51 protein-coding genes and 1 tRNA gene are annotated in these 57,671 nt (G+C 33.2%); 23 read left to right on the plus strand and 29 right to left on the minus strand.

Annotated features, from left to right (window positions below):
- The 4 genes from ACQ0RB_RS13625 to radC all read right to left on the minus strand — a co-directional run.
- Positions 1 to 846: hypothetical protein (locus ACQ0RB_RS13625; protein WP_430499116.1), on the minus strand; the 846-nt coding region annotated here is incomplete at its 3' end.
- Positions 847 to 882: 36 nt separating this feature from the next.
- Positions 883 to 1,575, minus strand: coding sequence for a YjjG family noncanonical pyrimidine nucleotidase (locus tag ACQ0RB_RS13630; RefSeq protein WP_430498345.1), 693 nt, complete (start codon positions 1,573 to 1,575; stop codon positions 883 to 885).
- Positions 1,565 to 2,866 (minus strand): polysaccharide deacetylase family protein, encoded by a 1,302-nt coding sequence (locus ACQ0RB_RS13635; RefSeq protein WP_430498343.1) that lies wholly within the window; start codon positions 2,864 to 2,866, stop codon positions 1,565 to 1,567. The genes ACQ0RB_RS13630 and ACQ0RB_RS13635 overlap by 11 nt, the downstream gene beginning before the upstream one ends.
- The gene (gene radC / locus ACQ0RB_RS13640; RefSeq protein WP_129761455.1) at positions 2,867 to 3,565 is read right to left on the minus strand and encodes a RadC family protein; all 699 of its coding nucleotides are present in this window, start codon (positions 3,563 to 3,565) and stop codon (positions 2,867 to 2,869) included.
- 69 nt (positions 3,566 to 3,634) lie between these two features.
- On the opposite strand from radC, the gene ACQ0RB_RS13645 reads away from it, so the two are divergent.
- From ACQ0RB_RS13645 to ACQ0RB_RS13655, 3 genes are read left to right on the plus strand one after another with little or no spacing between them, the layout of a single operon-like run.
- The gene (locus tag ACQ0RB_RS13645; protein WP_430499117.1) at positions 3,635 to 4,084 is read left to right on the plus strand and encodes a DUF1569 domain-containing protein; all 450 of its coding nucleotides are present in this window, start codon (positions 3,635 to 3,637) and stop codon (positions 4,082 to 4,084) included.
- Entirely contained in the window at positions 4,084 to 4,674 is a 591-nt protein-coding gene (locus ACQ0RB_RS13650) for an FMN-binding negative transcriptional regulator (RefSeq protein ID WP_430499119.1), read from the plus strand. Before ACQ0RB_RS13645 ends, ACQ0RB_RS13650 begins: the two co-directional genes overlap by 1 nt.
- 14 nt (positions 4,675 to 4,688) lie before the next feature.
- Complete coding sequence (locus ACQ0RB_RS13655) at positions 4,689 to 5,231, plus strand: hypothetical protein (protein ID WP_430499121.1); 543 nt, start codon at positions 4,689 to 4,691, stop codon at positions 5,229 to 5,231.
- Positions 5,232 to 5,325: 94 nt separating this feature from the next.
- Here the strand turns inward: ACQ0RB_RS13655 and ACQ0RB_RS13660 are convergent, their stop codons facing one another.
- Complete coding sequence (locus ACQ0RB_RS13660; protein WP_430499123.1) at positions 5,326 to 6,681, minus strand: UDP-N-acetylmuramate--L-alanine ligase; 1,356 nt, start codon at positions 6,679 to 6,681, stop codon at positions 5,326 to 5,328.
- Positions 6,682 to 6,816: 135 nt separating this feature from the next.
- Positions 6,817 to 7,557, minus strand: a complete 741-nt coding sequence (locus ACQ0RB_RS13665; RefSeq protein ID WP_343798659.1) for a tetratricopeptide repeat protein — start codon at positions 7,555 to 7,557, stop codon at positions 6,817 to 6,819.
- A gap of 181 nt (positions 7,558 to 7,738) precedes the next feature.
- Here ACQ0RB_RS13665 and ACQ0RB_RS13670 point away from each other — a divergent pair, with 181 nt between their 5' ends.
- The gene (locus tag ACQ0RB_RS13670; protein ID WP_430499126.1) at positions 7,739 to 13,849 is read left to right on the plus strand and encodes an MG2 domain-containing protein; all 6,111 of its coding nucleotides are present in this window, start codon (positions 7,739 to 7,741) and stop codon (positions 13,847 to 13,849) included.
- A 35-nt stretch (positions 13,850 to 13,884) separates the two neighbouring features.
- Here ACQ0RB_RS13670 and ACQ0RB_RS13675 read toward each other — a convergent pair whose 3' ends face one another.
- From ACQ0RB_RS13675 to ACQ0RB_RS13695, 5 genes are read right to left on the minus strand one after another with little or no spacing between them, the layout of a single operon-like run.
- Positions 13,885 to 14,604 carry an SDR family oxidoreductase gene (locus ACQ0RB_RS13675; RefSeq protein ID WP_430499127.1) on the minus strand — a complete coding sequence of 240 codons (720 nt, stop codon included), beginning with the start codon at positions 14,602 to 14,604 and terminating at the stop codon, positions 13,885 to 13,887.
- 7 nt (positions 14,605 to 14,611) lie between these two features.
- Entirely contained in the window at positions 14,612 to 15,130 is a 519-nt protein-coding gene (locus ACQ0RB_RS13680; protein WP_131508104.1) for a DUF4136 domain-containing protein, read from the minus strand.
- A gap of 29 nt (positions 15,131 to 15,159) precedes the next feature.
- Positions 15,160 to 16,173: a GTPase ObgE gene (gene obgE / locus ACQ0RB_RS13685; protein ID WP_131508102.1), complete on the minus strand. Its 1,014-nt coding sequence runs from the start codon at positions 16,171 to 16,173 to the stop codon at positions 15,160 to 15,162.
- A 37-nt stretch (positions 16,174 to 16,210) separates the two neighbouring features.
- Positions 16,211 to 16,420 carry a PLDc N-terminal domain-containing protein gene (locus ACQ0RB_RS13690; protein WP_430499129.1) on the minus strand — a complete coding sequence of 70 codons (210 nt, stop codon included), beginning with the start codon at positions 16,418 to 16,420 and terminating at the stop codon, positions 16,211 to 16,213.
- A 2-nt stretch (positions 16,421 to 16,422) separates the two neighbouring features.
- Positions 16,423 to 17,532: an adenylate kinase gene (locus ACQ0RB_RS13695; protein WP_262733194.1), complete on the minus strand. Its 1,110-nt coding sequence runs from the start codon at positions 17,530 to 17,532 to the stop codon at positions 16,423 to 16,425.
- A gap of 126 nt (positions 17,533 to 17,658) precedes the next feature.
- Here ACQ0RB_RS13695 and ACQ0RB_RS13700 point away from each other — a divergent pair, with 126 nt between their 5' ends.
- From ACQ0RB_RS13700 to ACQ0RB_RS13710, 3 genes are all read left to right on the plus strand, one after another.
- Positions 17,659 to 18,813: a 5-(carboxyamino)imidazole ribonucleotide synthase gene (locus tag ACQ0RB_RS13700; protein ID WP_430499131.1), complete on the plus strand. Its 1,155-nt coding sequence runs from the start codon at positions 17,659 to 17,661 to the stop codon at positions 18,811 to 18,813.
- Positions 18,814 to 18,816: 3 nt separating this feature from the next.
- A complete protein-coding gene (gene purE, locus ACQ0RB_RS13705) occupies positions 18,817 to 19,296 on the plus strand; it encodes a 5-(carboxyamino)imidazole ribonucleotide mutase (RefSeq protein ID WP_129761468.1) in 480 nt (159 codons plus the stop codon).
- Positions 19,297 to 19,504: 208 nt separating this feature from the next.
- Positions 19,505 to 21,541 (plus strand): M3 family metallopeptidase, encoded by a 2,037-nt coding sequence (locus ACQ0RB_RS13710; RefSeq protein ID WP_430499134.1) that lies wholly within the window; start codon positions 19,505 to 19,507, stop codon positions 21,539 to 21,541.
- Between the two features lie 19 nt (positions 21,542 to 21,560).
- On the opposite strand, the gene ACQ0RB_RS13715 is transcribed toward ACQ0RB_RS13710, so the two are convergent.
- The gene (locus tag ACQ0RB_RS13715) at positions 21,561 to 22,265 is read right to left on the minus strand and encodes a hypothetical protein (RefSeq protein WP_430499136.1); all 705 of its coding nucleotides are present in this window, start codon (positions 22,263 to 22,265) and stop codon (positions 21,561 to 21,563) included.
- Positions 22,266 to 22,415: 150 nt separating this feature from the next.
- Between ACQ0RB_RS13715 and ACQ0RB_RS13720 the strand changes: the two genes are divergently transcribed.
- From ACQ0RB_RS13720 to ACQ0RB_RS13740, 5 genes are all read left to right on the plus strand, one after another.
- Positions 22,416 to 22,919 carry a GbsR/MarR family transcriptional regulator gene (locus tag ACQ0RB_RS13720; protein ID WP_430499138.1) on the plus strand — a complete coding sequence of 168 codons (504 nt, stop codon included), beginning with the start codon at positions 22,416 to 22,418 and terminating at the stop codon, positions 22,917 to 22,919.
- A 410-nt stretch (positions 22,920 to 23,329) separates the two neighbouring features.
- On the plus strand, positions 23,330 to 23,725 hold the full coding sequence (locus tag ACQ0RB_RS13725) for a hypothetical protein (protein WP_430499140.1): 396 nt from the start codon (positions 23,330 to 23,332) through the stop codon (positions 23,723 to 23,725).
- Between the two features lies 1 nt (position 23,726).
- The gene (locus tag ACQ0RB_RS13730) at positions 23,727 to 24,629 is read left to right on the plus strand and encodes a TIGR01777 family oxidoreductase (protein WP_430499142.1); all 903 of its coding nucleotides are present in this window, start codon (positions 23,727 to 23,729) and stop codon (positions 24,627 to 24,629) included.
- Positions 24,630 to 24,684: 55 nt separating this feature from the next.
- The gene (locus ACQ0RB_RS13735) at positions 24,685 to 25,236 is read left to right on the plus strand and encodes a sigma-70 family RNA polymerase sigma factor (RefSeq protein ID WP_131508085.1); all 552 of its coding nucleotides are present in this window, start codon (positions 24,685 to 24,687) and stop codon (positions 25,234 to 25,236) included.
- A 9-nt stretch (positions 25,237 to 25,245) separates the two neighbouring features.
- Positions 25,246 to 25,506 carry a hypothetical protein gene (locus ACQ0RB_RS13740; protein WP_262733201.1) on the plus strand — a complete coding sequence of 87 codons (261 nt, stop codon included), beginning with the start codon at positions 25,246 to 25,248 and terminating at the stop codon, positions 25,504 to 25,506.
- On the opposite strand, the gene ACQ0RB_RS13745 is transcribed toward ACQ0RB_RS13740, so the two are convergent.
- On the minus strand, positions 25,474 to 26,316 hold the full coding sequence (locus ACQ0RB_RS13745; protein WP_430499145.1) for a hypothetical protein: 843 nt from the start codon (positions 26,314 to 26,316) through the stop codon (positions 25,474 to 25,476). The genes ACQ0RB_RS13740 and ACQ0RB_RS13745 overlap by 33 nt on opposite strands.
- A gap of 119 nt (positions 26,317 to 26,435) precedes the next feature.
- Between ACQ0RB_RS13745 and gcvP the strand changes: the two genes are divergently transcribed.
- The 4 genes from gcvP to ACQ0RB_RS13765 all read left to right on the plus strand — a co-directional run bounded on the left by gcvP (position 26,436) and on the right by ACQ0RB_RS13765 (position 31,955).
- A complete protein-coding gene (gcvP, locus tag ACQ0RB_RS13750) occupies positions 26,436 to 29,285 on the plus strand; it encodes an aminomethyl-transferring glycine dehydrogenase (RefSeq protein WP_430499146.1) in 2,850 nt (949 codons plus the stop codon).
- Between the two features lie 101 nt (positions 29,286 to 29,386).
- Positions 29,387 to 30,445 (plus strand): 3-oxoacyl-ACP synthase III family protein, encoded by a 1,059-nt coding sequence (locus ACQ0RB_RS13755; RefSeq protein WP_129761474.1) that lies wholly within the window; start codon positions 29,387 to 29,389, stop codon positions 30,443 to 30,445.
- Positions 30,446 to 30,555: 110 nt separating this feature from the next.
- A complete protein-coding gene (locus ACQ0RB_RS13760; protein ID WP_131508077.1) occupies positions 30,556 to 31,077 on the plus strand; it encodes a methyltransferase domain-containing protein in 522 nt (173 codons plus the stop codon).
- 26 nt (positions 31,078 to 31,103) lie between these two features.
- Positions 31,104 to 31,955: a glycosyltransferase gene (locus tag ACQ0RB_RS13765; protein WP_430499149.1), complete on the plus strand. Its 852-nt coding sequence runs from the start codon at positions 31,104 to 31,106 to the stop codon at positions 31,953 to 31,955.
- 42 nt (positions 31,956 to 31,997) lie between these two features.
- Here ACQ0RB_RS13765 and ACQ0RB_RS13770 read toward each other — a convergent pair whose 3' ends face one another.
- Positions 31,998 to 32,807 (minus strand): DNA/RNA non-specific endonuclease, encoded by an 810-nt coding sequence (locus ACQ0RB_RS13770; RefSeq protein ID WP_430499151.1) that lies wholly within the window; start codon positions 32,805 to 32,807, stop codon positions 31,998 to 32,000.
- A 1-nt stretch (position 32,808) separates the two neighbouring features.
- On the minus strand, positions 32,809 to 34,473 hold the full coding sequence (pafA, locus tag ACQ0RB_RS13775; RefSeq protein ID WP_430499153.1) for an alkaline phosphatase PafA: 1,665 nt from the start codon (positions 34,471 to 34,473) through the stop codon (positions 32,809 to 32,811).
- Positions 34,474 to 34,584: 111 nt separating this feature from the next.
- Here pafA and ACQ0RB_RS13780 point away from each other — a divergent pair, with 111 nt between their 5' ends.
- Positions 34,585 to 35,322: an MlaE family ABC transporter permease gene (locus tag ACQ0RB_RS13780; RefSeq protein WP_129761479.1), complete on the plus strand. Its 738-nt coding sequence runs from the start codon at positions 34,585 to 34,587 to the stop codon at positions 35,320 to 35,322.
- Positions 35,322 to 36,089: an ABC transporter ATP-binding protein gene (locus ACQ0RB_RS13785; RefSeq protein ID WP_131508069.1), complete on the plus strand. Its 768-nt coding sequence runs from the start codon at positions 35,322 to 35,324 to the stop codon at positions 36,087 to 36,089. Before ACQ0RB_RS13780 ends, ACQ0RB_RS13785 begins: the two co-directional genes overlap by 1 nt.
- A gap of 5 nt (positions 36,090 to 36,094) precedes the next feature.
- Here the strand turns inward: ACQ0RB_RS13785 and ACQ0RB_RS13790 are convergent, their stop codons facing one another.
- From ACQ0RB_RS13790 to ACQ0RB_RS13800, 3 genes are read right to left on the minus strand one after another with little or no spacing between them, the layout of a single operon-like run.
- Entirely contained in the window at positions 36,095 to 37,573 is a 1,479-nt protein-coding gene (locus ACQ0RB_RS13790) for a DUF389 domain-containing protein (protein ID WP_335977027.1), read from the minus strand.
- 57 nt (positions 37,574 to 37,630) lie between these two features.
- Positions 37,631 to 38,710 carry a mannose-1-phosphate guanylyltransferase gene (locus tag ACQ0RB_RS13795; protein ID WP_430499156.1) on the minus strand — a complete coding sequence of 360 codons (1,080 nt, stop codon included), beginning with the start codon at positions 38,708 to 38,710 and terminating at the stop codon, positions 37,631 to 37,633.
- A 5-nt stretch (positions 38,711 to 38,715) separates the two neighbouring features.
- Positions 38,716 to 39,312 carry a SprT-like domain-containing protein gene (locus tag ACQ0RB_RS13800; protein ID WP_430499194.1) on the minus strand — a complete coding sequence of 199 codons (597 nt, stop codon included), beginning with the start codon at positions 39,310 to 39,312 and terminating at the stop codon, positions 38,716 to 38,718.
- Positions 39,313 to 39,425: 113 nt separating this feature from the next.
- On the opposite strand from ACQ0RB_RS13800, the gene ACQ0RB_RS13805 reads away from it, so the two are divergent.
- The gene (locus ACQ0RB_RS13805; protein ID WP_430499158.1) at positions 39,426 to 39,983 is read left to right on the plus strand and encodes a DUF4256 domain-containing protein; all 558 of its coding nucleotides are present in this window, start codon (positions 39,426 to 39,428) and stop codon (positions 39,981 to 39,983) included.
- Between the two features lie 37 nt (positions 39,984 to 40,020).
- On the opposite strand, the gene ACQ0RB_RS13810 is transcribed toward ACQ0RB_RS13805, so the two are convergent.
- Positions 40,021 to 40,860: a DUF4349 domain-containing protein gene (locus tag ACQ0RB_RS13810; RefSeq protein ID WP_129761484.1), complete on the minus strand. Its 840-nt coding sequence runs from the start codon at positions 40,858 to 40,860 to the stop codon at positions 40,021 to 40,023.
- A gap of 132 nt (positions 40,861 to 40,992) precedes the next feature.
- Here ACQ0RB_RS13810 and ACQ0RB_RS13815 point away from each other — a divergent pair, with 132 nt between their 5' ends.
- A complete protein-coding gene (locus ACQ0RB_RS13815) occupies positions 40,993 to 41,883 on the plus strand; it encodes a hypothetical protein (protein ID WP_430499160.1) in 891 nt (296 codons plus the stop codon).
- Positions 41,880 to 42,368 carry a hypothetical protein gene (locus tag ACQ0RB_RS13820; protein ID WP_430499162.1) on the plus strand — a complete coding sequence of 163 codons (489 nt, stop codon included), beginning with the start codon at positions 41,880 to 41,882 and terminating at the stop codon, positions 42,366 to 42,368. Before ACQ0RB_RS13815 ends, ACQ0RB_RS13820 begins: the two co-directional genes overlap by 4 nt.
- On the opposite strand, the gene ACQ0RB_RS13825 is transcribed toward ACQ0RB_RS13820, so the two are convergent.
- The 8 genes from ACQ0RB_RS13825 to porU all read right to left on the minus strand — a co-directional run bounded on the left by ACQ0RB_RS13825 (position 42,365) and on the right by porU (position 53,254).
- The gene (locus ACQ0RB_RS13825) at positions 42,365 to 43,000 is read right to left on the minus strand and encodes an HAD family hydrolase (RefSeq protein WP_430499164.1); all 636 of its coding nucleotides are present in this window, start codon (positions 42,998 to 43,000) and stop codon (positions 42,365 to 42,367) included. The genes ACQ0RB_RS13820 and ACQ0RB_RS13825 overlap by 4 nt on opposite strands.
- Before the next feature lie 2 nt (positions 43,001 to 43,002).
- On the minus strand, positions 43,003 to 43,692 hold the full coding sequence (locus tag ACQ0RB_RS13830; protein ID WP_262733221.1) for an SDR family NAD(P)-dependent oxidoreductase: 690 nt from the start codon (positions 43,690 to 43,692) through the stop codon (positions 43,003 to 43,005).
- Complete coding sequence (locus tag ACQ0RB_RS13835; RefSeq protein WP_430499166.1) at positions 43,679 to 44,635, minus strand: M28 family metallopeptidase; 957 nt, start codon at positions 44,633 to 44,635, stop codon at positions 43,679 to 43,681. The genes ACQ0RB_RS13830 and ACQ0RB_RS13835 overlap by 14 nt, the downstream gene beginning before the upstream one ends.
- A 104-nt stretch (positions 44,636 to 44,739) precedes the next feature.
- Positions 44,740 to 46,359: a pyruvate dehydrogenase complex dihydrolipoamide acetyltransferase gene (locus ACQ0RB_RS13840; protein ID WP_430499168.1), complete on the minus strand. Its 1,620-nt coding sequence runs from the start codon at positions 46,357 to 46,359 to the stop codon at positions 44,740 to 44,742.
- A 6-nt stretch (positions 46,360 to 46,365) separates the two neighbouring features.
- Positions 46,366 to 47,364 carry a pyruvate dehydrogenase (acetyl-transferring) E1 component subunit alpha gene (pdhA, locus tag ACQ0RB_RS13845; protein ID WP_430499170.1) on the minus strand — a complete coding sequence of 333 codons (999 nt, stop codon included), beginning with the start codon at positions 47,362 to 47,364 and terminating at the stop codon, positions 46,366 to 46,368.
- Between the two features lie 122 nt (positions 47,365 to 47,486).
- Positions 47,487 to 47,969 carry a cytidine deaminase gene (cdd, locus tag ACQ0RB_RS13850; RefSeq protein WP_430499172.1) on the minus strand — a complete coding sequence of 161 codons (483 nt, stop codon included), beginning with the start codon at positions 47,967 to 47,969 and terminating at the stop codon, positions 47,487 to 47,489.
- A 96-nt stretch (positions 47,970 to 48,065) separates the two neighbouring features.
- Positions 48,066 to 49,316 carry a type IX secretion system outer membrane channel protein PorV gene (porV, locus tag ACQ0RB_RS13855; RefSeq protein ID WP_430499174.1) on the minus strand — a complete coding sequence of 417 codons (1,251 nt, stop codon included), beginning with the start codon at positions 49,314 to 49,316 and terminating at the stop codon, positions 48,066 to 48,068.
- A gap of 65 nt (positions 49,317 to 49,381) precedes the next feature.
- Positions 49,382 to 53,254, minus strand: coding sequence for a type IX secretion system sortase PorU (porU, locus tag ACQ0RB_RS13860; RefSeq protein ID WP_430499176.1), 3,873 nt, complete (start codon positions 53,252 to 53,254; stop codon positions 49,382 to 49,384).
- A gap of 252 nt (positions 53,255 to 53,506) precedes the next feature.
- Between porU and gldJ the strand changes: the two genes are divergently transcribed.
- Positions 53,507 to 55,177, plus strand: coding sequence for a gliding motility lipoprotein GldJ (gene gldJ, locus ACQ0RB_RS13865; protein ID WP_129761494.1), 1,671 nt, complete (start codon positions 53,507 to 53,509; stop codon positions 55,175 to 55,177).
- A gap of 67 nt (positions 55,178 to 55,244) precedes the next feature.
- Positions 55,245 to 56,534: a UDP-N-acetylmuramoyl-tripeptide--D-alanyl-D-alanine ligase gene (locus ACQ0RB_RS13870; protein ID WP_430499179.1), complete on the plus strand. Its 1,290-nt coding sequence runs from the start codon at positions 55,245 to 55,247 to the stop codon at positions 56,532 to 56,534.
- A 126-nt stretch (positions 56,535 to 56,660) separates the two neighbouring features.
- Here the strand turns inward: ACQ0RB_RS13870 and ACQ0RB_RS13875 are convergent, their stop codons facing one another.
- Entirely contained in the window at positions 56,661 to 57,431 is a 771-nt protein-coding gene (locus ACQ0RB_RS13875) for a response regulator transcription factor (RefSeq protein WP_262733226.1), read from the minus strand.
- 128 nt (positions 57,432 to 57,559) lie between these two features.
- Positions 57,560 to 57,634 (minus strand) — tRNA-Val (locus ACQ0RB_RS13880).
- Positions 57,635 to 57,671: the final 37 nt, after the last annotated feature.

Genomic DNA, 57,671 nt, shown 5'->3' on the forward strand with positions numbered 1-57,671 from the left:
TGAAACTGTTTTTCCATCATTGCTTGAATAATACCAAAACCCATCTTCTTTATACACAATTGCATTTTGATCTTTTACAATAAATACATTTTGCTTTTTGGTTTCTAAAAGTACCATAACAACACTAGGTTTCATATCTACAACCTGAAACCCATTAGCTATTGGTTGTGCATATAGTGCATCAACTTCTGTAAGTTCTGAAATTGTAGGTTCAGTGTTAGTAACCGCTTCAACCTCTGGTTGTGCTTCAACTTTTGGTTCTTTTGTTGCGCTTTCTTTGGCTTCTTTTAAATCATCAATCTCTTTTTGCAAACGTGCAATTTCAGCTTTTGACTGCTGTACTTCCTCAACAGCAACAACATCAGCAGCTTGTGTTTGGGTTGAAATTGATGTGATTTTAGTGTTAGGCTCATACTTATAATCAAGATATTGATATGTTTCAAAAGCATCTCTTAACGCTAAATTATAAGCCTTTGCATATTCCTTTTCTCTGGTTTCTCCAACTTTAGACTCATATACAATTCTTCCATTGCAGTCTTTTAAGTCTATCTTAATCTTAGTCTTAAAAAGTCCTTTTTCATTTGATACATCAGCATACATTGCCAAACATCTGTTAGACTGTAAATCATCAGGAAATTGGTCTTCGTTAAAAAATGCGGTGTAACCGTATTTATTAAACAAAAACTTGGTAAGCGAGTTCAATTGGTATTGATCTTTTTCTTTTAGGAAATTATATTCAGATGGAATAACTACATACTTATAGCTATTAATAGATTCTTGCGAAAAAAGTTGTGATGGCAAACATGCTATTGCCAATAACAATAATATAGACTTATAAAATTTCATTCTTACGTAATGGTTTTCAATATTTATATACAATAGTTAAAGATAGTTTTTTAATTGTAATAAGGTATCAACTTCTTTAATGTTTGCTTCAGGTTCTAGTTTGTGGATGTTATATAAAATGGCTTCTAACCCAACATCTAAAGCACCAAGAATATCGGCTTCATAGTTATCTCCTATCATAATACTTTCATTTGGTTTTGCCTTAGCTTGATCCAAAGCAAAATTGAAAATTAATGGGTTTGGTTTTTTTACACCTACCATTTCAGAGTTTGTAACAGTTTCAAAATAATGAAGAATATTAGATGCTTTCATCTTTTTTTCTTGAGCTTCTTGAAATCCGTTAGTGATAATATGTAATTTATACCTTGGTTTCAAATAGTTTAAAATATCTAAAGTATCATGAAACAAGTGGTTAAAAGAAGTTAAGTATTCAATATAATCCACCGATAGTTTATTGATAACCTCATCTTCAATAGTATGTTCAATACTATCAAAACTATCCTTTAGCCTTTTATACCTTAGGTTTTCCTTATCTATTCGCTCTTCACGGTAAAGCTTCCAATAGCTTAAATTAATAGGCTCATACACTTTTAAAAAACGGTCAATTTCAACCTCAACATTGTGTATTTTAAAAATTTTTTCAAAAGTCAATGCTGAGTTTTTATCAAAGTCCCAAAGTGTATGGTCTAGGTCAAAAAATACATGTCGAATACTATTACTATTCATCATCTACTGAATCTAAAATTACACCAAATAAATCTCTAAATCCTTTCCAGCGTACATCATCGCCAAAGGTATAATTATGAAATACAGGTGTAAAAGTTCCATTTACTTGCTTTACCTGTTGTATTAAACGTTCTAGTTCTTGTTTTTTATCTAAAAAAGAATGCCTTTTTAGCAACGCATAATCTATACAATGAAATGCATTGATTTGCAAAGGTGTTTGCACTTCGTAGTCTAAATCGTAAAACTGAAAAGGTGTACAAGTTCCTGCTCTAAAACCCAGTTCGTTAATATAACCCATTGTGAAATCCTGTTTTACCTCAAGCTCAATAAGGTTTCTGTAAGATTCTGGTAAGTTCAATTTAGAAAACGAATGTCTTGAAGCCTCTAAACCATAATTGACAATAGACTCCATTTTTTTCTTTTCCTTTTTCAACACTTCAATATCTTCCAATGCAAAATAAGAGGCTTTGAGTCCTACTTTGCAATAATCAGAAACCGATTTTATCAACGACACAAACTGCTTTCTATTAACATTAATATTCTTGTCATAGGTTGAATAATCGCCTATCAAGAAAAAGACAACAAACTTAAACTTGGTTTGTTTTTGCTTAGTGATGATCCATTTAAACGTATCATAAGGGTCTCTTTGAAATCCAAAAAGCACTAAATAGCGTTGGTAAAACTGCCTGAATTTAAACCTAAACAAATCGCCTAAAGTTCCGCCAATGGTTCGTAGCAATCCTTTTTGCCTAAAGTAGTATGCCATTGGAACATCAATAACTGGCTGAATGGAATACGACTTCTTTGGAAATTCAAAATCTGGAAATTGAGCTTGCAACACACTTTTAAATTTATATGCCCAAATATCAATTACAGGTTGGTGTAAAAATCCGTTTTTAAAGGCTAAACTTTCTTTTGCTAAAAAGCGTCCGTACTCATCTTTTACATGCGGCAAATATTCTTCATAGCGACTTAACAGGTAAAAAGTAGCTGCAAAAATATCATAAGGCAAACTACTTTTTTCTGAAGTACCAAAAAATGCTTTAGTAGTATCCCAATCGTGCACGTGTATTTCTACATCGTTGAGTCCTTGTTCAAATAACAGCTCATGACTTCTTATAAAAATCTCATTGCTCAACGGTTGTTTAGCATACGAAATCTTTAAGCTTTCATGAGCTATAAACTCTTCAATAGTTGTGGTAAAACTTACTGGAACACCTAAAATTCTTGTGCATATATGCTTAAAAGCATAGCTTAACCTTGGTGTTATTTTATGGGTGAAAACTAATAGCACTTATAAGATATTTTCATCTGCAAAGCTAAAGTATGCTTTTTCGGTAATAATTAAGTGGTCTAGCACTTTTATATCCAAACTCTCTCCTGCATATTTCAGTTTTTGGGTAAGTTGCTTATCGGCTTCACTAGGTTTTAATGTTCCTGATGGATGATTGTGCGCTAAAATAAGTCCTGTAGCACCAAGCTCCAGCGCATTTTTCATCACCAAACGCACATCTACTAGAGTTCCTGTAATGCCACCTTTACTTAATTGTTGCTTTTGAATCACTTTATTAGAATTGTTTAAATACACAATCCAAAATTCCTCATGTGGCAACTCACCAATAACAGGTTGCATCAGTTCAAATACCGAAATACTTGAGGTAATTTTCTTTCTTTCTAGTGCTTCTTCTCCTCTACGTCGTCGTCCCAATTCCATAGCAGCTGCAATAGTAATGGCTTTAGCTTCACCAATACCTTTAAAATCCATTAACTGTTTGAGTGATAGTTTTCCAAGTTCGTTTAAGTTATTGCCAACGCTTGCCAAAATACGTTTAGACAACTCTACAGCACTTTCTTCTTTATTTCCAGAACCTATCAATATAGCTACCAATTCAGCATCGCTTAACGTTGCTTTACCTTTATCGCGAAGCTTTTCTCTAGGTTGGTCGTCTTGACTCCAATGTTTTATAGAAAATGACGTGGGTTTCTCCTGCATAGCATAAAGATAAATATTGTAACTTTCAGAAGCAATTTTTTATCCATTCAACCTTTTAAAAAATTTATTATGAAATCATTGTTTTCAGAAGACGCTGTTACAGAAATAAAATCTCGTTTAGAACACCTATCACCATCTCACAAGCCACAATGGGGAAAAATGAATGCCTCACAAATGTTAACACACTGCCAGTTTCCGTTACAAGTTGCTGTAGGTGACTTAAAACTTGAAAGACCTAATGCTTTTAAACGCGCGTTGTTTTCAATGTTTAAATCCTCATTATACAATGATAAACCTAGGAAACAAGGATTACCAACAGCTAAAGAATTTGTGGTTACGACTGATACTGAATTTGCTCCTGAAAAATCAAAGTTACTCACTGAAATTGATAAGTTTCACGCTAAAAAAATGCAAACCCAGTGGCCTGAACATCCTATGTTTGGTAAGTTTAATTCAGAACAATGGGGACAAATGCAGTATAAGCATCTTGACCATCATTTAAAACAATTTGGGGTGTAATGTCCTATCCTCCAAAAATACATCAGGATGACAATAAAGCACACATGATTGCTGTGATGCAACAGTATCCTTTGGCGACGCTTATTTCGGTAAAAGACAATGAACCTTTAGTAACGCATTTACCATTGATTTACAAAGACGAATCCCTTATTGGTCATTTGGATATATTTAATCCGCAAGTCGAACTACTTAAGAATAACCAAGCTGTAACGGTTATTTTTTCTGGACCAGAATGTTACATATCACCAAGTATTTACAGTACCGAACAACTCCCAACATGGAATTATGTAAAAGTACATCTTAAAGGAACGGTTGCCGAAATTGATAATCCTGAAGCCATAAAGCAAAGCATGATTGCAATGACCGAGTTTCTTGAACCTGATAATGCGTATGTACTAGAACCTAACAACCCCAAAATGGATGCATACCTGCCCTATGTAAAGGGTTTTAAAATTACAATTACTGCTTGGGAAGGTAAGTTTAAACTCTCCCAAAACCGAAATAAAAAAGATTTTGAATTGGCTAAAGACGAACTGATTAAACAAAACCAGAATAGCATTAAAGCGTTTTTGGACAGCCTTTTCATATAATATAACCTCAACAAATGAAAGAAAATTCTAAACCATTTAATAGCTCCGAAGAATTCCAGAAAGCTCTATCTGCAATGCATAGTTATCAGCAAAGGCATATATCAATAAGAGAAGACTACGAGTTACTTTTAGAAATCACAACATCTTATGAAAAAGATTACGCGAAATTTAATTCTTTATATAGAGCGTCATTAAAAGGTTTCTTATCTCTAATCGAGTCAGATATATATGGATTGAACCAAATTGACCCTTATGAAGGTTATACTGACAAACATAGTTTTGAGCATAAATTTAAAAGAACTTTTAAAAAAATATGTAATACTTGGAATAAAGAAGAAATTATTTTAAAATATCTAGATTCAAAATATGCTAATCTTAAAAACTTAAAGAAAAAAAGAGATAAGTTAATTCATCCCAAAGAAACTTCTGACTTGATTAATGTAAACCTCAATCAATTAGAAACTTTAAAATTAGGTTTCCAGGATTATACAAATTTAATTGACTCAATAATGAATGGTTTTTTTATTAGTCCTAAAAATTTTAATTTTTTTACATAAAAAAACTAACAGCTTATAGCACCTAATCTAGGTTTCGAGAGATTCAAAACCCAAAAAACAAAATAGATTCCGCATTGCAGTACGGAATGACAAACTACCCAATCAATCCTTTAATGGCATCAAAATCCAATCCGCCATAATTTCCAGAACTCATTAACAACAAGGCTTTGTCTTTAAAATCTTGAGAGAATAAGTAGTTTTTAAAATCGTCAGGATTGGTATAAATAATCAAGTCATCACGCTCAAACGCTTTGGCAATTTGCTCGTGTGTTACTGCATCTAGCTTTTTAATTTCCACTGCATGCGGACTATAAAATACCACTGCAACATCAGCTGCATCTAGAGCACCTTTGTATTCTTTTAAAAATTCAGCATTTAAACTAGAATAGGTATGCAGTTCTAAACACGCAACTAGCGTTCTGTTTTTGTACTGTTCTTTAACCGCTTTTGTTGTGGCTTCTACCTTACTTGGTGAGTGCGCAAAATCTTTGTAAGCAACACTGGTTGCGCTTTCAGCTATTTTCTCCAAACGTTTACTAGCTCCTTTAAAGGTTGCAATAGCTTCGTAAAAATCGTCTTCGTCAATTCCCATGTGTTGGCAAATCCATTTAGCTCCTGCAAGATTGTTTAAATTATGCTTTCCAAATACTTCAATAGGTAAAGGACCTTCAGGAGTTTCTAATAAGGTTTCGCCATCTTCAACCGTATATTCTGGTGTGTAATATGGTAACTTACGTATGGTATTTTCACTAGCTTCTACTACTCTAGCAACTTCAGTATCTTCAGCATTATATGTCACACTTCCACCGCGAACAATACTATCAACAAATATGCTGAATTGCTCTACATAGTTTTTATAGGTTGGAAATACATTAATATGATCCCAAGCAATACCACTTAACAAGGCAATGTTAGGTTTGTACAAGTGAAACTTTGGTCGCCTGTCTATTGGTGAACTTAAATACTCATCACCTTCTAACACGATAAAATCGTTGTCATCTGTGAGTTTTACCATAACATCAAACCCTTCAAGTTGTGCGCCAACCATATAATCGACATCACGATCGTGGTAATGCATCACGTGCAAAATCATAGATGTAATGGTAGTTTTACCATGGCTTCCACCAATAACAACACGTGTTTTTTCTTTTGACTGTTCGTACAAAAACTCTGGATAACTATAAATTTTCAAGCCTAATTCTTGAGCTTTAAGCAACTCCGGATTATCAGCTTTTGCATGCATACCTAAAACGACTGCATCTAAATCTGCTGTAATTTTTTCAGGAAACCAACCAAAAGCTTCTGGTAACAAACCTTTGTTTTCCAAACGAGATTTTGAAGGATCAAAAATAGTATCGTCGCTTCCTGTTACTTGATAACCTTTGTTATGTAATGCAATGGCCAAATTGTGCATTGCTGCACCACCTATAGCTATAAAATGTACGTTCATAGTAAAAAATAATTCGAAATGTTACTTCGAGAAATTCCTGTTAACACAGGATTAAATTAAAAAGTAAATATACTAATTGATGCTGGAAGACCGAAGTTTGAAGTCACAAGTTTTTCTATATTTTTCAAGCTTGGGTTAAGGTCGCTTGCTTTCAAGTTTAGCTTTACGAGTTAACAAACTTTCATCTTTAAGACTCGCATAGGCTTCGTCAATAGTTTTTATTGCCAACTCATAATTTTCTCGCTTTTCATACAAATCAATTAAATGCGTGTAGCACTTAATAGAACCTCCTACTCTCACTGCATTTTTATAATTGCTTTCAGCTGGTCCATATTCTTTTTCGTCTTCATGCACATGACCCATTGCCAAATATCCATCAACTGGAGAAATGGCAAAGAGTTCCTTGGCATACTTCATCGCTTTTTTTGAGCTTCCACCTATAATGCCAGGAACCTCTAGATAATAATGCACCAAAGCCCAACGAGTGTCAATGTGGTTAGCGTCTAAATTTGCTGCTGTTAAAAATGCGTCTTCAACATCTCCAATTAAGCCTAACGCTCTAAACTTACTAACCGATTTAGCTTTCATACCAAGAGCACCTCCATACTTGTAATGGTAATTAGCCACATTGGGTTTAGCTTCAACCAATTTTTCATAGTTCTCTATAGCGTTGTCCCAATCTTTTTGGTAACCATAAACATCACCCAAAACTTCAATAGCTTCAAGATTGTTTGGGTTTTCTTTATGATATTTAAGCGCTAAGGTTTTTGCTTGTTCAAGTTGATTATTGTCTAATAGCGTATGAATCTGCTCTACAGTTTTTGACTGCCCAATCAGTACCAATGGAAATAAAAGAAAAGCAAAAAATAATTTCATGTGTCTTTAATTACTATTACAAATCTAAACTTTCAAATTCAAATGTTATTGTTTTTATAACCTAATTCAGTTTCTTAGTCTCTTAAAAAATAGCTACTTTAACTCAACCAATACGATACTTTACTAATTCATCGTTTTTTGGAATACATTTTGAAGTTAGTTTTGAAGAAAACGCATATTTATGAAACAACTTATAGCACTTTTAATGATAATTCTTTTTGCAAACCACACACATGCTCAGTCCAATAATTATGACGATCTCTGGAAAAAGGTCAGTCAGTTTGAAACCGATGGTTTACCAAAATCGGCTTTAGAAGTTGTGGAGCAAATAAGAACACTTGCCAAAAAAGACAACAACGCACCACAAAATATTAAAACACTTATCTACAAAAGTAAATATGCTTTAACGCTAGAAGAAGATGCGCAGCTCAACATTATTAACGAGTTTAAAACTGAAATTGGCACTAGCGAAACACCTGTTAAAAATGTATTGGAAAATATGCTTGCCACAATGTATTGGCAATATTTTCAACAAAACAGATACCTTTTCTACAACCGTACGCATACTGAAACTAAAGTGGATAGTACCGATTTTAGGACTTGGGATTTACAAACCTTGTTTAACGACATTCATCTGCATTATCAAAATTCTTTAAAAAACGGACTCATACTTCAGCAAACACCTTTGGTAAACTATGATGATATTTTGCTTAAAGCAACTGAATCTAAACGTTACAGACCAACACTTTTTGATCTTTTAAATCACAATGCACTAGCGTTTTATAAAACCGACGAAAACAGCATTACCAAACCTGCTTATCAATTTGAAATTGACAATGCAAACTATTTAAGTGATGCCAAAACATTTGCTAACCTAAACATTACATCAAAAGATTCTACATCGTTACAATTGCATGCGCTCAAAATTTATCAAGACCTGATACAATTTCACGTAAAAGATAAAGAACCTTATGCATTGGTAGACGCAGATATTGACCGTTTACTGTTTGTATCTCAAAAAAGCATTTTAGATAATACCGAAAGTCTTCTTCTAGATACCTTAAAAGCTTCACAAGAGCTTTGGAACACACATGAAACCTCAGCTTTATATAGTTACCACATTGCTTGGACACTTTATCAACAAGGTAACAAGTATGTACCTAAGACAAATGCTGATGTGAGATGGAAAACTAAAGAAGCCTTAGAACTTTGTAACGCAGTAATACAAAAATTCCCAAAAAGTAGAGGTGCTGAAAAATGCGAAGTTCTTAAAGGCATGATTTTGCAAAGCAACCTTCAAATTACTACTGAACGCTTTTTACAAATTCAGCAATATGGCAAAGCTTTGGTAAAGTATAAAAATATTGACCAATTGCAGTTTAATGCTTATAAAGTAACAAGTTCAGAAGCTACAGCTTATAACAAATTATATGATGCTGAAGAACGCCTAAACTACATCAACAAACTAAAAATTACTGAGCAATGGCAAGTAGATTTGAAAAATGAAAATGATTACCAATTGCACACTACCGAAGTGATTTTACCAAAATTAAACAATGGTCAGTATATCATAATGGCAAGTGTAGATAATGAAGACAAGACATTTGCAACCCAAATCCTTCAGGTCATTGATATGGCAGTTGTTGAAAAATCAGACAAAACCCATCATATTTATCAAATTATTGAAAGGGAAAATGGACAACCAATTGCTGGTTTGGACGTAAAAATTTCTTATAAAAAAGACTATAATCGCAGCTACATTACCGAAGAATTAACCACAAATCAAAATGGTGAATTCAAACTAAAAAAGCGTAAAAATGATTTCTTCTATGACCTTAGCATTTATGCTGAACGCAAAGGCGAAATCGCTTTTTTTAACGGATTTTATTTAAGTAATTATAGTTGGAGAGATGATGAAGAACTTATAAGCTACAAAGCGTTTTTATTTACCGACAGAAGCATTTACAGACCAGGACAAACCGTTTATTTTAAAACTATTGCCATCAAAACAAAAGACGGCAAGTCCGAAGTAGTTGCCAACCAACCTGTTTATGCCGCATTACTAGATGTAAACCATGAAGAAATCATGGATCTTGAATTTAAAACCAATGAGTTTGGATCAGTTTCTGGTGAATTTATTTTGCCCAACAATGGATTAACAGGCAATTATCACATCGAATTTGATTCTGATTCAGGTAACATCGATTTTTTTACCGAACATTATTTCTCGGTTGAAGAGTACAAACGTCCTAAGTTTGAAACCAAGTTTAATCCTGTTACTGAAACCTACAAAGTTAACGACTCGGTAACTGTAAAAGGAACTGCTTTAGCTTATGCAGGAAGCAACATTACTGATGCTAAAGTGGTTTATCGTGTACATCGAAAAGTACAATATCCTGATTGGTACTATTGGTATCGTCCTTGGTTTAATAGCGAACCTCAAGAAATAACACATGGTGAAAGTATAACCAACAGCAAAGGTGAATTTGAAATCACCTTTAAAGCACTTCCTGATGAAAGTGTTGATAAAAGCAGTTTACCTGTTTTTAATTATGAAATTACTGCTGATGTTACCGACTTAAATGGTGAAACACGCAGTGCCACAACTATTGTTAATGTAGGTTACCATGCATTAATGGCTTCCATTCTGGTTGATGACACATTAGACAAGAACAAAAAAGACCACACTATTAGTATTGATACCAAAAACCTTAATGGTGAATTTGTTGCTGCTAAAGGAACACTTAAAGTGTATAAATTAAATGCTCCTGACAGAGTTTTAAGACAGCGTACATGGGATGCTCCAGATTATCAAGTTATTTCTAAAGAAGAATTTACAAGCAAATTTCCTCATGAAGCTTATAGTAACGAACATAATCCAGACAATTGGGAAAAAGGAACACTTGTGTTGACCAAATCTTTTGATACCGAAACCTCAAAAGAGGTTAAACTAGGCACCATTAAAAGATGGGAATCTGGTCAATACATTATTGTTTTAGAAAGTGAAGACAAGTTTGGTCAATTGGTAAAAGACCAAGCTAAAACCACATTATTCAGTAATAAAGACAAAACCTTGGCAGACAATCAACTATTCAGTATTACAACAGACAAATCAACTTATAGTGCTAACCAAAGTGTAATGGTCACTTTAGGTTCAGCTGCCGAAGATATTATTGTAACGCTTGAAGTTGAGAAAGACCAAGACATCATCAAGACATTTATTATTCCGTTAAGCAACACTAAAAAAACCATTACTATTCCTGTAACTAGTGATGATATTGGTGGATTTGCTATTCATTATAGTTTTGCAGCTTACAACAGTTTTGTGAGCTCAACATTACCTATTGCTGTACCATATCCTAAAACCGATTTAGAAATAGAAACCCTAACCTTTAGAGATAAGCTACAACCTGGAGCTGATGAAACTTGGAGTTTTAAAATTAAAGGCCCTAAAGGTGAAAAAGTAAGTTCTGAGTTGTTGGCAAGTATGTACGATGCATCTTTAGATCAATTTAAAGCTCACAACTGGACGTTTAACCCAATACAACAACCAACCTATTACTCCAACCATAACCGAAATGCGTCTCGTAGTTTTGGCTCACAAGGTTTTAGAGTGTTTAACCCTTCACTAATTCATAAACGTTTTGAGCAGCAACAGTACGACCAACTTAATTGGTTTGGGTTGTCTTTTGGAAGTAATTATCACATGTTACGAGGACGAGTTGCTGGTTTAGAGTTACGAGAAGAATCCATGAGAACTTTTTCTGCTGAAGAGATGGAATTGGATGAAGTTGTTACAGTTGCTTATGGTTATGAAAAAAAATCAAACGTAACATCTTCAATTCAAACTATTACAGCTGAAGATATAGAACAAATACCTAATGCTTCTTTAGATCAAATATTAGAAGGTAAAGCAGGAGATTTAGAAAAAACAGAAAACTTTGATGCTGATAATATTCAGATTAGAAAAAACCTTCAAGAAACCGCATTTTTCTTTCCGCAGTTACAAACCGATGAAAACGGAAACGTGAGTTTTAATTTCACAACACCAGAAGCCTTAACCAAATGGAAATTGCAGCTTTTAGCACATACAAAAACGCTACATAGTGCTGTAAGCAGTTTTGAAACCGTAACTCAAAAAGAGTTAATGGTGTTACCAAATGCACCTCGCTTTTTACGTCAAGGTGATGTTATTACCATTAGCACAAAAATTGCTAATCTTACTGAAAAAGCGCTTTCAGGACAAGCTAAATTAGAGTTAACAGATGCTATTTCTGGGAAAGATATTGCACAAACACTTGTCAGGTCGAGCGCAGTCGAGACCTTTTCTGTAGATGCAAAAGGTAACACCCAAGTGTCATGGACGCTAAACATTCCAGATAATGTGAGTGCTATTCAATATAAAATTATAGCAAAATCTGGTGATTTTAGTGATGGTGAACAAAGTGCATTACCTGTACTAACTAACAGAATGTTAGTCACCGAAACATTACCAATGTGGATAAAAAGTAACGAAACCAGAACGTTTACATTATACAAGCTTAAAAACAACGCTTCTTCAACCTTAAAACACCATAAGCTCACTTTAGAGATAACCTCTAATCCTGCGTGGTATGCTGTTCAAGCATTGCCTTACCTTATGGAATATCCTTATGATTGTAATGAGCAAACCTTTAGTCGTTACTACGCAAATGCGTTGGCAAGTCATATTGCAAACAGTAATCCTAGAATACAAGAGGTTTTCAATCAGTGGAAAAACATAGATGCATTAATCAGTAATCTTGAAAAAAATGAAGAATTAAAATCTATTCTTATTCAAGAAACACCTTGGTTACGCGATGCGCAAAGTGAAACCGAACAAAAGAAACGTATCGCTTTGTTGTTTGACATGAATAAAATGAACAACGAGTTACAATCTGCCTTACGTAAACTACAACAAAACCAAATGAGCAATGGTGCTTGGTCTTGGTTTAAAGGTGGACGCGAAAACCGTTACATTACGCAGCATATTATTACTGGTTTTGGACATTTAAAACATCTTAATGTCACGTCGAGCGCAGTCGAGACGTCAATGATTCATCAAGCCATTCAATATCTAGATGCTGAATTTGTAAAAGAGTATAAAGACCTTAAAAAATACAACAGCAAAGTAGATTTAAGTAAAGACCACTTGAGCTATACACAATTGCATTATTTGTACATGCGAAGCTTTTTCCCTGAAATTAAAACATCAAAAGAAGTTGAAGACATTACCAAATATTACCACACACAAATACAAAAATATTGGTTGTCACGTTCGTTGTATGCTAAAGGATTAATGGCTTTAATAACACACAGAATGGAAGATGATAAAACAGCTTCTAAAATCTTAAAGTCATTGAAAGAAAACAGTATTACTTCAGAAGAATTAGGTATGTACTGGAAAGAAAACACAAGTTCTTGGTATTGGTATCAAGCACCTATTGAAACACAAGCGTTGCTGATTGAAGCGTTTTCAGAAATTGAAAATGACACTAAAACTGTAGACAACCTAAAAATATGGTTACTTAAAAACAAGCAAACCAATCAGTGGAAAACCACAAAAGCAACTACCGAAGCAGTTTACGCATTGCTATTACAAGGCAGCGATTGGTTAAGCGTTACCGAAATGGTTGATGTTGTTTTAGGTAATGAGCCTGTTGAACCTTCAAAATTAGAAACTGTAAAAGTTGAAGCAGGAACTGGTTATTATAAAACATCTTGGAACACTACCGAAATTAAACCTGAAATGGCAGAAGTAAGACTCACCAAAAAAGGAAATGGCATTGCTTGGGGAAGTTTATATTGGCAATATTTTGAAGATTTAGATAAGATAACTTCTGCTGAAACACCATTAAAACTTCAGAAGAAATTATTTAAAAAGAATAATACTGATACTGGTGAAGAGCTTACAGAAATTACTTCTGAAACTCATTTAGAGGTTGGTGATTTGGTTCGTGTACGTATAGAATTACGTAGTGATCGTGCTATGGAATTTATTCACATGAAAGATATGCGAGCAGCAGGACTAGAACCTGTTAATGTAATGTCGCAATACAAATGGCAAGATGGATTAGGCTATTATGAAGCGACCAAAGATGCAAGTACAAATTTCTTCTTTGATTACTTACCAAAAGGAATTTATGTGTTTGAATACGACTTACGTGTAAACAATTCTGGAGATATGAGTAATGGCATCACAACCATTCAAAGTATGTATGCACCAGAGTTTAGTAGCCATAGTGAAGGCGTGAGAATTTCAGTTAATAATTAAATAAAAAAGGCTTCAAAAATTTGAAGCCTTTTTTATTATTTACTTGGTGGCGTTGTTGGCCTAACCTCTATTTTACTAGGTAAGGTTCTTGGATTCATTTTTAATAAATCAACAACCAATTCACCTATATCTTCACTTTGAATTTTCCAAGCATCAGAAGCATCAGGTTCATTACCATTAAAATGTGTAGATACTGATCCAGGCATAATGGTACTTACTTTAATACCATACTTACGCAAATCTAACATAACCGCTTGTGTAAAACCTGTAACACCAAACTTACTGGCATTATAAGCAGAGCCATTCGCAAAGAAATTGGTTCCTGCTAGACTTGAAATGGTAATGTAATATCCTTTAGAAGCTTTTAGTGCATCTACACTTGCCTTTATTGAATAAAAAGCACCTGTAAGGTTAGTATCAATAGTATCTTGCCATTGCTGTAACGTAATATCTTCAATACTTGCAAAATGACCAACACCTGCATTAGCAATTACAACATCTAACTGTCCAAATTGGGAGACCACGTCTTTTACAGCGTCTTGTTGGCTTTTAAAATCAGTAACATCGGCTTTGAGTCCAATAGCTTTTGCGCCTGCTTTACTTGACGCGTTTAATTTACCTGCAATTTCATGTGACCTTGCACTACTTCTGCTGGTTATGGCAACATGAACACCTTGATCCATTAAACATTTAGCAATGCCATAGCCAATACCTTTTGTGCCTCCTGTAATGAGTGCAACTTTATTTTGTAACATATATATATTATTTTTTTGGTGGATAATTTTCTAAAATCTTTACCACAATAGCTTTAAACTTAGCTTCGCGTTTATCTGGTTTTGCATTTGGATTAAAACTGTCTTCACTTACGGCTTGCCAAAACAAACCAACACCGTTTTCATCAACAAAATCAATAATAATTTGACGATTGAGATTTGATTGTCCAACAGGAATTCCAATAGAAACGCCTCCTCCTACATTACGTCCTCCTCCACCTAGACCAACACCAACCGAACTTCGGTTTGCTTCTTGAAACTCATCGCTTTTAATATCTATAAAGAAGTCTGGTGTTTCAGACAAAGTGAGTCCTTTACTTTGAAGCTCTTCGTCTAAAGCGTTCATTAAACGGTTAGTATCCAGCTCACTTAACCCTGATTGGATATTGGCGTAATAATTATAGGTTTTATAAGTTGTAAAGTCGGTTGCAGTTTCGTAGTCATAATTCACTCTAATTGGAGCGCAAGACACCAAAAACAGTACAACTATTAATGATAAATATCTCATAACTTTTTTATTTAAAGTTACGAAATTAATTACTCATCAGCAGGTTTTGCGTTAAGCATTTGCCAAAGTTTATCTTTAAGCTCTTGAAGACCTTGTTGCGCTACTGAAGACATAAACATATAGTCTACTGGGAGTTCGTTATCTAATTCTTCTTTAAGCTCTGCTTTTAACTCGTCATCCAACATATCACTTTTAGAGATAGCTATAAAACGTTCTTTATCTAAAATTTCAGGATTGTAGCGCTTTAATTCATCTAGTAAAATATCGTACTGTTTTTTAATATCATCAGCATCCGCAGGAATTAAAAACAACAATACTGAGTTACGCTCAATATGTCGAAGGAAATAATGTCCAAGTCCTTTTCCTTCTGCAGCACCTTCAATAATTCCAGGAATGTCAGCAATTACAAATGATTGATGATCTCTATACTCTACAATACCTAGGTTAGGTTTTAAGGTAGTAAACTCGTAATCGGCAATTTTAGGTTTAGCAGCTGTAACCACTGAAAGTAGTGTAGATTTTCCTGCATTAGGGAAACCCACTAAACCAACATCAGCTAAAATTTTAAGCTCAAGAATAATGTCACGATCTTCTCCTGGAATTCCAGGTTGCGCATATCGTGGCGTTTGGTTTGTAGAACTTTTAAAATGCCAGTTTCCACGTCCTCCCATTCCACCTTTGGCAATGATTTTTTCCTCGCCATTTTCGGTAATTTCAAAAAGGATTTCGTTAGTTTCTTTGTCTCTAATTACAGTTCCTAGTGGCACATCCATGTACACATCTGCTCCATCGGCTCCTGTGCTTCTACTCTTACCTCCATGCTCACCATGTTCAGCTCTAAAGTGCCTTTTAAATTTATAGGTATACAATGTCCATAGGTTAGCATTACCACGAATTATAACGTGACCTCCTCGTCCACCATCACCTCCATCTGGACCTCCTTTTTCTATATATTTTTCACGATGTAAATGCGCAGAACCTTTACCTCCATTTCCGGAAGCAACATGTAGTTTTACGTAATCGACAAAATTACCTTCAGTCATATTCATTTTCCGCGAAAGCGGAAATCTTTTTAAGTTATTATTTTATTCGGTTTGAACGACCAATTACAAAATAGGTAATAGAACCAAAAAAAGGCAATAGCAATACAATTAGAACCCAAATAAGTTTATCATTACCATTAAATCTATTCATCAAAATATTTATAAGGGCAATTAAAGGTAAAACAAGTACCAAAACCAATAATATGGTCCAAAAAACAATTCCTAATTCAGGTGAAATAATATCCATCCTTACAAGCTATCTATAACAGCACTTAATCGCTCAGTAATATCTTCAATACTACCAACACCATCTACACCATAATATTTGTCTTGTGCAGAATAGTAATCTTTAAGTATGGCTGTTTTTTTGTAGTATTCTTTAATTCGGTTTCTAATAATGTTTTCATCAGCATCATCAGCTCTACCACTAGTTTTACCACGCTCTAATAAACGTTGCACTAAAACTTCATCATCAACTTCAAGAGCAATCATAGCATTAATTTGAGAGTCCTTTTGATCCATTAATTTATCTAATGCTTCAGCCTGCGCATTGGTGCGCGGAAAACCATCAAAAATAAACCCTTTAGCATCTGCATTTTTTTCTACTTCAGCATTAAGCATATCAATAGTTACTTGGTCAGGAACCAACTCTCCTTTGTCCATGTATGATTTTGCTAACATGCCAAGAGCGGTTTCATTTTTAATATTGAATCTAAACACATCTCCTGTTGAAATGTGTACTAAACTGTATTTTTCTTTTAAAAATTCGGCTTGTGTGCCTTTTCCTGCTCCTGGAGGTCCAAATAGGACAAAATTAGTCATGTGTTGTGTGGTTTTTAATTGATATATCGCTGGTAAATCTCTACCTAATCCATCATAGTCAAGTCCGTAACCAACTATGAATTTATTAGGAATTTCCATACCAACATAATGTAGTTTAAAATCTTTCTTGTAGGCTTCTGGTTTATAAAACAAGGTCGCTATTTTAAGCTCTTTTACATTTTCGTTTTTGAAAATTCTATGAACTTCAGCCAGTGTTTTACCAGAGTCGATAATGTCTTCTAAAATTACAACTGTTCTGCCTGTTAAATCTTGTGTTAAACCTACTAGACGCTGAATATCGTCAGTAGATTTTAAACCTTCATAAGACGCTAGTTTTATAAAAGTAACTTCACAAGGTTTTGGGTATTTCTTTACAAAATCGCTTACAAACATAAACGACCCATTTAAGATCCCAACAAACACTGGCACTTCATCTTGCAAATCGTTTGCAATGGCAGTAACCATGTGCTCTACAGTCGCTTGAATTTCGTCTTCAGAAATAAACGGTTTAAAATGTAAATCGTGAAGCTTTATCACTTGTTTTTAATTTTAGAAATGCAAAGATAATCATTTGATTAACGTTTTGCGAATTCTCGTTTAGATTGTTAAGATTTTAGTTTTTTCAGAGGGTTTTGATTTGTACTTTTGTGGAAAATCAACACAATGAATTTTTTCTCTTCAGAATTTAAGCTAGGTATTCTTGGTGGTGGACAACTTGGTAAAATGATGCTTTACAATACCAGAAAATTTGATATCTACACTAAAGTACTGGATGCTAGCAACGAAGCACCTTGTAAAATTGCTTGCAACGAGTTTCAACTTGGTGATTTAATGGATTTTGATGCGGTTTACAATTTTGGAAAACAGGTTGACGTTTTAACCTTTGAGATTGAAAACGTAAACACAAATGCACTTGAAGCTCTAGAAAAAGAAGGCGTAAAAGTATACCCTTCTTCAAAAACTTTGAGAACCATTCAAAATAAAGCAACACAAAAACTGTTTTATAAAGACCATAACATCCCAACAGCCGATTTTACTCGATTCGCTTACACTTCTGAAATTAAAGAAGCTATTCACAATGGAGGCTTACAACTCCCTTTTGTATGGAAAAGCGCTCAGTTTGGTTATGATGGTAATGGTGTAAAAGTTGTAAGAACTATAGAGGATTTAGAAGGTTTACCTAATGTTGAGTGTATTGCAGAAGACATGATTCCTTTTAAAAATGAACTGGCAGTTATTGTGGCTAGAAATGTTGATGGTGATATAAAAACGTATCCAGTAGTTGAAATGGAATTTCATCCTGAAGCCAACCAAGTCGAATATGTTATTTGTCCTGCACGAATTGATGACACTGTTGCGCAAAAAGCTCGTGAAGTGGCTTTAAATGTTTCTAAAGCATTTAACCATGTTGGACTTTTAGCAGTTGAAATGTTTCAGACTAAAAACGATGAGATTTTGGTTAACGAAGTAGCACCAAGACCTCACAACTCGGGTCATCAAACTATTGAAGCGAGTTACACCTCACAGTTTGAACAACACTTACGTGCTATTCTTAATTTACCATTAGGACAAACAGATAGTAAAGTTGGTGGAATTATGGTAAATTTGGTAGGAGCCGAAGGTCATACAGGAGATGTTGTTTATGAAAACATTGCCGAAATAATGAAACTAGAAGGTGTTACACCTCATATATACGGAAAAAAACAAACTCGTCCGTTTAGAAAAATGGGACATGTAACCATTGTAAATGAAGATATAAACGAAGCAAGACGTGTAGCTGAACAAGTAAAGAAAACCATTAAAGTTATAAGCAAATAAACTATGAGCAAAGTAGGAATCATTATGGGAAGTAAAAGCGATTTGCCTGTTATGCAAGACGCTATTGACATACTAAAAGGATTTGATATAGATATAGAAGTTGATATTGTTTCGGCTCATCGTACACCTGAAAAACTGTTCGATTACGGTAAAAACGCACATACAAGAGGCATCTCAGTAATTATTGCTGGAGCTGGTGGTGCAGCACACTTACCTGGTATGGTAGCTTCTTTATCTCCACTACCTGTTATTGGTGTTCCTGTAAAAAGCAGCAACTCTATTGATGGTTGGGATTCTGTTTTATCTATTCTTCAAATGCCTGGTGGTGTTCCTGTAGCAACTGTGGCTTTAAATGGTGCAAAAAATGCAGGAATTTTAGCTGCTCAAATTATTGGTAGCTCTGACCAATGTGTTCTAGATAAAATAATGGTTTACAAAGAAGGTCTGAAAGCCAAGGTAATAGAATCTGCTAAAGATTTATAACAAAAAAACCTCGACAGAAAGCCGAGGTTTTTAACGCTATTAATCAATTATTTCTTTAAAGAGCTCTCTTTAAAACTCTTATGAAAAATCTGCCGCAAAGATAAAATTATATTTTAAATAAAAACCTAAAAAAAAAGTTAATATTCAGTATTTCAATTTCTTAGTAGGAAAAATATCACACTGACTTTAACAATTAATAGCACTTAAAATGAATATTTTAAACAAACCCTTTGACACTCAATTTCATACTGCTCCGTTTTCAAAAATAAAGAACGAGGATTTTCTTCCAGCAATTAAAAAAGGAATTGAAGATGCAAAAGCAGAAATTGATGCCATAACCAATAATCCGGAAGCACCAACGTTTCAAAATACTATTGAAGCTTTAGATTTTTCAGGTGAACAGTTAGATAGAATCTCAAGTATATTCTTCAATTTAAATTCTGCTGAAACCAACGACGAAATTCAAAAGATTGCTCAAGAGGTTTCACCTTTATTATCTGAATTCAGTAATGATATCACTTTAAACGAAACGTTATTTAAACGTGTTAAAGCCGTTTACGATGCTAAAGACAGTTTAGATTTAACAACGGAACAGTTAACACTTCTTAATAAAAAATATAAAGGGTTTTCTAGAAATGGAGCCAATTTACCTGAAGACAAAAAACAACAGCTTCGCGACATTGATAAAGAATTAAGTAAACTAAAACTAAAATTTGGTGAAAACGTATTGGCTGAAACCAACAAATATGAACTTCACATTACTAATGAAGCCGATTTAGACGGTTTACCAGAAAGCGCCAAAGAAGAAGCCAAACAAACTGCTGAACAAAAAGGTAAAGACGGTTGGATGATTACCTTACAATATCCAAGCTACATACCATTTATGACCTATGCTAAAAATCGTGAGTTGCGTAAAAAATTAGCTTTAGCTTTTGGAGCAAAAGGGTTTAACAATGATACATTAGATAATCAAGACATTGTTTTAAAAATTGCCAAACTACGCCATCAACGTGCTAACTTATTAGGATACAAAACGCATGCGCATTTTGTTTTAGAAGAGCGTATGGCAAAAAATCCTGAAACTGTAAACACCTTTTTAAACGATTTATTAGAAAAGGCTAAACCAGCTGCCGAACGTGAGTTTAAAACATTAAGCGATTTTGCCAAAGAACTAGATGGTATTGAGCAATTACAAAAATGGGATGGTGGTTATTATTCTGAAAAATTAAAACAAAAGCTATTCGATTTAGATGACGAAAAGCTAAAACCATATTTCAAACTTGAAAATGTTATTAATGGAGTGTTTACCATTGCTGAAAAACTATACGGTTTACAGTTTGAAGAAATCAACACGATTGATAAATACCACGACGATGTGCTTACTTACAAAGTAACTGATAGCGACGGTAATTACATTTCGATTTTTTATGCTGACTTTTTCCCAAGAGCAGGAAAACGTAATGGCGCGTGGATGACTGTTTACAAACCACAGTATGTGAAAAATGGCGAAAATAGCAGACCTCACATTTCTATAGTTTGCAACTTTACCAAACCTACAAAAACTAAACCTTCACTTCTAACCTTTAATGAAGTCACCACACTTTTTCACGAGTTTGGTCACGCTTTACATGGTATGTTAGCCAACACTACCTACCCAAGTATATCTGGCACAAGTGTGTTTTGGGACTTTGTAGAATTACCAAGTCAGGTACTGGAAAACTGGTGTTATGAGAAAGAAGCTTTAGAGCTGTTTGCAACACATTATGAAACTGGAGAAGTGATCCCAATGGATTTAATTGAAAAAATAAAAGCCTCTGCTACGTTTCATGAAGGTATGCAAACTTTACGTCAGTTAAGTTTTGGGTTATTGGATATGAGTTGGCATGCTAATGAAGCTCCAGAAACAATAACTTCTGTAAAAGCACATGAACAAAAAGCATTTGAGAATACAAAACTTTATCCTGATGTTAGTGAAAATTGTATGAGCACCTCATTCTCTCACATTTTCCAAGGCGGATATTCATCTGGTTATTACAGTTACAAATGGGCTGAAGTATTAGATGCTGATGCTTTTGAGTTTTTTAAGAAAGAAGGCATTTTTAGTAAAAATGTTGCACAGAAATTTAAAGACAATGTGCTTTCACAAGGAGGAACTGAAGACCCTATGACGCTTTATAAACGTTTCCGTGGAAAAGAGCCTCAACCAGAGGCACTACTAAAACGTGCTGGTTTGATTGAGAAATAAAAATTATGAAGAGCCAAAGTTAATCTTTGGCTCTTTTTTTATGTTTAAATGCTTGTTCTATATACTTTTTGTCTCTTTCTTCCTTTGACTTCTTAACCAAGTTCATTACTTCTTTTAAAGAATCGACAGATTCATCATAAGATGGGTTACCTCCTCTTATATCTTTCTGTAATAATTTAAAAATCTCAACAGCAGTATCAGTTAATTTTTCTAATATCTCAAACTTGTCTTTAATAAACACTTGATATGCGTGACCTGTTTTGAAATCCTTATGAGCAAGTTGTTTATTTCTCTCTTTTAACGTAATATCAATTTCATCAGAAACAGAATCTAAAATTATTTTAACTACTCCATAAGAATCCTTGAAGTAGTCCTTATACCTATTGAAAACATAGAAAAAATTACTATTTGAATTCTTTTCTTTATACTTGATTTTTATTCTTTGCTCATTACCAAAACAATATGATTTATTTCCTTTTTTAGATCTAACTTTTTTTTCTATTTCAATTACATCTTTTTCATTAAGTGGTTTTATAAATAGCTTACATAAATCTAAAATAATTTGAGCTCTTATTGCAATCATCGCATTTAATAAAAAGTTATTTGGGGTGCTGTTATTATTAATAAAAAACCTTAAATAGGAAATTCTTTTTACTATAACTTTAATAATTACTCTTTGGGTTGACAAGTGTTCACTTAATACTCTTTCTTGTTCTGAAATCATAACCTTTTAAAAATTAGCATTTAAACTTAATGATTTTTTAGTTGTCATTTCTCAAATCTTTTACAAAGCGAAAGATTTTTACTGTATACATTTAAACAAATTAACTTTCAATAATTTTTGAAAGTTTAAAATATTTTATATATTTGCTCTATGGAATATCAAGAAGCAAAAGAAAAATTTATTAGCACTTGGGGAAGTTTGGGTTCGCTTTGGGGAATAAATAAAGCCATGGCGCAAATTCAAGCACTGCTTTTTATTTCCACAAAACCCTTGTCTATGGAAGACATTATGGAAGAACTGAAGATTTCTAGAGGCAACACTAGCATGAACTTAAGACAACTGATGGATTGGGGAATTGTAACCAAAGAAATTATTCCTGGTGAGCGTAAAGAATATTTCACTACCGAAAAAGACGTACAAGAATTAGCACGAATTGTCGCTAAAGAACGTAGCAGACGTGAAATTAAACCAGTCGTTAAAATATTAAAAGATGTATCATCTATAAAAGATGATGGCACTGAAAAAACTAAAGAACTTATAAAACAAACAAAAGCATTACATGAACTAACCGACACAATGGATACTATGATAAACAAAGTGGTAAACCAGCAACAAAATTGGTTAACAAAATCATTGCTTAAACTCTTTACATAAAAAATTTAAATTATACTTTCAAAAATTATTGAAAGTTTAAAAACATTAAAATGAATTATAACATCATAACATACTGTATATATATTCCAATTATATTCTTCATTATGATTAGAGTTGGTTGGTTATTTTACAGTTATGGTGAAGTCTATCTATTACACTTATTTCATCAAAAAAAATCAATTGTAAAAAACATTAATAATCTCCTACTAACAGGTTATTATCTATTAAATCTAGGCTACGCTATTGTAACAATCTCGTATTGGGAAAAGGTTAATTCTTTTTCTGAAGCAGTCAATTCTATCAGTTGTCATTTAGGTATAATTATTATTGGTCTAGCAATATTGCACTATAACAATATTTTATGTTTAACATACTTAGTAAAATCAAAAACTTTAAAACAATAAATCATTATGGAAAATTCAAAAATTATTATCGGTTACATTGTATACCTACCTATTGTTATAATACTAACAATCTATGTATCTAAAATGTTATTTAAAAATGGTAAACTTTTTATGATAGATATCTTCAAAGGAAAAGAAGACATCGCATTAGCTACAAACAAACTCTTTGAAATTGGTTTTTATCTCACCAACATTGGTTTTGCTCTATATATTATGGAAATTCACTATTACAATAATAGCCCAATAACTAGTCAAAATCTAATAGAGATTTTAAGCAAAAAAATAGGAGGCTTTACCATTTATTTAGGGATTATTTTATTCTTGAATCTGTTTCTTTTTTTTAGAGGAAGAAGGATTTCTAAACAACCTACAAAACCATCAACACAACGAAAAACGAGTTAAAATGAAAACAATAATAATAGCAGGCGGAAGTGGGTTTCTAGGTAAAGTACTTGAAGATTACTTTATCAAAAAAAGGTATTCAGTAAAAATACTAACCCGAAAACCAAAAAAAGAAAATGACATTTACTGGAATGCAAAAGATATTGGAAAATGGGTAGGTGTTTTAGAACATGCTGATGCACTAATCAATCTTACAGGAAAATCAGTTGATTGCAGATATACAGAAAAAAACAAGAAACTAATTTACGACTCTAGAATAGACTCAACTCATATTTTAGGCTTAGCTATAAACTTATGCGAAAACCCTCCAAAAGTATGGATAAATTCTTCTACAGCTACAATTTACAAGCATTCATTGCATAAAGAAATGACAGAAGAAAATGGAGAAATTGGAAATGACTTTTCAATGAACATTGCAAAGTCTTGGGAAAAGGCATTCTTTTCAGTTATCAACCCAAAAACAAGAAAGATAGCATTGCGTACTTCAATTGTATTAGGAAAAAATGGAGGTGCTTTAGTTCCTCTAAAACGTTTAACAAAATTTGGTTTAGGAGGCAAACAAGGTAATGGAAACCAAAAAGTAAGTTGGATACATGAATTTGATTTTGCTAATGCAGTTGAATTTATATTAAACACTGAAACTTTACAAGGCAAATTCAACTTAAGCGTACCTAATCCTACAACAAACTCTGTTTTAATGAAATCTTTAAGGAAAATATTAAAAGTCCCTTTTGGATTATCTCACCCAAAACCCATATTAGAATTTGGAGCAAAATTAATTGGTACTGAAACCGAGCTTGTCTTAAAAAGTAGGAATGTTATTCCAAAACGGTTAATCGATAATGGTTTTAAGTTTAAACACCCAAAAATCGAGAATGCTTTACACGACTTATTGACTAACTAATTTATATTAATTAATATTATTTAGCTATTTTTGACTAAATACTTGAAGAAGAAACATGCCTAACCATACACTAAATCCTGATAATTGGATTGATAACTATTCCGATTATCTTTTTAACTATACCATATCGCGTGTAAACGACCGTGAAATGGCTAAGGATTTGGTTCAAGATACTTTTTTTGCCGCATTAAAATCAATGAAAAACTTTAAAGGCGATGCCAACGAACGCACATGGCTTATTGCTATTTTGAAGCGAAAAATCATTGACCATTACCGCAAGATAAACTCTAAAAAAGGACAAGCCGAAGTACGTATGTCTTACAACTCCGATGAAGCTGAAGGCGATTGGCTTGAAGAACGTGTTTCGGATCCATTTGATAAAACAGCTGAAGACAAACTTGAAAACGAGGAATTAGGCGATGCTATTTACAACTGTTTAGGTAAACTCCCTGAAAAACAAGCTAATGTTTTTAAAATGAAAACCATAGAAGGATTAGATACTGAAACTATTTGTAATGAATTAAACATTACTGCGTCTAACCTTTGGGTAATTATCCATAGAGCCAGAAATGCTATGGCTGAATGTTTAGAAGAAAATTGGTTATAATAACAACAAATGAAAAAAAGTGTACTGTTTATATCGTGCGAAGAAGCAAAACAAATTTGTGATAAATCACAATATGGAGATGCTACTTTTTGGGAAAGAATAAAGCTTACAATACGCTTATCTTGGTGTAGAGTAACAAGAGCTTATACAAAACGAAATAAATCGCTTACAAAAACCATAAAGTTTTCGGATGTGGAATGCTTAAAAAAAGAAGAACGTCAAGCACTTAAAGATCAATTAAGTCAGCAGTTGAAAAACCAAAACCAATAGCAACCACAAAACAGGAATGCCTTCTACAAAAAAGGCACTGTAATATTTTGATTGTTCTTTTTTAGCCAACACAACACTTAGCAAAGTAATTGCAGTAATTGCCAATAAAACCAGTAGATTCATTAACTGTATATCATCTTTTAAATAGTCCAAAAAGAAGAACACCATAAGTAACAACACACCTATCACTTTAGTTTTTTTAACTCCTATTTGCTGCGGAATTGTTGCTAGCTTTACACTATCATACTGTAAATCTCTTATTTCAAATGGTAACATCAACACGAGGACAAATACAAAACGCTGAATTGCAGTAATACTCACATCCCAATTCATTAAAAAATCTGCATTCGCAAGCGGCAAAAACACAGTAACACCACACCAAACTAAAGCTATCACATACACCTTAAGACCACTTAAACTTCTTAAGTTTTGTTTCTCATCAAGAAAAATCTTTTTGGGTAAAAATGGAATTGCATATAAAAATGTAACAACTCCAAAAACAGAAATATAGACTAATGTTGTTTGCTCCAGCTGCAAGACATAATAACACATCAATAAAAAACAAACCAACGAGAATAATTGAATATATTTCAACCACGTTGCCAAACTTCTATGATGAAACTTTGCTAAGCCAAAAAACTTCACAAAATTATATCCTGTAATTGAAGCAAAGAAGATGAAAAAAAGGACATTTTTATCATAAGGCAATTCAAACTCTAAAAGTGTAATCCACGCTAATGAGAACACTGATAAAGCCACATGAATACTACTATTGATATAAAAATCAAAAATACGCTTCAAAACCTTCATATAACAAAAATAGTCAAAGTGTTAATAACAGTTGTATTTGGTTAAAAACTTTCATTTTCATTAACAAAAAAACATGAATAATTCCGTAATTTTGCGCTTCAAAACACAACATAATTTTAATGAATACAAACGCTTTCGCACTTCGTCATATTGGTCCTAGAGAAGACGACCAAAAAGAGATGCTAAAAACCCTTGGTGTTGACTCTTTAGAACAACTAATCTACGAAACCATTCCTGATGATATTCGCTTAAAAAAAGAATTGAATCTAGATGAACCAATGACTGAATATGATTACAATATTCATATTCACGAATTATCAAAAAAGAATAAGGTTTATAAAACATACATAGGTTTAGGATACCACCCAACTATTTTACCTGCAGTTATTCAGCGTAATATTTTAGAAAATCCAGGTTGGTATACAGCTTACACACCTTACCAAGCCGAAATTGCTCAAGGTCGTCTAGAGGCTTTATTAAATTTCCAAACTATGGTTACTGACCTTACAGGTATGGAAATAGCAAATGCATCTTTACTTGACGAAAGTACTGCTGCTGCTGAAGCTATGAGTTTGTTATTTGCAGTAAGAGAACGCGACCAAAAGAAACAAGGTGTTAACAAGTTTTTTGTTTCTGAAAATATTTTACCGCAAACACTATCATTACTAGAAACAAGATCCACTCCTATTGGTGTAGAAATTGTAGTAGGCAATGAAGATGAGTTTGATTTTTCTTCGGAATTTTTTGGAGCTATCCTTCAATATCCAGGAAAAAATGGAGAGGTTACTGACATAAAATCTTTCATTTCAAAAGCCAACGAAAATCAAATTAAAGTAGCTGTAGCTGCTGATATTTTAAGTTTAGTTAAACTGGAAGCTCCTGGACAATTTGGAGCTGATGTTGTTGTAGGTACTACCCAACGTTTTGGAATCCCAATGGGTTATGGTGGACCACACGCAGCATTTTTTGCAACTAAAGAAGCCTATAAACGTGATATTCCTGGTCGTATTATTGGTGTAACAAAAGACACTAATGGCAACAGAGCTTTACGTATGGCGTTACAAACACGTGAGCAACACATTAAGCGTGACAAGGCAACATCAAACATTTGTACTGCTCAAGTATTATTAGCTGTTATGGCAGGAATGTACGCAGTATATCATGGTCCTAAAGGGCTTAAATTTATTGCTAACAAAGTTCATAATTCAGCTTCAACACTAGAAAAGGCATTAAAAAAATTAGGTTATAAGCAAGCTAATACTTCTTACTTTGATACGCTTCAAATAAAAACTGATGCTAAAAAACTTAGAAAGATTGCTAAAGAGAAAAAAGTAAATTTCTTCTATCCTGATGATAACACAGTAACTATTGCGTTAAACGAAACAACATCGGTAAGAGATTTAAATTATATTATTGCTGTTTTTGCAAAAGCGGCTAAAAAAGAGGCTTTCGAAATTTCTTCAATTACTGAAGATGTTAATATTGCTGAAGATTTACAAAGACAGTCAGACTTTTTAACGTTAGATGTTTTTAACACTTATCACTCAGAAACCGAGTTGATGCGTTATATAAAATCTTTAGAGCGTAAAGATTTATCATTAAACCACTCGATGATTTCTTTAGGTTCTTGTACCATGAAACTTAATGCAGCTGCTGAAATGTTGCCTTTAAGTATTTTTAAATGGGCAAACATTCATCCTTTTGTTCCTAAAAAACAAGCTGAAGGTTATCTTACGGTTTTAAAAGAACTAGAAGATCAACTTACTGAAATCACTGGTTTTGCAGCCACTTCCTTACAACCAAACTCTGGTGCTCAAGGTGAGTTTGCTGGACTTATGGTTATAAAAGCATATCACGAATCTCGTGGAGATCATCATAGAAATATTTGTTTAATTCCGTCGTCTGCACATGGTACCAATCCTGCAAGTGCAGTAATGGCAGGAATGAAAGTTGTAGTTACTAAGTCTACTGACGAAGGTAATATTGACGTTGATGATTTACGTGAAAAAGCCGAATTACACAAAGACAATTTGTCTTGTTTAATGGTCACTTACCCTTCAACACATGGTGTTTACGAATCTGCCATAAAAGAAATTACTAAAATCATCCATGATAATGGCGGACAAGTTTATATGGATGGAGCAAACATGAACGCTCAAGTAGGGTTAACAAACCCTGGAAATATTGGTGCAGATGTATGTCACCTTAACCTTCATAAAACGTTTGCTATTCCTCATGGTGGTGGAGGTCCTGGAGTTGGACCAATTTGTGTTGCTAAACAACTTGTACCTTTCTTACCAGGAAATCCAATAGTAAAAACTGGTGGTAAAAAAGCTATTACAGCTATTTCAGCTGCACCTTTTGGTTCTGCGTTAGCATGCTTAATCTCTTATGGATATATTAAAATGCTTGGTGCAGAAGGTTTAACTCAAGCTACCAAAATTGCTATTTTGAATGCCAATTATATCAAACACCGTTTACAAGGAAGTTTTGACACACTGTATTCTGGGGAACGTGGTAGAGCAGCTCATGAAATGATTGTAGATTGTAGAGCATTTAAAGCCAACGGAATTGAAGTAGTTGATATTGCAAAACGCTTAATGGATTATGGGTTCCATGCACCAACAGTATCTTTTCCTGTGGCAGGAACAATGATGATTGAACCTACTGAAAGTGAAAGCAAAGCTGAAATGGACCGCTTTTGTGACGCTATGATTTCTATTAGAAAAGAAATTAGCGAAGTCTCTAAAGAAGACGACAATAATGTCTTAAAAAATGCACCTCACACTTTAGAGTTAGTTACCTCAGACGAGTGGTTACTACCTTACTCTAGAGAGAAAGCTGCTTTTCCTTTGGACTATGTAAAAGACAATAAATTTTGGCCTTCTGTAAGACGTGTTGACGATGCTTATGGAGACCGTAATTTAATATGTACTTGCGCTCCAATTGAAGAATATATGGATGCATAATACGATGTTGAACATCGTAAAATAATCAGATAATAAAGACGCCTTTAATTTACAGCTAGTATATTTGTTATATTAGTAAAAATTAAAGGCTTTTTTCTTTTATGAATATAAAAATTACAGGTACTGGAAGCTATATTCCTGATACCATTGAAAAAAATGAAAACTTTCACCAACACCAGTTTTTAAACACTGATGGCTCAGAAATTAATCATCCTAACGAAGTTATTGTTGATAAATTTAAAGCCATAACTGGTATTGCTGAACGTAGATATGCAAAACACCATTTAACAGCATCTGACCTTGGGTTCTTTGCTGCCGAAAAAGCTATTGCTAACGCAAACATAGACCCTGAAACTCTAGATTATATCATAGTATCACACAATTTTGGTGATGTTAAACACAACACCATTCAAAGTGACATTTTACCATGTTTAGCAGCAAGAATAAAACACAGCTTGCGTATTAAAAACCCAAAATGCGTTGCCTATGACATTCTTTTTGGTTGTCCTGGTTGGGTAGAAGGTGTTATACAAGCTAATGCATTTATTAAGGCTGGTATTGCAAAACGTTGCTTAGTTATAGGAGCTGAAACTTTATCGAGAGTGGTTGATAAGCACGATAGAGACTCTATGATTTACAGTGATGGAGCTGGCGCAACAATTATAGAAGCTACTAATGATGAAGGCGGAATTTTAGCACACGAAAGTGCTAGTTTTACTTATGATGAAGCTTACTATTTATTCTTCGGAAACTCAAACAATCAAGACCTTTGTAGAGACACACGTTACATTAAAATGGATGGTCGTAAAATTTACGAATTTGCTTTAAGCAATGTTCCAAGTGCAATGAAAGCCTGCTTAGATAAAAGCGGAATTGACATTAAAGAGGTGAAAAAAATATTCATCCATCAAGCTAATGAAAAAATGGACGAAGCCATATTAAAACGCTTTTACAGACTCTATAAAACCGATATTCCTGAAGGCATTATGCCTATGAACATTCAAAAATTAGGTAATAGTTCTGTTGCAACTGTACCTACACTTTTTGACTTGGTAAAGAACAATAAATTAGAAAATCATAGTCTTACAAAAGGAGATATTATTATGTTTGCAAGTGTTGGTGCAGGAATGCACATTAACGCTATTGTTTACAAATATTAATACAACGCACTAAGCACATATTTAAAATGAACTTTAGAGTGTTATAATCTTTGTAAGTTTTTTAAATTATTGTTTCATCAAATGAGATTCCCACTTTCGTGGGAAATATTATGTACGAAGGAAAATTTCCACACAAGAGATATAAAATAACTTTAGAGTTCTTAAAAAAGCATATTAAAACACCTGCATCTGTTTTGGATTTAGGTGTAGAAAACCCATTTACAGAAATTATGAAAGCAAATGGGTTTTCTGTTGAAAACACTTCTGGTATTGATTTAGACGAAGACACTTCTGAAATTGAAAACGCCAATACTGATGTGGTAACTGCTTTTGAAATTTTTGAACATTTGCTTTCACCTTACACTGTTTTAAAGTCTATAAAATCAGATAAATTAGTAGCTAGCATTCCTTTAAAATTATGGTTTGCTTCTGCTTACAGAAGTAAAACCGATATGCGAGATCGTCATTACCATGAGTTTGAAGATTGGCAGTTTGATTGGTTATTAGAAAAAACAGGTTGGAAAATTATAGACTCTAAAAAATGGACCAATCCAACAAAAAAGATAGGTATTAGACCCATATTACGTTGGTTTACTCCAAGATATTACATTGTTTATGCTGAAAGAGTTTAACTTTGAATACTTAATATTTCAAATTTTTGAACTTTTATATCGTCATACCAGCTTATAATGAAGAAGATTGCATTGCGCAAACTTTAGAGTCGTTAGTAAATCAATCAGTTTTACCTAAAAAAGTGGTTGTAGTTAACGATAACTCTACAGACAAGACTGAAGCTATAGTCTCTTCCTTTTGCTCAAAACACTCCTGGATAACCCTTGTAAATTACAAATCTTCTAACACTCATCTTCCGGGTTCAAAAGTAATAAACGCCTTTTACCAAGGCTACAACACGCTAGACGATAACTACGATGTAATTTGTAAGTTTGATGCAGATATTATTCTTCCTACCAATTATTTAGAGTGTATAAAAATGGTTTTTGAAAGTAATAAATCTGTTGGAATTGCTGGAGGTTTAGCCTATATAAAAAAAGACCATGAATGGGTTTATGAAAACATTGCCAACAAAACGCATGTTCGAGGACCATTTAAAGCTTACCGAAAAGCTTGCTTTAAAGCTATTGGTGGCTTAAAACCATCCATTGGTTGGGACACTGTAGATACTTTACTCGCTAAATACCATAATTGGAAAGTGGTGGTAGACGAGTCGCTTTGTGTAAAGCATTTAAAACCTACAGGAAATAGTTACAATAAAGCCTCTAAATACTTACAAGGTGAAGCCATGTATAAAATGCGTTATGGTTTTGTAATTACATTAATTTCGGCATTAAAACTATCTTATAAAAAAAGAAGTTTTGCTCTATTTAAAAATTACTTAGTAGGCTATTTTAAAGCAAAAAAAGCACGCAAAGCGTTCTTAGTTTCTAAAGATGAAGGGAAATTTATTCGACAACTTCGTTGGAAAGGAATAATAGGCAAACTCAAACAATAAACTTAGAAAAAGTAGGCATTACAACAATACAAAAGACAATTTTTAATCAAAACTCCACGCTTTGTAACTACTTGAAGCCTCTAACCTATTTTCAATAGCATCATCTAGTTCTGGAAAAAAATCAATTCCTGTTAACGCTTCTAAAGAATCTACCGAAACCACAAACTCATACAATGGTTTATTAGAGTTTTCATGAGGCATCAAAAACGCTATCATTTTTGTATTACCAGTATTATTATCAATAAGTACTTTGTAAAACTGATTAGGAACTGCTACGCGCTCTTCTCCTATAGTTTTTAAATTACCTTTTAGCACACCTCCAGAAACCACATATACACCATCATACTTACTAGCCCAATAACGCACTTTTTGCTCTAAAGTATTCCAAATACCAGAATTAAACGCATGTTCTTGCGGACTAATATTACTGGTTAAAAATGTTTCATCATGAGCATACTTACTGTATTTTCTATCTCCTGCAGGACATAAATGCCCTCGATCATACCCTGACTTTTTATAATTGCGCCAATGTGCTGCTCCAGTTTTTACAGCTTTATCAATTTCAAAATATGGTCGTTTAAAATTAGTGTTTGATAAATGCGATTTTTTCAACTCATAAGCCACCCATTCAGCTTGCTCGTGAGGTTCACTGTAAGACAGCGAGTAACCTTCATGATGTACTATTTGTCCTGTTGTGCTTGTTGGCAAAAAGTATTCGTTAGTATCCGTTTTTACAGTTTCTCCTTCAGATACTATTTCGGCTACTTCTTGTTCTTTTAAAAAGTGTTCGTAGCCATAAATACCTATGACAATAAGTACAACAATAATGGTATATAATCGTCTTTTATTCAAACTAATCTAAAACAAATCCTAAAGGTTGTCCTATTGCACCATTTGGGAAACTAATACCTAAAAAGGCAGAAATTGTAGGTGCAATATCTGGTATTACGGTTTTTTGAAATGTTTCTCCATGCTTAATTCCTTTTCCGAAGAATAATAAAGGCACATGTGTATCATAATTTAACCCACTACCATGAGTTGAACCCGTTTTACTGTAAGAAATATGCGCTGGATTTGGCACTATCAAAATATCTCCAGAACGTCTTTGATTATACCCTTTTTGAAGTAATTGCTCTACTCCTGAGTCAAACGACATTGTACTCATTGTTTTAGCCGAATACACTTTATATACGTTTTCATAAGTAATCAACTCATCAACGATAGCTTCTTGTACATCATCTAAGTCTAAATCTAGAGTCTTTATTTTCTCTCTATTTAAAAATATTTGGTCGTTGCTTACATTTTCAACTAAATCAGACGCTCCAAACGTAGCAGTCATAAACTCATTAAAATCAGCTTTAGTTTTTGAGTTATTTAAATACCCAGCAGGAATTTTAACCGATTGCAAATAGGATGGTACATCAACAGCACCATGATCTGCTGTTAAAAACACAGTATATTCTCCTTTTCCAACTGTAGCATCTAAATGATTAAATAATCGCTCTAAGTCTTTATCTAGTCTAAGGTATGTATCTTGAACTTCTTTAGAATTCACGCCAAAATTGTGCCCAACATAATCAGTACTTGAGTAGCTTAAAGCCAAAACATCAGTGATATTATCTTTACCCAATTGCTCTCCATCAATTGCAGCTAAAGCAAAATCTGTAGTAAGGTCGTTTCCATAAGCAGTTGCTTTAAGAATATCAAAACCTCCATTAGAGTCTTTTAAAGCAGCCAAATCATAAGGAAAAGTTGCTGTTTCCTTACCTTTAAATCCTCCTTCAAAATTGTTTAAATCGCTACCGCTTTCAACATAAGTATTGATATCGTATAAGGTATTCCAAACTTTAAAATAAGATTGCGCAACATTTGATTTATTAAAATCCTTAACCCATTGCGGAAGATCGTTCATGTAAAAAGTACTCGATATCCATTTTCCTTCATTTTTACCATGAAACCAATATGCTGCATTAGCAGTATGTCCTGCAGGTAAAATTGCTCCTCTATCTTTCATTGAAATACCAATGGTCTTTCCTCGCATTTGAGTAAACAATCTATTTTCATCAGCAAAACTGGTAGTTAACATGCGCTGTGGTGACATTTTTCCAGAAGAACTTGTTGTCCCTACTGATTCCACCGTGTCATCTCCTGCACAGTACACCATTTGTTTAGCATCTTTATCATACCAATCATTAGCAATTATACCATGATATTTTGGTGTAGTTCCTGTATAAACCGATGCATGTCCTGGTCCTGTTTTTGTTGGAATGTAATTGAAATGGTTGTTCTTGCAGTTAAATCCTTCGTTTATCATTCGTTTAAATCCACCTTCTCCAAAACGATTATAAAAACGTGTTAAGTAATCATATCTCATTTGGTCAACTACAATACCTACAACCAATTTTGGTCTTGAAGTTAAATCATGTTCATACTGAGTTTCTATCTCTGTAATTTCATGTTGGGCTTTACATGATAGAGTAATTGCTAATAATACTAATAGTGTTAAATGTCTTTTCATTGTTGTGATTTGTAAACGAAGCCCAAAAATACAGATTTTAAAACATCATAATTTAAAATTAAGGTTAAATACCTGTAAGTTTTTTTTACTTTAGCAGTAACAAATTATACTATGACGTACCTTCATAATATTGGTAAATATTTTTTGATGATTGCTGAAATGTTCCGCAAGCCTACGAAGTGGAGCGTAATGAAGCAGTTGATATTAAAAGACATTGACGATTTAGTTATTGGCTCTTTAGGCATTGTTGCATTTATAGCCTTTTTTGTTGGAGGCGTTGTTGCAATACAAACGTCATTAAACATCAACAACCCTTTAATACCAAAATACCTTGTTGGTTTTGCTACTCGACAATCGATAGTGCTAGAATTTGCTCCAACGTTTATCTCTATTATTATGGCTGGTAAAGTGGGTTCTTTTATTACCTCAAGCATTGGAACTATGCGTGTAACCGAGCAAATTGATGCTCTAGAAGTTATGGGAATTAACTCGTTAAACTATCTTGTTTTCCCTAAATTCATTTCGCTTATGCTTTATCCTTTTGTGATTTCCATTGCAATGTTTTTAGGCGTCCTTGGTGGTATGGCTGCATGTGTGTATGGTGGTTATGGTACATTGGAAGATTACGTTATAGGTATTCAAACAGATTTTATTCCTTTCCATATTACATATGCATTTATAAAGACTATAGTTTTTGCTTTTATTTTAGCAACCATACCTTCATTTTATGGATATTACATGAAAGGTGGCGCTCTTGAAGTAGGTAAAGCTAGTACAACCTCGTTTGTTTGGACTAGTGTTGTAATTATTCTCTTAAACTTTTTACTAACCAGTTTGTTATTAGGCTAATGATAGAAGTTAAAAATTTACATAAATCGTTTGGAGAAGCTCATATTTTAAAAGGAATTACAACCTCTTTTGAAAAAGGCAAAACCAATCTTATTATTGGGCAAAGTGGTTCTGGTAAAACAGTTTTTTTAAAATGTTTGTTGGGTTTATTTGATTATGAAGAAGGCTCTATTGCTTACGAAGGAAAAATATTTAGCAAGCTAAGTCCTGATGAAAAACGAAATTTAAGAGCCGAAATAGGCATGGTATTTCAAGGGAGTGCACTTTTTGATTCTATGACGATTGCCGAAAATGTAATGTTTCCATTACGTATGTTTACTAAACAAAGTAAAAGTGAAATGCAAGATCGTGTAGATTTTGTGCTTAAGCGTGTTAATCTTGACGATGCTCACAATAAAATGCCAAGTGAAGCTAGTGGTGGAATGCAAAAGCGTGTTGCCATTGCTCGTGCTATTGTAAACAATCCTAAATATTTATTTTGCGACGAACCTAACTCTGGTTTAGATCCTAAAACTGCAATTGTTATTGACAACTTAATACAGGAAATTACTGACGAGTACAACATTACTACTGTAATCAATTCTCACGACATGAACTCAGTGATGGAAATAGGTGAAAAAATTGTGTTTCTTAAAAACGGACTAAAAGAATGGGAAGGCTCTAAAGACACTATTTTTAAAACTGACAACGAAGCAGTAACAAACTTTGTATATTCTTCTGAATTATTTAAAAAAGTACGAAGAATGTACTTAGAAGAGAATAGCTAAAAAAACTATTCTCTCTTTACACTTATTTTTTCAGTTTTAAGAGTTTGCTTTAACCAAGCTAGTAACTCACCTTCTTTTACTAAAGCAATACTATCACTAACGTTGGTTTTCCATTTAATATTAGCAATTGTTACTGTATCTACTTTTATAAAGTCTTTAGACTCTAGTCTTTTTGAATATCCAAAATAGTCTAAATCAGAAAACTTAATTTTAGCATCTTTAGCTAAACTAGAAAATGCAATCGCATTTGAAGTGTTATTAGTTTCTAACTGACCATTTAACCCAGAAATGGTTTGTTGTAATTCTCTTATCTCCTGTTCTAGACCAGAAATAATCATGTCTTTTCTATCTAGTTCATTAATAGCTCTATCGTAAGCATCAGATAATTTATCAAAGCTTCTGTTTTTGTTTCCAAAGAACTCAAGTGTAAAATCACTAATATTATTGTATTGTTTTAACTCGTTTCTTAAGTCAGTTTCAGTAGCTTCAGAAATTTCACCATTAAAGTAAAGTGTTATTTTTTTATCAGTATAATGAGGTATTCCTTTTTGATACCAAAGGTCGTTATTAGATTTCACCTCATTTTCAATAAAACTCTCATAATCTCCTTTTAACCTTGTCTCTGTAATAAAATCTATAAAACTTAATGTTGGCCAAATCATTACTACTATAGCAATTAACGACGCTAACTGAGCAATACGTTTTCTCTTTTTAGAGTTTGCATATCTAAGCATAGGAAAGCGCAACACTTTTAACACTATAAAAGTGGCAAGAGCAATAAATATAGTATTGATGGTAAACAGGTTCATTGCTCCTAAGAAAAATTCCCAGTTATGTGCTAGTCCATAACCTGCTGTACATAAAGGAGGCATTAAAGCTGTTGCAATAGCAACACCAAAAATAACTGATGCTATTGTGCCTTTTTTAGTCCTAGCTATAATTAAAGCTGCTCCACCAAAAAAAGCGATTAACACATCTCTAATATCTGGTTTGGTACGTCCAAAAATCTCATTGGTTTGTATATCAGCAGTTGGAAAGAATTTAAAAAACAAAAAGGCTGTGAGTAAACTTAACACAATCATTATCGCTAAGTTTATCAATGATTTCTTAAGTGTATCAATATCGTTGAGCGCAATAGACATACCAATACCTAAAATAGGGCCCATTAATGGAGAAATTAACATGGCTCCAATAACAACTGCAGGAGAATCAGCATTTAGTCCTACTGAAGCTACCATTATTGAGCACACCAAAATCCAAGCCGTTGCGCCTTTAAAAGGAATATCGGCTTTTATAGCAGCAATAGTTGCATCTCTATCTGTATCATCTCTAAAGTCTAGAAGCTCACTTAAAAAGTTAGATATACTAGCAAAAAGACCTTTTGCATCTTTTCTAACAGCTTCTTTTTTCTCTTCTACAGCTTTGTCTTTATCTTTTTGTATTTGCTCGTCTTCAGAGAAGTTAAATTTACTTTCGTTGCTCATATCTTTAAAATTCCAACCTTGTAATAATTTGATCTAAAATAATTACTTTATGAACAATTAACCATAGGTCTCTCCAAATTTTTCTTTCACATTTTGAAGTACCTTTTTGATGTCTTGTTCTTTTGCTTTAGGGAAGATAAGCAAAACTTCGTCTTTATCAACAATTATGTAATCTTTTAAACCGTCAACAACTACAATTTTATCTTTTTTACTTCTAATCATATTTCCTGTAGCATCTTCAGTCAAAGTTTTAGCATTCACAACTGCATTATTATCAGAATCTTTATCTAGTTTATCATAAAGACTTCCCCAAGTACCAAGGTCGTTCCAATCAAAAGTAGCTGGTAGCACAAACACATTTTCGCTTTTTTCCATTATGGCATAATCCACTGAAATATTCTCTGCCTTGGCATAATTTTCTTGAATAAAACCATCTTCCAAATCGGTATTATAAGCCTCAATTCCTGCTTCAAATAAACTATACAATTCTGGTTGATTGCTTTTAAAGGCTTTAATCACACTTTTTGCACTCCACATAAAAATACCTGCATTCCATAGGAAATTTCCTTGTGCTATGAATGATTTGGCAGTTTCATAATCTGGTTTTTCTCTAAACTGATTTACTGGTTTTATATCTTGATTAGACGATTTATCAAACTCTATATAACCATATCCTGTATTTGGAAAAGTAGGTTGAATTCCTAAAGTCATTAAGGCATCGTTTTGCTCACAAAACTCAAAGGTTTGCTTTACATTTTGTGTAAATGCGTTTTCGTCTTCTATCCAATGGTCACTTGGTGCAACAATCATTACTGCATCAGAATTTTCCTTTTGAATTTTTAAAGATGCATATAAAATACAAGGTGCTGTATTTCGCATTGCAGGTTCTAAAACTACTTGACGTTTTGTAACATCTGGCAACTGCTGAAACACCAAATCGTTGTAACGCTCATTGGTAAGAATAAAAATATTTTCTTTTGGAATAAGCTCAGACAATCTATTAAATGTTTTTTGTATAAGCGTATCACCTGTACCTAACATATCATGAAATTGCTTTGGATACTCTTGAGTACTTACAGGCCAAAATCTGGAACCAACTCCACCTGCCATTAATATTGCATAATAATTCTTATTCATTGTTATTAGTTTAGTAATTCTACTTCTGCGTTTGGATTAAAGAGATATACTTTTCCTGATTTTACCTCAACACACTCAAAACGTTTTCTGCGCTTTTCTCCTTTTAAAAACATCCTGCCATTGTAAAGCTTAAATGTTTTACCCAAAGGTACTTCAAAAACAAATGTTTTATCATTAGGTTCGTCAAATTGCTTTAATGCTAAGGCTAATGGTGCATCTGTATCGCTAGATGCTTTTGGGTTTTTAAAGTGTTTTGCTAATAGAGGTAAAAGCTCATTTGGGAAAACGTTAGGATTTAAAAACGGTAACATCAATTGCTGAAAGGTGTGCTTCCACTCTACTCCATGAGGTTTTATAAAGCGTCCAAATTCTTTGTATGCCTCAAAATGTGCTATTTCATGAATAAGTGTAATTAAAAACCTAAACTTATTTAAGTTAGAGTTTACAGTAATTTGATGTGTTCCATTTGGTAAACGTTTATAATCTCCATGTCTGGTTTTACGTTCATTTTTCACCTTTACGGTTAAATGGTCATGGTCTAAAAGCTCTAAAACTTTTGGGATTGCACTTTCTGGAATATAATTTTGAAGTGTGTTTTGCATCGCAACAAAAATAAAGGATTTGTATTTAGTTTTTAAAAAAAATAAAGACATAAATTCGTCATTATCTGATAAAACCATTAATTTTCTTATTTCTATTTAAAAGCTGCTTTTACATGAAAAAACAATTGACAAAGAACGACAGCGATCAACTACTTAAAATTCTCAAACTACGTTTTGAAAAAAATATGCACAGACACAATAGTATTGAATGGGACAGTGTACAAAAACGACTTGAAGAAAACCCCGAAAAACTATGGTCTATACAGCAAATGGAACAAACAGGAGGCGAACCTGATGTTGTAGATTTTGACTCTAAAACAAATGAATATTTGTTTTTTGATTGCTCAACTGAAAGCCCTAATGGACGTAGAAGCTATTGCTACGACTTTGAAGCTCAAGAATCTCGCAAGAAATTTAAACCCGAAAACAATGCCATTGATGTAGCCAAAGCAATGGGAATTGAATTATTAACCGAAACACAATATAGAGCTTTACAAGAGTTAGGAAATTTTGACACCAAAACATCTAGTTGGATACAAACTCCTGAAAACATAAGAAAACTTGGAGGTGCTCTTTTTGCTGATTTTCGTTATGATACTGTTTTTGTTTATCACAATGGAGCACAATCTTATTATGCAGTAAGAGGATTTCGTGGTTGTTTAAAAGTGTAGAAAAGTCCTCTAGGTATTTTCTAGAGGACTTACCTTTTTATTTTTTTATTCTTTTTTTAATTACAAAGAATAATAAACTACCTAAAATAATAAACGGCCAAATATGAATGATTCCTAACACAATGGTTTCTATAAAATTCCAACCAAAAACCAAGCCTTCTTTAGTTTTGCTCCAAAATGATTTTTTATAACTCGTTGGCTCTTCTTTGTAATCAACCGTTTCATATAAATCTATTTGTATGGTACTGTAAGCTACTTTGTTGGTTAAGTATTTAAGTCGTCCTTGTTCGCTTTCAATCTCTTCTTGTATCACACGAAGCTTTTCTTCGGTTGCTAAAATTTCTTCAACTGTTTTGGCTTTTTGTCGTAATATGGTTTCATACCTCTGTTTTACTTCTAGTTTGGTTTTTAATCTGGTTTCAATATCAATGTACTCTTCGGTAACATCTTGTGTGGTAATGTTCTCATACTCTATAAATTCAACAATTGCACTTATGGAGTCCATCATAGCATCAAAATGCTGCTGAGGCACTTTTACAGTAAACCTGTTTTCGATTCTGTATAAATCGTTTTGAAATCTTAAGTCGGAAATATAAGCGTCAAAGTTTAAAGCAATTTGCTTTATTTTCTTCGTTGCAACCTTTACATGCTTTACCTTATATCTGGCATTTGCCGACTTAATAATTTTTAGGTTGTTGGGAATTGCACTTGTTGATGGTTCGGTTTTTGAAGTTACTGCCTCATACTCTTCTGACACAGCAGTATCTGCTACTGATACATTTTCTTTATAACTTTCATTTTGACATGCTGAAAGCAGCATAACAAATAAACTTATAGTTATAATTTTAAATACTGATTTTAATGGATTTGCGTTCATAATTTTATATTTTTAAAATTTACATAGCAAACCTATAGCGCAATACCATTTATATATTGTAAAGCTCTAGAAAAGCTTTTGTAAACTATTTTACAATTAAAAACAACACTGAAAAACAGCAGCATACACTATTTGAATCCTGAACATTCATATCATTTTAATCTTTTAAAACAGACTGTTGCAACTACTTTTTTGCAGCATTATAGTGCACCTAATGCTATTGAAGAATGGAAAGGAGAAGACATTGTTGCCTTTCAAGAAGATTTATTTAGCAAGGTAAAAGCAAAGGTTAGCGAAAAATGGTTTTATACCTATTTTAAAAACGAACCTGAAAAACTACCTCGAATTGACATGCTTAATCTCTTAAGTCAGTATGTTGGTTTTAACAATTGGCATGCTTTTAAAGAAGCGCATGTATTTTCAGGTTCAACAAAAAAGAAAAACAAAAAGCCGATATATTGGCTTACAGCACTACCTATAATTATGCTTATTTTTTATAGTAAGAGTTTGAAAAATGAATTTCACTTTTGTTTTGTTGATGAGATTAAAAATGAAGCCATCACAAAAATACCTTTGGATATTAAAGTTCTACAAAACGGAGAATCTCCTTTACATTTTAAAACCGATAGTCTTGGGTGTTTTGAATTTACCACAAAAGAAAAAATCATCACTTTTGTTGTACAATCTCCATATCATAAAACAGATACCATTGTAAGGTCAATTGACTCAAACAAAAACCAAACTGTCAAATTAGCTCCTGATGATTATGCGTTAATGCTCCACTACTATACCAATGGCAATATTAAAGATTGGACTACTCATAAAACACAGCTTAATAATTTAATAGCTGACAATGCAAAAATTTACCAATTGTTTGCAAACAATATTGGTGTGGAGCTTTATACCAAGGACAAGTTTATAAGAACATTAACCATACCTACTAGTAGTTTAAAATCTATTGAAATTCTAGACAAGCGACTGGTTAATGGTAAAATTGTAATGCTTAAATTTATTGTAAAATGAAAAAGATATTAATAGGCTTTTGGGTATTACTTTTTGTTTCATGCGCTAATGAAACAAAAACTTTTAATGAGAACAATGTCGCTGCTGAATCAGTAATTGATGATCTTGATAATTATTTGAGCACTCAAGAAGACTTTGAATATCAAACTGTGGCTTCTCAAAAACTTCAAGAGCTTTATGATTTGTCTTTACTATTAAAACATCATCCTGAATTTGAAGTGGACATCACTAAACAAATTGAAAACCTTTCTAACAACGCTGTTAGCTTACCCAACACTACAAGACAAGTACATATTGAAAACGTAACTAAAGTGAATACCGAAACACTTTCTGATTCTGTTTCTAAACTACACCTTGCTTTTGATATTATTACTGATAGAGGCTCACAAAAAGACTCAATAACTGCAATTATACGTTCAGAAAAAATAACTATTGACAACGCTGAGCTAATGACTACAAAAGTAAAGTTCGAAAAAAACAATTAGATTAATTCCAATAGTTTTTCCATTGAATTAAAGGTCGTAGTTGCTTCTGCTTCTAATTCGTTATTGTAATCATGAGCAGTAAATCCAAAAACATCAAAACCACCTGCTTTAGCAGCTTGTATTCCTGTTAAGCTATCTTCAATCACTACGCAGTCTTCAGGTTTAAAACCCATAGTTTTTGCAGCCCAAATAAACACATCTGGTTCTGGCTTCCACTTTTCGATAGTGTAACAACTAAAGATGTTGTCTTCAAAGTAAGGCAGCAAACCAGTAAGTTCTAGGTTAAGGCGTATTTTTTCAGTTGGTCCACTTGAAGCTACACAAAAAGGAATAGACAATGACTTAATCACCTCTTTCACACCTTCTACAGATTGAATTTGTTCTTTAAACGCATTGTAACTTCGTCTTCTATATTCTGCTATAAAATCTTGAGATAGTGGTTGATTTACTAACTCTTGAATTTTATCTCTACAAGTATATATTGAACCTCCTTTAAAATGCTTAAACGCATAATCTAAATCTATATCAGCTCCATAACTATTAGCCATATCAACCAACACCTGATTACCAATTGGCTCGCTATCGACTAACACACCATCACAGTCAAAAATAATACACTTGTATTTAGACATCACTAAGGAGTAGAATTAGATACTTGCAATGCTTTTCCGTTATAATATTTATTTCCGTTAAGCGAAAAGTCTGCAATATACTCAGCCATTTGCAATGCTGTAGTTGGAGCCTCATAACCTGGAAAAGCTTCGGCAAGCATTTCGGTTTGTACTGCTCCTAAAGCTAACACGTTGAATTGCGGACCAGAATTTTTGTATTCTTCAGCCAACAATTCGGTTAATGTAATAACTGCTCCTTTGCTAGAACTATAAGCAGCTAGTCCTGGAAATTTCATACTTCCTTGAATCCCTCCCATAGAGCTTATGGTTACAACATGTCCATCGCTTTTCATAAATGGTAGAACCACTCTAGTCATTTCAGCTACACCAAAAACATTAGTTTTATAAACATGCTCAAAATCACCCATTGTAGTTTCTGAAAAAGGCTTGTTAAGCAATGCTCCAGCGTTGTTGATTAGAATATCAACATGGTTCCATTCATTTTTTATGAATTGTTCTACTTTTTGATAATCATCATCATTACATAAATCAAAAGAAAAGGATGTAATATTATCAAAATGAAGGTTATTTACTGGTTGTGCATTTCTTGATAGTGCCAACACATTGTGTCCTTGATTAGCAAAAAGATGAACCAGCTCAAAACCAATACCTCTACTAGTTCCTGTAATAATAATATTTTTACTCTGCTTCATGCATTACAATCTCTTTAGTTGGCGTATTACTCATAGTTTCAATAACAGGAATTGTAGAGTTGATAAGATTTGCCATAAAATTAAAGTCCATAAGTTCAATTTCATCATCAACATGATGATAAAAATCAAAATTAGTTAAATCACAGCTTGACAATGTTTGACAAGGTGCCTTAAACTGATTGTAAAACGGGTAATTATCTGAACGCATAAAAAGTCTGTACTTTTTAGAAACTTCAGAAAAACCTATCAGTTTACTTCCTGCGTAAGCATTCATTTTCTCAGCCATATTGGACAACTCATAGCCTGTTAAAAACGCTTGATAATCTCTATCCTTAAAAGGCACACCTATCATTTCAAGATTAACCATTGTATATACATTTAAGCTATCACTCTTTAAACGTTGAGCAAGATGCTTTGAACCTAAAAGGCCTCTTTCTTCAGCAGTAAAAAGTGCAAATAAAATGCTACGCTTATTGTTTTTTCTAGTTGCAAAATATTTAGCCATTGCCACTACACCAGCTGTTCCAGTAGCATTGTCATTAGCTCCATTAGCAATTGAGTCATTTTCAACAGGTTTTCCATAACCTATGTGATCATAATGAGCACCTATAACAATATATTCATTTTTTAACGTTTCATCCACACCTTCAATAACTCCAACCACATTAAAAGCATCTAAACTATCAAGCTTAAAATTATCCCTAAAAGTTTCAAAATAAGGTTTTACGCCATAGCTTTCAAATTGTTTTTCAATATATGTTGCTGCATCATCTATACCTTGCGTACCAGTATCTCGACCTAATAGTTCATCTGAAGATAAATAAGTCACAGCTTCTTTTAACTCATCACTTGTAATAGTAATTTTAGGTCCTACTTCTACTTTAGGTTCATTTTTACAGCTAAACGCTAAAACAACAATGATAAGTGCTAATAGTTTTTTCATAATTTTTGATTGATTGTATTAAAGCTTAAAGATAAAAAAATCCTGATTGGAAAAAATCAAATCAGGATTATATTATAATGTATGTTCTGCTTATGCAGAAGTTTCTATACTAACATTGTAACTGGGTTTTCAATATATCCTTTTAATGTTTGAAGGAATTGTGCTCCAGTTGCTCCATCTACAGTTCTATGGTCACAAGCTAAACATAACTTCATGGTATGTCCTACTACTATTTGACCATTTTTAACTACAGGTTTTTCAACAATATTTCCTACAGAAAGAATTGCAGAGTTAGGCTGGTTGATGATAGATGTAAAACTATCAATACCAAACATTCCTAAATTAGATACAGTAAACGTACTACCTTCCATTTCTTGAGGCGTTAGTTTCTTGTTTCTAGCTTTACCTGCAAGTTCTTTAACCTCAGCACCTATTTGCGGTAATGATTGCTCATTAGCAAAACGCACTACAGGAACTACCAATCCGTCAGGAACTGCAACTGCTACACCAATATGCACATGATGATTTAAACGCATTTTATCTGCAAACCACTGTGAGTTTACTTGCGGATGTTGTTTTAACGCTAAAGCACATGCTTTAACAATCATATCATTGTATGATATTTTAGTATCTGGAATAGAGTTAAACTGCGCACGGAAAGCTATAGCATTTTCCATATCAAACTCTACATTTAAGTAATAATGAGGTGCTGTAAATTTAGATTCTGCTAAACGTTTTGCAATCACTTTACGCATTTGCGAATTGTTTACTTCTTCAAAATCTTCTTGACCTGTTGGTACAAATTTACCTACTGCAGCCGCAGATGTTCCTGGTGTGAAGTTTTCTATATCGCGTTTTATAATACGACCATTCTCACCTGAACCTGTTACTTGAGATAAGTTGATACCTTTTTCATCAGCCATTTTTTTAGCTAATGGCGATACAAATACTCTATCTGAAGATGATGTTGATGCTGGAGCAGAAACTTTAGGCGTTTCTTTTTTAGGAGCTTCAGCTTTTGGCTCTGGTTTAGAGGCTGCTTTTGGTGCTTCCTCTTTTGGAGCTTCTGCTTTTTCTCCTGATGATGCTTTGAAATTCTTTGCAATATTTTCAACATCAGTTCCTTTAGGACCTAAAATAGCTAAAAGTGCATCTACTTTTGCAGATTCTCCTTCTAGTAATCCTACGTGTAATAATGTACCTGATTGAAAAGACTCAAACTCCATAGTAGCTTTATCTGTTTCAATTTCGGCTAAAATATCACCTTCTTCAACCTCATCGCCAACTTTTTTCAACCATGTTGCAACAGTTCCTTCTTCCATAGTATCACTTAAACGTGGCATTGTTACCACTGTAACACCTTCAGGAATATCTACAGTTTCTGTTGCTGGCTCGTTAGTTGCTTCTTCTTTTTCTTCTTTTGGTGCCTCTTCTTCTTTTGAATCTTGAGTAGCACTTCCATTTAATAAACCAGAAATATCTTCTCCTTCTTCTCCTATAATAGCTAAAAGCTCATCTACTTTTGTAGTTTCACCTTCTTGAACACCTATATGTAATAGTGTACCTTCATAGAAAGACTCAAACTCCATAGTTGCTTTGTCTGTTTCTATTTCGGCTAGGATATCTCCTTCTTCTACTTTATCACCAACTTTTTTCAACCAAGTTGCGACAGTACCTTCTTCCATAGTGTCGCTCAAACGAGGCATGTTTATTACTTCTGCCATATCTTATTATAGTTTGTGTTGTATAAATGGATAATCTTGTTGCTCGTAAACCGCATCGTACATAACATTCTTTTCTGGGAATGGAGATTCTTCAGCAAATTTTTCGCATTCGCTTACTAAATCTTTTACGCGCTTGTCAATAACTTTTATATCAGCTTCAGTTGCATATTTGTTTTCCAAGATAATGTCTTTTACTTGTGTAATAGGGTCTATTTTCTTGTACTCTTCAACTTCTTCTTTTGTTCTGTAGTGTTGTGCATCAGACATTGAGTGTCCTCTGTAACGGTATGTTTTTAATTCTAAAAATGTTGGTCCGTCACCACGTCTAGCTCTTTGAATTGCTTCATCAAAGGCTTCAGCAACTTTTACAGGATTCATACCATCTACAGGTCCGCAAGGCATTTCATACCCTAAACCTAGTTTCCAGATATCTGTATGGTTTGCAGTACGCTCTACAGATGTTCCCATAGCATAACCGTTGTTTTCACAAACAAATACTACTGGTAATTTCCATAACATTGCCAAGTTGAACGTTTCGTGAAGTGAACCTTGTCTTGCAGCACCATCACCAAAGCAACAAAGCGTTACAGCATCGCTACCATGATATTTATCACCAAATGCAATACCAGCTCCTAGAGGAATTTGACCACCTACAATACCATGACCACCATAAAAACGGTGTTCTTTAGAAAAAATATGCATAGAACCACCAAGACCTTGAGAAGTACCTGTTGCTTTACCATATAATTCTGCCATAACACGTTTTGGGTCTACACCCATACCAATTGGTTGTACGTGGTTACGATATGCAGTTATCATTTTATCTTTAGTCAAATCCATAGCATGTAGCGCTCCTGCTAACACAGCTTCTTGACCATTGTACAAGTGAAGAAATCCTCTTACTTTTTGTTGGATATAAACTGCAGCTAGTTTGTCTTCAAACTTTCTCCAGAATAACATGTCTTCATACCATTTAAGGTAAACTTCTTTTGTTACTTTTTGCATTTAACTTAATTTATAAAAGAAAAACAATGCGTGTCCTAATAAAATTGACACAAGCGAATAACAAAAGTAACACTTTACATATTAATGAAAAAACAGTAATTCGTAAATTTTTACCGAAAACGTTATAGAAATGATTTATCAAAAACTAAAGGCAGAAGATTTGCCAATGAATTTGACTTTACAACCTTTCCTGTCTCTCCCATAAAATAGATTTCAATAGGTGAGTCTTGTTTTACTTCATACTCAGCTATTGCCTGTCTACACGCACCACAAGGCGGAATTGGAGACATTGTTTGTTTTATTGTAGAACCTGCTATTATTGCCATTTGAACAATTTTAGCTTTGGGATATTTTGCGCCTGCATAATAAATGGCTGTTCGCTCTGCACAAAGCCCAGAAGGATAAGATGCGTTTTCTTGGTTACTGCCTGTAACAACTTCTCCATTATCTAGAAGTAAAGCAGCACCAACATTGAACTTTGAATAAGGAGCGTAAGCATTTTGTCGTGCTTCCATAGCTTTTTCCATTAAGCTTATCACATCTTTGGAAAGCTCTTCTATATTATCGTAAACCGTCAAAACGGATTCTATCTTTACTTCTTTCACTTTTATATTTTACTTAATAAAGGTATAAAACTATTTTAGACAAAAAAACTATTGCTGTTAACAATAGTTTTTAGTTTGTTTATTAAAAATGAATGTCTAATATTCATCATATTCACCATCTCCAAAGTTAAACGTTAATGAGAAACGCAACGTGTTTTCTAACGGACTTTGTACTTTTGATGCTGAAAACAGATATGACATGTCAATATCTATTGCAGAGTATTTAAATCCTGCTCCTAAAGCAAAAAACTTTCTTGCTCCTTTATCTTCGCTTTCATTAAAGTAACCTGCTCTAAACGCAAATGAGTCTTGGTATTTATACTCAGCTCCTAAAGCCCAAGTAAACTCTTTTAACTCTTCGCTAAATCCTCCTGGTGCATCACTAAAAGATTGAAAAATACCTTTTACAAAACTTACGTCGTTAGATTGACCTGAGATTATAACATTGCTATTCACTGGATTATTTGGAAAACCGACCAATTCATCTTCATCTTCATCGTATTGTCCATTTCCGTTCACATCGTCATATTCATATTCTCTACCAGTCATTGGAGGTGTTGGCACTAATAATTTATTAACCTCAGCAGTAACAGAAAGCTTATTATAGTCATCAAAAATAAAATCAAACCCACCACCAAGCTTTAAATTAGTAGGAATAAAATTTTCTCTTCCAGCATCGTCATATTTAATTTTTGGACCAAGATTTTGAATTGCAAATCCTGCTCTCCAACGACCGTTAAAATCGTTATATGCTTCTTCTTCACTTTGATAATATCCTGCAATATCAACTCCTATTGAGCTTGCAGCACTTGCATTAGCATCAACAGCTTGAATTCTTAAATCTGAACGCAAATATCTTAAAGCCACTGCCATTGAAAACTGATCTGCTAAGCGTAAAGAGTAAGACACATCTAAAGTAAGTTCGTTTGGTTTTTCTATTAAAGCTTCAGAAAATTCATCTTGCACAATTTCAATTTCACCAAGGCTAAAGTATTTAAAACTTGCTGCGAAAGCACTTCCTTCGTTAATTCGGTTGAAATACGTAATATTCCCTAAAAAGATGTCATTTACAAGTTTACTTAAATAAGGCGTATAACTTACTCCAATACCTGATTTGGTTTCAGAAAATGCATATTTTGCTGGATTCCATTGTTGCGAATACGCATCGGCTGATGTTGCTACTCCCATATCTCCCATACCTGCTGCACGAGCATCAGATGCTATAAGTAAAAAAGGAACACCAGTTGTAATTACTCTTGAATCATTATCTGGTATAACAACAGTTTCCTGTCCATTTGAAATATTAAAAGCTAATAAAGTAATTAGGGCAATTGTGTATTTTTTCATGTGTTATTAAGTATTCAACTTAGTGATTATAAACCACTAAAATATTTAGCAAATATAAATCTTTATTATAGTATTACAAGTTTTTGAATTTTTTCTACCTGTTTGTTTAATTGGTTTGATCGCACTTTTAGCTTATAAATATAAACCCCTTTTCCTATTTTATCCCCAAAGTCGTCTCTTCCATCCCAAACAATGCTTCTTGACAACGAAGATGTTCCATTATTACAGCATCCTTCGGAATTGGTTTGACCGTTTAAAGTTCTTACCAGTTTCCCTGAAACCGTAAATATCTGTATAGAAACGTCTAAATTATCTGAACTATTGTGATTGAACCAAAATTCAGTGTAGTTTACAAAGGGATTTGGATAGTTAAGTACATTAGTAATAACTAGTTTTTCATCTTTATCATGTACTACAAACTGTATTTCAGAAGTTGATGAATTGTTGTAAACATCCCAAGCTTTTAAGGTTAATGTATGCAAACCTGGTTCTAAATCTCTAAATGGATAAGTCACCTCTCCATTTTGGTAATCATCAACGTTAGCTTGATAATAATCGTTTAAAATATAAGGGTTTGCTTCATCTCCATCAATAATAGCAACAATATCATGTCCTACTCCACTAGATGTATTAATACCATTATCATCTTGAAGTTTTGCCAAAAGTGTTGGAGCTTCGTTAGTTATACCACCTGAAACAAAGTTTTCATCATTCATATAAAGGTTTATAACTGGTCCAATATTATCTTCTTCTGCATTTTCGTTAATACCTCCAACTTGAATATCAAAACTTGCTCCTGTTTGGTCTTGTGCAGGATTTTCAGTTTGAGCATAAAAACTAACCTTACCGTTACCTACAGGAATACTAATATCTCTAGGCACCACAAACTCAAAGTCAAACTGACCGTTTTCTACTGTTGCTTGTCCTTTAAAAATAATTTCTCCTAATGTTTCAAAATCCATGATAATGAGTTGACCGTTTTCAGTAGTACCATCATTTCCTAATGTTTGTCTTTCTATATTTTTATCAAAAACTGTTGCTGTTAATACACCATTATAATTTGGAATAAGGTTACCTGATTCATCAACTACTTCTCCTGATAATTTAACTTTATCCAACGCTTTTAAAACGTCTGTTTCTTGATCAATTGAAACATCGTTAACTGCTGTTAATCTAATATCTGGTTTAGGTAACGCTAACTTCATTGCTGGATCTCCAATATAAAACACCAATCGTTTTTGTGATATACCTGAAATTGTAGGATCCGTTTTTGTCAATCTCAAGGCTTCTGCAATAGTAGGGTATTCATTAGAACCAAAAGCAAACATCTTTTCTGTTAACTTTATATTGAATGACACACCTACACTGACAAAAATTTGTCTAGTTGTAGTTATTAATCCTATAGCTCCTCCTTCTTTATTCCAGTAAGTGTACTCTCCAGCTGTTGGTCTTAAAGGATCGTCAAACCTTGTATACTCACATGTTACAGTAACAAAACAATTATATTTACAGGTGTTATTTACTTCTTGCGAGTCATTTTTATCAAAAATTCTTTCACTAGAAATACCATCCTCTCCTCCATGTCCAAAGTAATTTACAACTAAAGCTCCTACATCTATTGCATCTCTTATAGCTCTATTTACCGAAGGATTACTATCGCCACTTGAACTAGACTCTTGTTGATAAGAATCTGAATGGATTTTTATAGTATTAATAAATGGTTTCTCTTCAGTAATTAAATCTGCTATCTCATCAGTTGTTTCTTGTAAAGTTCTTTCCCAAGCTTCATCAACATCATCTGAAATAAAGATGTAATTATTTCTCCAACTACCAAAAGATGCAGTTTTATGATAAGAATCAATTTTATCTACCAACTCAGTCGCACTTTGTAAATCTTGAGCCAAAATTCTTCCAACTGCAATGTCTAATAAGTTATTGGTAGCCATATTACCTTCATTTTCGTCCATCAACCCGTAGTAATCATCAGACACAAAAGAATCTGTTAAACTAAAACTAGCATAAGAATGCCATGATGGTACTACATCGGTTTTTGGAGCTATACGTTCTTTATGATCATAAGATGCATCACCAAACAAGCATAAATACTTAAGTCTCTTATCTGGAGCACTTGCATTATGATATACATACCTTACAAGATTTCTTATTGCAGTAATATCAACATTACCTGAACTAAACTCATTATAAATTTCATTTAAAGTCACAACTTTAACAGTCAACCCATATTGATCTCTATTGATTTGCGCTAGTCTTTCAGCTTGAGACGCTAGTGCGTTTGGTGAAATTATTAAATAGTCTATATCTTTAAACTCTCCTGAACTATTATTAAATATTGTTCCTTTTATATTTTGATTAGCAATTGTAGTAACACTTTCTCTTAGTGGCTGAAAATAATCTGAAGGCGTAACTGCCAAATATATTTTTGAAGTACCTGCTGTAGTTTTAAAACTAAAGTTTGAACTTTGATCAGAATTTGTATAGCCTACTACATTATACTTATCAGTTATATCCCATACTTCTGAAACGTTAGCTGCATTAGCCAAATTGTATTGAACTATTCCAGAAGAGGTTGCCACATTAGCATTTTTAAAAGTAAACTGACCCGCTTCAAAACTCAACTCTCTGGTAGCTTCTACAGAAATATAATCTAAATACCCTAAAGAAGCAGGGTTATTATTGTTATTATACTTTAAGTTAAATACAACATCAGGAGAAGTGAGCATTAAATTACCATTAAAAAATCCTCCAGAAGCTAGAGTAGGATTATCAATTGCCGCAAAATTAAAATTTGAAATTGTGTTTCCATTAAGCTTTACTTCCATTGACGTGCCAGTTTCAGAAACTGCAGCAGCATAAACCTTCACTCTAGCAGGTTCAGAAGTCACTAAGTTTGGAAATGTAAAAGTAAATTCTTTTTCATTTTCTATATCAAACCTATCTCCAAACCAACGCCTACCTACTTTCACCAAATTATATTGGTCTATTTCATGAAATTGATAATCCTGAAATGTGTTTACTTCAAAATCAGCATCATCGTTTGGCTGAGTAGCTTCCTGGATTCTTTTTCCCATTCCACTACTAATATTAATGTAGTAGTAAGATTTATCTGTATATGCGTTTATATTGGTATTACTCTCTTCATTATAGCCTCTTGGTCCTTCTGCATAAAACAATATATAATCGTCATTATCAAAATCACCATCTTCTTCACCAACAAACTTAATAGCATTCTCGGTTAAGTCAATTGGATAAAAAACTGAGTTTTCTTTAGGCAACATTGCGCCTCCATTTCCATAGACTTTAATATTTCTAGGATCCACCGAGTTTGTATTAACACCTAACTGATTTAAAAAACTTTTAGTTAGTCTAAAAACACCTGTAGTATCTACATAAAACCTATACCAACTCCCAGAAGCCAATACAGAGTTTGTAACTGCATTTGTTTGCAACATAGAGCTAGAAGATCTTCCTAAAGCACTAGAACTATTAGTTGTGCTGTAGCTTACAGTAAATGAAGTAATTTTTTTATACACTCCATTTTGTTTAACAATAGGTTTCAACTCTAAATAAGCAGACACATCATCTCTTGCTATTGCATTTGATAGTTTTAATTCAGGTGAATTAGAAATGGTATTAACTGGAACTCCTTTTAAATCTGTTGAACTAATAGTTGAGTATGAAACATTAGCTAATTGAACAGAGCTTTCATTGATATAGTTGTTGGTTTTCCAATGTGCAAAAAACTTCAACCCATCAGTATTACTAAAATTAAAGTTGTCCTTATTAAAATATGGAACAGTAACTATTGAAGAATCAGCTCTTAATGTTTTTTCTCCTTCCCAATTAATTTGAAATGTTTTTTGTTGAGAAAACCCTATAAAAGGCAGTAATACAAAAAGTAAGAGTAAGTGTTTTTTCATAGTATAATAAACGTTAGTACAGATATGTTATTATAGCTTTTCAATTTTTTATTCAAAATTACAACAATATTTAATTTATTTGTTCGTTAATTGGTAACAAATTACATCGATAAAAAGAGCAAAAATCCGATATCGTGTACAAAAAAAAGGATGAAATGCACTTTTTTTTTAATATAAATTACAAAAAAACGTTGTTATTTTTTCTTTAATTACTATATTGCGTCACTAAAATAAACTAGCTTACTTAAAAGTATGTATATGAAAAATGTATTTAACCTACGGATAATTTTAGCCCTAATGCTATCTTTAGCCATGTTTAGTTGTAAGAAATCTTCTTCGTCAAAGAATAGTTCTAGAGCCACTGGCTGGAACATCAACGACAAAAATGGAGGTTTTCAGTACAATACTAACTTTAAAGAACAAGAAACTGCTCCTGGATTAGTTTTTATAGAAGGAGGTACATTTACCATGGGTAAAGTACAAGATGATGTTATGCATGATTGGAATAATAGCCCAAACCAACAACATGTACAATCTTTTTACATGGATGAAACTGAGGTAACCAACATGATGTACTTAGAGTATCTTGATTGGATTAAAAGAGTTTACCCACCAGACGATCCTAACTTTAGACTTATTTATGATGGAGCTCTTCCTGACACATTAGTTTGGAGAAACCGTCTTGGATATGCTGAAATGATGACTGAAAACTATTTACGTCATCCTGGTTATGCTGAATACCCTGTTGTAGGTGTTAGTTGGATTCAAGCCGTTGAATTTGCTAACTGGAGAACAGATAGAGTAAACGAAATGTACTTACAAGATGCTGGTTATTTAAAAAGAGATTCTCACTTAACTGATACATCTGCTGATAGCAACTTTAACACTGACACTTATATTACTGCTCCAACTGAAACTTTTGGAGGTAACGAAGAAGTACTTAAGGGAGGTAAAAGAAAAGCTAGAACAGATGCTGAGGGTAACGAAATAAATGTTTACGCTAGTAGAGAAACTGGAGTAATTTCTCCAAAATACCGCTTACCATCTGAAGCAGAGTGGGAATATGCCGCTCTTGGGATGAGTGAATTAAGAAACTACAACACTTATAGAGGTAGAAAAAAATACCCTTGGAATGGTCAATACACACGTTCTGGAAAAAGAAAGTCTAGAGGTGATCAATTAGCTAACTTTAAGCAAGGAAAAGGTGACTACGGTGGAATTGCTGGATGGTCTGACGATGGTGCTGATATCACTGCGCAAGTGATGTCTTACGAAGCTAATGATTATGGTTTATATGATATGGCTGGTAACGTTGCAGAATGGGTTGCCGACGTATACAGACCAATTGTTGATGATGAATTTAATGACTTTAACTACTATCGTGGTAACGTTTATACTAAAAACGCAATTAATGATGATGGTACAGTTAAAATTGTAACTCCTGAAGAAGTAGTATATGATACTTTAAGTAATGGTAAACTTGTTGCAAGAAACTTACCTGGTGAAATTTTACAAGTTCCAGTTGACGAAAACGAAACTTACTTAAGAACAAATTTTGATACTAGTGACAACAGAAACTACAGAGATGGTGATGCTAGATCTTCTCGCTACTACAACGAAAGTTTTGACGAAGAAGAAACTGCTAATACTAGAAAAATGTATAACTCTCCAAAACATAATATCGAGAGAGACTCTTCAGGTAACTTAATTAAAGAGTACGACAAGTCAAACGACAGAACCTCTTTAATCAATGATAAAGTAAGAGTATACAAAGGTGGTTCTTGGAAAGATAGAGACTACTGGTTAGATCCAGCTCAACGTAGATTCTTCCCTCAAGATATGGCAACAGATTACATCGGTTTTAGATGTGCTATGTCTAGAGTAGGTTCAAAATCTAAAGGAAAAAACAAGACTAAAAATTAATTCTAGATTAATTTAAAAATACAAAGTCCTAGCAGTAATGTTAGGACTTTTTTATTACATTTAATTTATGAATATCACACAAATTTACAATTGCTTTCTTGAGTGTAAATCAGTCACTACTGATACTCGAAAAATCACAAAAAACTCAATGTTTTTCTCCTTAAAAGGTGAAAATTTTAATGGCAACACGTTTGCATTTGAGGCTATTGAACAAGGCTCAAAATATGCTATAGTAGACGAAAAAAAATATGCTATAAATGATAATATCATTCTTGTAGATGATGTATTAAAAACACTACAAGAACTCGCAACATATCACAGAACCCAACTAGGCATCCCAATTATTGCATTAACTGGCAGCAACGGAAAAACAACCACAAAAGAGCTTATTAATACTGTTTTAAGTCAGCAATATAACACTACAGCCACATTAGGAAATTTAAATAACCATATAGGTGTTCCTCTAACATTACTGTCAATGAATAATCAAACTGAAATTGGCATTGTTGAAATGGGAGCTAATCATCCTAAAGAAATAACTTTTTTAAGCAGTATAGCATTACCTGATTATGGGCTTATCACTAACTTTGGTAAAGCTCATCTTGAAGGTTTTGGAAGTATTGAAGGTGTTGTTAAGGCAAAATCTGAATTGTATGATCATTTAAAACAGCACAACAAAACAATTTTTGTGAATGAAGATGATGTAAAACAAGTGAACCAAATAGGGAGTTATACCAACACCATAAAGTTTGGAACTACAAGCGATATTCTAAAAATTGAATTTGTAGGTGCTCAACCTAATGTTGAAGTAAAATTAAAAGACACAAGAATTGCTAGCAACTTAACAGGGAAATATAACTTCAGTAATATTGCCTATGCAATTGCTATTGGAATTTACTTCAAAATTGATAACAAAAACATTAAGAAAGCTATTGAAAATTATTTCCCTAAAAACAACAGATCTCAAGTAATCAATGTTGGTTCAAACGAAATTATCTTAGACGCTTACAATGCAAACCCAACAAGTATGATGGCTGCTTTAGAGAACTTTTTACAATACAAGAGAGATAACAAAGTATTGTTTTTAGGAGATATGTTTGAGTTAGGGTCAACTGCGCATAATGAACATCAAAACATTGTAAACTTCATTGAGGATAATTTCAATGCTAACACATATTTAATTGGCGAGAATTTTTACAGCACACAATTAAAAAACAATGATGGGTTTATAAAAAAGTTCAGAAATTTTAATGATTTAGCTACCCACTTTGATACTCTAACTTTTAAAGATAAGCTCATGCTTATAAAAGGATCTAGAGGTATGGCTTTAGAGCGAATATTAGACTTAATAAAATAAAAAAAGTGCCTATTGATATTATATAAATATTATAGACACTATTTTTCCCTTTGTAATTAACTAATAGCAATGTAAAATTCTTATTTTTTTCAAACGTATACAATACTCAATTTGAGTAGTTTTTAATTAAAATAGGGTTTTATTCATTTTTAACATCCCAATAAGTTCTCCTGTTGACGTAATATTGAGTTTTTTTAGGATGTTCCGCCTATGTGTATCTACAGTATTAGGGCTTATATTTAGTTTTATTCCAATTTCCTTGCTAGAGTAATTCAAAACTAATAAACGTATAATATCACGCTCTCTATTTGTAATATCGTTAGTTAATAGTTTCTGAGAAAAGTTATTGAAATACTTGGTTTCGTACTCATCATTTTCATTTAAATATTTAGCCGTAGCTGTCACACCAAGTTTTACTCTTGAATCTACAACAGTATAATGAGCCAAACCTATTATAGGCTTCTTAAATGAATCAAACTCCAAAGGTGTAGTATTTTGAATAATGTTTACATACTCATCTCTTCCGTTTTTAAACCTATAATTCCAGGTGTAACTCATTTTATGTCTTTCATCTTCTGAAATTTCATCAAGAGTGTACTCCATTAATGCATTTAAAGCTTGTAACCAATATTCAACGTCTTCTGGATGTATTCTACTCCAATAATAACGCATAGCTTCTTGTTTCAGTTTTAAAGGGTCAATATGCAAACAAGAAAACATATTCTTACTAATGTATTCAAATCCTAATTCCTGCGTATTGGTAATACAGAAAAACGTAGAACTATGTGGTAAGTAAACATCAAGTTCAACAATCTTTTCAATGTGTTTTTCTAAAGTTGGACTATCGTAAGACTTAAAAATATCTTTGTAGAGGTTTTTTATGTTTCCTAATATCATAAAACTTTAAGAAGAAGATTAGTTATAGTTAATTATTTGGATTATAAAAATAAGAAAGATAATGTAAATAGGGCTAAACTTTGAGGTATAAAAAAACCCCAGAGAAGTTCTCTAGGGTTAAATTTCTGTGGGCGCGAAGGGATTCGAACCCCTGACCCCTTGGGTGTAAACCAAGTGCTCTGAACCAACTGAGCTACGCGCCCTCTGTAATTGGATTGCAAATATAAATTAGTTTTTGAT

The organism is Gaetbulibacter sp. PBL-D1, assembly GCF_050509525.1.
Lineage (GTDB): Bacteria > Bacteroidota > Bacteroidia > Flavobacteriales > Flavobacteriaceae > Gaetbulibacter_B > Gaetbulibacter_B jejuensis.

Excerpts from the sequence above, each read along its gene's own strand:
- ACQ0RB_RS13660 (WP_430499123.1), bottom strand. The coding sequence starts at position 6,681 with ATGAACGTACATTTTATAGCTATAGGTGGTGCAGCAATGCACAATTTG.
- ACQ0RB_RS13790 (WP_335977027.1), bottom strand. The coding sequence starts at position 37,573 with ATGAGCAACGAAAGTAAATTTAACTTCTCTGAAGACGAGCAAATACAA.
- ACQ0RB_RS13670 (WP_430499126.1), top strand. The coding sequence starts at position 7,739 with ATGAAACAACTTATAGCACTTTTAATGATAATTCTTTTTGCAAACCAC.
- ACQ0RB_RS13720 (WP_430499138.1), top strand. The coding sequence starts at position 22,416 with ATGGAATATCAAGAAGCAAAAGAAAAATTTATTAGCACTTGGGGAAGT.
- radC (WP_129761455.1), bottom strand. The coding sequence starts at position 3,565 with ATGCAGGAGAAACCCACGTCATTTTCTATAAAACATTGGAGTCAAGAC.
- pafA (WP_430499153.1), bottom strand. The coding sequence starts at position 34,473 with ATGAAAAGACATTTAACACTATTAGTATTATTAGCAATTACTCTATCA.
- ACQ0RB_RS13805 (WP_430499158.1), top strand. The coding sequence starts at position 39,426 with ATGAAAAAACAATTGACAAAGAACGACAGCGATCAACTACTTAAAATT.
- ACQ0RB_RS13840 (WP_430499168.1), bottom strand. The coding sequence starts at position 46,359 with ATGGCAGAAGTAATAAACATGCCTCGTTTGAGCGACACTATGGAAGAA.
- ACQ0RB_RS13800 (WP_430499194.1), bottom strand. The coding sequence starts at position 39,312 with ATGCAAAACACACTTCAAAATTATATTCCAGAAAGTGCAATCCCAAAA.
- ACQ0RB_RS13830 (WP_262733221.1), bottom strand. The coding sequence starts at position 43,692 with ATGAAGCAGAGTAAAAATATTATTATTACAGGAACTAGTAGAGGTATT.
- pdhA (WP_430499170.1), bottom strand. The coding sequence starts at position 47,364 with ATGCAAAAAGTAACAAAAGAAGTTTACCTTAAATGGTATGAAGACATG.
- ACQ0RB_RS13785 (WP_131508069.1), top strand. The coding sequence starts at position 35,322 with ATGATAGAAGTTAAAAATTTACATAAATCGTTTGGAGAAGCTCATATT.
- ACQ0RB_RS13835 (WP_430499166.1), bottom strand. The coding sequence starts at position 44,635 with ATGAAAAAACTATTAGCACTTATCATTGTTGTTTTAGCGTTTAGCTGT.
- ACQ0RB_RS13755 (WP_129761474.1), top strand. The coding sequence starts at position 29,387 with ATGAATATAAAAATTACAGGTACTGGAAGCTATATTCCTGATACCATT.
- obgE (WP_131508102.1), bottom strand. The coding sequence starts at position 16,173 with ATGACTGAAGGTAATTTTGTCGATTACGTAAAACTACATGTTGCTTCC.
- ACQ0RB_RS13650 (WP_430499119.1), top strand. The coding sequence starts at position 4,084 with ATGTCCTATCCTCCAAAAATACATCAGGATGACAATAAAGCACACATG.
- ACQ0RB_RS13810 (WP_129761484.1), bottom strand. The coding sequence starts at position 40,860 with ATGAACGCAAATCCATTAAAATCAGTATTTAAAATTATAACTATAAGT.
- ACQ0RB_RS13730 (WP_430499142.1), top strand. The coding sequence starts at position 23,727 with ATGAAAACAATAATAATAGCAGGCGGAAGTGGGTTTCTAGGTAAAGTA.
- ACQ0RB_RS13725 (WP_430499140.1), top strand. The coding sequence starts at position 23,330 with ATGGAAAATTCAAAAATTATTATCGGTTACATTGTATACCTACCTATT.
- ACQ0RB_RS13870 (WP_430499179.1), top strand. The coding sequence starts at position 55,245 with ATGAATATCACACAAATTTACAATTGCTTTCTTGAGTGTAAATCAGTC.
- porV (WP_430499174.1), bottom strand. The coding sequence starts at position 49,316 with ATGAAAAAATACACAATTGCCCTAATTACTTTATTAGCTTTTAATATT.
- ACQ0RB_RS13780 (WP_129761479.1), top strand. The coding sequence starts at position 34,585 with ATGACGTACCTTCATAATATTGGTAAATATTTTTTGATGATTGCTGAA.
- ACQ0RB_RS13675 (WP_430499127.1), bottom strand. The coding sequence starts at position 14,604 with ATGTTACAAAATAAAGTTGCACTCATTACAGGAGGCACAAAAGGTATT.
- ACQ0RB_RS13710 (WP_430499134.1), top strand. The coding sequence starts at position 19,505 with ATGAATATTTTAAACAAACCCTTTGACACTCAATTTCATACTGCTCCG.
- ACQ0RB_RS13795 (WP_430499156.1), bottom strand. The coding sequence starts at position 38,710 with ATGAATAAGAATTATTATGCAATATTAATGGCAGGTGGAGTTGGTTCC.
- ACQ0RB_RS13715 (WP_430499136.1), bottom strand. The coding sequence starts at position 22,265 with ATGATTTCAGAACAAGAAAGAGTATTAAGTGAACACTTGTCAACCCAA.
- ACQ0RB_RS13875 (WP_262733226.1), bottom strand. The coding sequence starts at position 57,431 with ATGATATTAGGAAACATAAAAAACCTCTACAAAGATATTTTTAAGTCT.
- ACQ0RB_RS13825 (WP_430499164.1), bottom strand. The coding sequence starts at position 43,000 with ATGTCTAAATACAAGTGTATTATTTTTGACTGTGATGGTGTGTTAGTC.
- ACQ0RB_RS13690 (WP_430499129.1), bottom strand. The coding sequence starts at position 16,420 with ATGGATATTATTTCACCTGAATTAGGAATTGTTTTTTGGACCATATTA.
- porU (WP_430499176.1), bottom strand. The coding sequence starts at position 53,254 with ATGAAAAAACACTTACTCTTACTTTTTGTATTACTGCCTTTTATAGGG.
- ACQ0RB_RS13630 (WP_430498345.1), bottom strand. The coding sequence starts at position 1,575 with ATGATGAATAGTAATAGTATTCGACATGTATTTTTTGACCTAGACCAT.
- ACQ0RB_RS13740 (WP_262733201.1), top strand. The coding sequence starts at position 25,246 with ATGAAAAAAAGTGTACTGTTTATATCGTGCGAAGAAGCAAAACAAATT.
- ACQ0RB_RS13760 (WP_131508077.1), top strand. The coding sequence starts at position 30,556 with ATGTACGAAGGAAAATTTCCACACAAGAGATATAAAATAACTTTAGAG.
- ACQ0RB_RS13700 (WP_430499131.1), top strand. The coding sequence starts at position 17,659 with ATGAATTTTTTCTCTTCAGAATTTAAGCTAGGTATTCTTGGTGGTGGA.
- ACQ0RB_RS13745 (WP_430499145.1), bottom strand. The coding sequence starts at position 26,316 with ATGAAGGTTTTGAAGCGTATTTTTGATTTTTATATCAATAGTAGTATT.
- purE (WP_129761468.1), top strand. The coding sequence starts at position 18,817 with ATGAGCAAAGTAGGAATCATTATGGGAAGTAAAAGCGATTTGCCTGTT.
- ACQ0RB_RS13680 (WP_131508104.1), bottom strand. The coding sequence starts at position 15,130 with ATGAGATATTTATCATTAATAGTTGTACTGTTTTTGGTGTCTTGCGCT.
- ACQ0RB_RS13735 (WP_131508085.1), top strand. The coding sequence starts at position 24,685 with ATGCCTAACCATACACTAAATCCTGATAATTGGATTGATAACTATTCC.
- ACQ0RB_RS13665 (WP_343798659.1), bottom strand. The coding sequence starts at position 7,557 with ATGAAATTATTTTTTGCTTTTCTTTTATTTCCATTGGTACTGATTGGG.
- gcvP (WP_430499146.1), top strand. The coding sequence starts at position 26,436 with ATGAATACAAACGCTTTCGCACTTCGTCATATTGGTCCTAGAGAAGAC.
- ACQ0RB_RS13645 (WP_430499117.1), top strand. The coding sequence starts at position 3,635 with ATGAAATCATTGTTTTCAGAAGACGCTGTTACAGAAATAAAATCTCGT.
- gldJ (WP_129761494.1), top strand. The coding sequence starts at position 53,507 with ATGTATATGAAAAATGTATTTAACCTACGGATAATTTTAGCCCTAATG.
- ACQ0RB_RS13655 (WP_430499121.1), top strand. The coding sequence starts at position 4,689 with ATGAAAGAAAATTCTAAACCATTTAATAGCTCCGAAGAATTCCAGAAA.
- ACQ0RB_RS13820 (WP_430499162.1), top strand. The coding sequence starts at position 41,880 with ATGAAAAAGATATTAATAGGCTTTTGGGTATTACTTTTTGTTTCATGC.